The organism is Actinomadura sp. KC06, from assembly GCF_004348735.1.
Classification (GTDB): domain Bacteria; phylum Actinomycetota; class Actinomycetes; order Streptosporangiales; family Streptosporangiaceae; genus Spirillospora.
The window spans coordinates 1-55,744 of the sequence record NZ_SMKT01000029.1 but is presented as its reverse complement, the minus strand read 5'-3'; the positions used below and the strand labels follow the sequence as shown (position 1 = coordinate 55,744).

The following is a 55,744-nucleotide window of genomic DNA, read 5'->3' as shown; positions in this document are numbered from 1 at the left end:
CGACCGCGTGGACGCTGCCGGTCCGCAGGCGCAGCGGCCCCGACCGCACCGGGAAGTGCTTGGCCAGGCCCGTGACGCTCAGGACCTCGTCAGGCTCGGACATCGATCTCCCCCTCCTCGGCCATCTCGTCGTGGAAATGGCAGGCGCTCGCCCGTCCCTGCCCCGACTGGGTCAGTTCGGGACGCTCCACCCGGCAGCGGTCCCGCGCCATCGGGCAGCGCGGCGCGAACGCGCAGCCCTCCGCGACCTCGCCCGGCGTGGGCGGGGAGCCGGGGATCGGGGTCAGCTCGCCGGCCTCGCCCTCCAGCGCGGGCAGGCTGTCGAGCAGGCCGCGCGTGTACGGGTGCCGGGGCGAGTCGAAGATCGCGTCGACGGTGCCGTGCTCGACGACCCGTCCGGCGTACATCACCACGACCCGGTCGGCCAGCTCCGCGATCACGCCGAGATCGTGGGTGATCAGCACGGTGGCGGCGCCGGTCTCCCGCCGGGTCAGCCGGAGCAGGTCCAGCACCTGGGCCTGGACGGTCACGTCCAGCGCGGTCGTCGGCTCGTCCGCGATCAGCAGGTCAGGGTCGTTGGCGATGGCCATCGCGATCATCGCGCGCTGCCGCATCCCGCCGGAGAACTCGTGCGGGTACTGCTTCAGCCGCCGCTCCGCGCCCGGCACCCCGACGAGCGTCAGCAGCTCGGCGGCCCGCGCCCGCGCCTTCGCCCGCGACATGCCGGACGAGTGCAGCCGCAGCGCCTCGCCGATCTGCGCGCCGACCGTCATGACCGGGTTCAGCGCGGTCATCGGATCCTGGAAGATCATCGCGATCCGGCCCCCGCGCAGCCTGCGCAGCTCGCGCGGGGGCATCGCGCGCAGGTCGGCGCCGTCGAACACGACCCGTCCCGACACGACCCGGCCGGGCGGCTTGATCAGCCCGAGCGCGGACATCGCGGTCACGCTCTTGCCCGACCCCGACTCGCCCACGACACCCAGCGTCTCGCCGGGCGCGACGGTGTATCCGGCGCCGTCCACAGCCCGGACGGTCTCCTCGTCGCCCGCGAACTCGACGACCAGATCCTCGATCTCCAGCAGCGGCCCGGTCATGTGCGTCCTCCCGGGGTGACGGCGTCGCGGAGGCCGTCGCCGACGAAGTTGACGGCGAGGACCGTCACCGCGATCGCGATGCCCGGCGGCAGCCACAGCCACGGCATCGTCTGGATCAGCGTCAGGTTCTGCGCGTCGTTCAGCATGTTCCCCCAGCTCGCCTGCGGCGGCCGGACACCGAGCCCGAGGAACGAGGCGGTGGTCTCCAGCATGATCGCCTGCGCCACGGCGAGGGTGCCGGTCACCGTGACCGGCGCCAGCGCCGCCGGGACGATGTGCTTGCGGATCAGCCACCACGCGTTCGCCCCGGACGCCTCCGCGGCCTGGATGTACTCGCGGTCGCGCAGCGACAGCGTCACGCCGCGCACCACCCGTCCCGCGACCGGCCACTGCGTCAACCCGATCGCGACGATCAGCACGGTCACGCTCGGCCCGACGATCCCGGCGAGCACCAGGATCACCACGACGGTCGGGAACGACATCACGATGTCGGCGATCCGCATGATCACGTTGTCGACGACGCCGCCGAACAGCCCGGCGACCGCGCCGAACAGCGTCCCGACGATCACGGCGCCGAGCGCGGCGGTGAGCCCGACCAGCAGCGACACCCGGCCCGCGTGCAGGGTGCGGGCGAACACGTCACGCCCGGACGTGTCGGTGCCGAACCAGTGCGCTCCGGACGGCCCCTGCCGGACGGCGTCCAGGTCCACGGCGTTCGGCTGCCCGGCGAACAGCGGCGCCAGCAGCGACACCAGCACCACCACGCCGAGCACGACGGCCCCGGCGACGGCGAGCCGGTTCCGCCGGAACCGCCGCACCGCCCGCGCCCGCGGCGACGCCGACGCGCCCGGCCCTTTCACCATGGTCGTCGCGGTCATCGCAGGCTCACTCTCGGGTCGACGACGGCGTACAGGACGTCCGCGATCAGGTTGCAGAGCAGCACCAGGATCGCCACGTACAGCGCGAACCCGACGATGACCGGGTAGTCGTGCTGGCCGATCGAGCTGACCGCGAGCTGCCCCATCCCGGGCCAGGCGAAGACCTGCTCGATCACCACCGCGCCCGCCAGCATCTGCGGGATCTGGTACATCACCACCGTGATCAGCGGGATCAGCGAGTTGCGCAGCGCGTGCCGCAGGACGACGCGGGACGGGGACGCGCCCTTCGCCTCCGCCGTCCGGACGTAGTCGGCGCCGAGCTCGTCCACCAGGCCGCCGCGCACGTAGCGGGTGAAAGGCCCGGCGGTCACGAACGCCAGGATCAGCCCTGGCAGGACCAGGTGCTTGAGCTGGTCGGCGGGCCCGCCGCCGCCCGGCGTCGTCATCCCGGCGGACGGCAGCACGCCCCACTTCAGCGAGAACAAGTAGATCCCGACGATGCCGAGGAAGAACGGCGGCACCGACACCGCGGCCAGGCCGAGGACGGTCGCGCCGTAGTCGACCGCGCTGTTGCGGCGCACCGCGGCGGCCACGCCGAGCGCGATCGACACGACCAGCGCGACGATCAGCGCGGCGCCCATGAGCTGCAGCGTCGGCCCGACCCGCTCGCCGAGCACCGCCGACACGGGACGGTGCCCGACGTAGGAGTAGCCGAAGTCGCCGTGCAGCGCGCCCGCCAGCCAGTTCCAGTACTGGACGACGATCGACCGGTCGAGCCCCAGCTCATGCCGCTTGGCCTCGATGAACGCCGCGCCGCCGCCGCGCATCTGCTCGGGGTCGACCATCATGCGGACCGGGTCGCCGGGCGCGACCCGCACCAGCACGAAGATCCCGACGCTGATCAGCAGGAACACCAGGGCGTTCACCAGCAGCCGCCGGATGACGTAGGCCGCCACGCCTCACCTCCTCTCGTCGCCACGGGCCGGGCCGCGCCGGGCCGGGGCAGCGGTCCCCGGCCCGGCGCGGCCGGTCAGCTCAGCTTCCACTTCGCGAAGTCCCAGGTCCCGACCTCGTTCGTCGGGAGGCCCGACGGCTCGAAGCCGGACAGGCCCGTCCGGTGCGCCCAGACCGCGTCGGGGTTGTAGAGCCACAGGTACGGGACCTGCGCGTTCTCGATCTTCGCGGCCTGCTGGAACAGGCTCTTGCGCTGCGCCGGGTCGGCGACGGCGTCGGCCTTGGCCAGCAGCTCGTCCAGCTTCGGGTCGCAGAACCGGCTGATGTTGCCGCCCGCCGGGTACGCCTGGTCGCAGGCGTCGATGGTCGCGACGGTGGACGGCTCGGTGGCGTAGTTGCCGCCGCCGAACAGCGCCAGGTCGTACGACTTGTCCTCGTAGGACGACAGCAGCTCGTCCGCCTGGACCTGCTTCAGCCGCACGTTCACGCCGACGGCCTTGAGCTGGCTCTGGATCACCGTCACGGCGGTGTCGCGGTCGCGCTGCCCGGGGATCCACGACAGCGTGACGGGCTTGGACGCGTCCCAGCCCGCCGCCGCGAGCAGGCTCTTCGCCTTGGCCGGGTCGTAGGCGTAGGGGTTGGCGGCGGACGTGGCGGCGTCACCGTAGAAGCTGGTGTTCACGACCTTCCCGGCGCCGCCGAGGACCTTGTCGACCAGGCCCTTCCGGTCGATGGCGGTGAGCAGCGCCTGCCGGACGCGCGCGTCCTTGAACCGGCTCTGCGACTGGTTGACGGCGATGCGCGTGTAGCCGGGGCTCTCCGCGGAGACGACCTTGACGCCGTCCATCCCCTTCACGGTCGGCAGGTCGGTCGGCGAGACCTGGGTGAGGTCCATCTCGCCGGTGCGGAGCTGCGCGGTCGCGACGTCGGAGGTGACCGGCTTCAGGTACACCTTCTTGATCGACACGGGCTCGCGGAAGTGCGGGTTGGCCTTCAGCTCCACGTACTGGTCGGTCTTGTAGTCGACGAACGCGAACGCGCCCGAGCCGACGGTCGGCTTGGTGAAGAAGCCGTTGTCGCCGAGTCCCTTCGCCGGGACCTTGCCGAGGACGTGCTCGGGCAGGATCGGCGTGTTGCCGATCAGCCCCGGCAGCCCCGCCGCCGGACGCGACGTCGTGATCTTCACGGTGTTCGGGTCGGGCGCGGTCAGGCCCGCGAGCGAGTCGGCCTTGCCGTCCGCGAGGGCCTTCGCGCCGGTCACCGCCGCGAACTTGCCCGCCTGGGCGCTGCCCGTCGCCGGGTTGGCGAGGGCGGTGTAGGTGTACACCACGTCCTTGGCGGTGAGCGGCTGACCGTCGCTCCACTTCAGGCCGGGCTTCAGCTTGAGCGTGATCGTCTTGGCGTCGTCCGACACCTCGGGCGCGGCGGCGGCCAGGTGCGGCTTCAGCGCGTAGGACGCGTCCGACCCGTACAGCGAGTCGAAGACGAACGACATGACGAGCTGGTCGGGCCCGTTGTTCGGCGCGAGCGGGCTGAACGTCTTCGGCTTCTGGTAGAGGTACATGTTCAGGACGCCGGAGTCCCCGCCGGAGTCCTTCTGCGTGGGGTCGGAGCTGCATGCGGCGAGCGCGCCGGCCGCGAGCACCCCGCCCAGCGCCACCGCGACGCCCCGTCTGCCGGTACGAATGGTCATTGACTTGCCCTCTTCTCGGCGGTGACCGGGCGTTCCGCCCGGCCACGTGTCCGCCCGCTCAGCGGACGCGGTTCACCAGGCTTCCGAGGCCGGTCACGCGGACCGTCATCTCGTCGCCTGCGGACAGGAACTCCCCCGATGCCACCCCCACCCCGGACGGCGTGCCCGTGTAGATCACGTCGCCGGGCTCCAGCGTCATCAGCCGGGACGCGAACGCCACCAGCTCCGCGACGTCGAAGATCATCTGACCGGTGTCGCCGCGCTGCCGGACCCGCCCGTTGACGTCGAGGACCACGTCCAGCTTCTGCGGGTCGGGGACCTCGTCCGCGGTGACGAGGTACGGGCCGAGCGCGGCGAACCCGTCGAGCCATTTGCCGTTCAGCCAGTCGAAGAACGCGACCGCGGAGTCCTCGGTGTCGCGCTCGTGGCCGTAGTCCATCTTCCGGGCCGACACGTCGTTGCCGATCGTGTAGCCGCCGACGTGGTCCAGGGCGTCCTCGACCGGGATGTCCTTGCCGCCGCGCCCGATCACCGCGACCAGCTCGGCCTCCCAGTCGACGCTGGGGCTGACGGACGGCAGCGCGATCTCCTCGCCCGGCCCGCTGACGGACGTGGCGGGCTTGATGAACAGCCGCGGCGAGATCCGCGACTTGTCGATCGGCTCCCCGCCCGTCTCGGTCACGTGCTCCTGGTAGTTCGCGGCAACTGCGAGGACCTTGCCCGGACGGAGCAGCGGCGCCAGCAGCGTCACATCGTCCAGCGCGTGGGCCGCCTCGCCGGACGGCACCTCGCCGAGCGCGCCGATCACGGCCGAGAGGTCGCCGGGGCCGAGGTCGGTGACGCGGCCGCGGACGATCTCGCCGTGGCGGACCCGCCCGTCCGGCAGGCGGTACGTCGCGAGCTTCATGGATCAGACCTCCGGGGAGTCGATCGGCACGGGGGTGCCGAGGGCGAGGGAGCGGGCGGCGGCGTCGGTGACGCGCAGCGCGGCGAGGGCGTCGGCCGGGCCGGTCTCGGGCGGGCGTCCGGTGACGACGGCGGTGTGCAGGGCGGTGAGCATCCGGGTGACCGTGCCGGGTCCGTGCCAGGCGGTGCGGTCGCCCGTCACGGTCCGGACGGACGCGCCCGGCTTGGCGGCGTCGACGTCCATGACCCCGCTTGAGCCGCTGATCCGGTACCGGTGCAGCGCCATGCCGGGCGCGTCCGCGGTGCCGCGGAGGCGGCCGACGGTGATCGTGCTGGTCAGGCCGTGGTCGTGGTCGAGCAGCAGGACGGTCAGCCGGCCCTGCTCGCGTCCCGGCAGGGCGTGCACGCGGCGGACGGCCTGCCCGGTGAGGGCCCGGACGACGTCCACCGGGTAGAGGCCGAAGTTGACGAGCTCGCCGTCCGGGCACGGGTCGCCGCCGTCGACGAGGAAGTCGGCTTGGACGTTCCAGGGCAGGCCGATCCGTCCCGAGGCGAGCGCGCCCTTGGCTGCCTGGACGGCGGCTCCGAACCGGTGGTGGTGCGCGGGCATGCAGACGAGACCCGTCTCGGCCGCGACGTCGGCGATGGCCTCGACGTCCGCCGCGTCCAGGGCGAGGGGCTTGTCGGCGAGGACGTGGCATCCGGCGCGCAACGCCTCGATGACGGTGGCGCCGCGCTCGGCGGGCGGCGCGCACACGCACACGACCTCGGCGCCCGTCTCGCGCACAGCGTCCGTGAGGTTGGGAAGCCCGCTCTCCACGACCGTGAACCCGGCGTGCTCCTGGAACGCGGGGACGTACATGTCGTGCTGGTGATCTTGGGTCCCGAACCCGCCCGAGCCCCAGGGCAGCACCTTCAGCGCGCGCAGCGCGCTTCCCTGTGGGGGGGCGACCTCCCACACCCCCCGGTTCGCTCCGCTCATCACGACGTCTCCTTCAGAACGTCGGCCACCCGGACGGGCTCGCCGGTCGCGATCGATCGTTCGGCGGCGACGCCCATCGCCACGGCGAGCAGCCCGTCCGCGCCCGTCACGGCGGGACGGCCCCCGCCGACGGCGTCGGCCCAGGCGGAGATCTGGGCGGCGAACCCGTCCGAGCCGCCGGGCGGGAGCAGCGCGGTGCCCGCCTCGTCGGTGACGGTGCCCGCCTCGGCGTCCCAGGGGAGTGTGAGGATCCCGCCGGTGCCCGCGACCATCACGTCCCGGCGCGCGAACGACGCCGGACGGTGCCCGCGGCTCATCTCGCACACCGCCGTCGCGCCGCCCGCGAACCCGACCGTCATCTCCAGGTAGTCGTAGATGCCCAGCTCGGCGGCGGTCTGGCGGCGGCCGCGCGCGTAGACGGTCTCGGGGGTGTCGGCGGTCCACCAGGTGACGAGGTCCAGCAGGTGGACGCCGTTGTGCAGGGCGTGCCCGCCGGAGCGGGCGGGGTCGAGCATCCAGCCGCGCCAGTCCGGCCAGATCCAGCCGCCGAGGATGGACAGCCGGACGAGGTCGACTTTCCCCAGCTCGCCGGAGCGCAGAACGTTTTGGACCGTCCGCGCGTAGTCGTAGTAGCGGTGGCTGTGCGCGGGCATCAGCACCCGTCCGGCCGCCGCGAAGGCCTCCACCGCCCGCCGCGCCCCGGCCACGTCGGTGGCGAGCGGCTTCTCGATCAGCAGATGGGCGCCCGCCTCGGCGATCTGGACGGCGATGCCGGCGTGCGTGTCGTTCGGCGTGCACACGACGCAGCCCTCGGCGCCGGTCGCGGCGAGCGCCTCGGCGAGGTCGGTGAACGCGGGCACGCCGCCGTTGGCGCGGGACGCGGCGGCGGCCCGGGCCGGGTCGACGTCGACCACGCCGGCGAGCTCCAGCCGCGGCTCGGCATGGATCGCGGCGGCGTGCTGCGCGGCGATGAACCCGGTGCCGACGACCAGCACGGAATGGGATTCCATGTCGAGGGATCCTGATCCTCACCCCAATCGCGTGTCAAGTGGTTGCCACGCAAAATCTTGAAACACCCCAGCTCAGCACAGGGATCTTCAAGCCGGGGTATTGACATGGAACGCCTTTCCATGAACTATTCCGCCCAACCGTAAGCAACAGCACTTGGGGGCTCCCAGAATGACCACCGCCGAGCCGGCCGGGCAGCGGCCGCGCGGCAGCGAGCTGCTCGCCGCCGCGCGGACCGTGATCCCCGGCGGCGTCAACTCCGCCACCCGCCTGGTGGGCGCGCCGCACGCGCTCACCGCCGCGTCCGGCGCGCACGTCACCGACGCCGACGGCCGCCGCTACCTCGACTACCACGCGGCGTTCGGCGCGATCCTGCTCGGCCACGCCGCGCCCGAGGTGGACGACGCCGTCCGCGCCGCCATCGGCGGCGGCCTCGACCTGGTCGGCTGGGGGGTCACCGAGCCCGAGATCGAGCTGGCCCGGCTGGTCACCGAGACGATCCCGTCCGCCGAGCAGATGATCTCGGCGATGTCCGGCAGCGAGGCGACCGCGCAGGCGATCCGGCTGTCCCGGGCCGTCACCGGACGGCCGCTGATCGTCAAGTTCCAGGGCGGCTTCCACGGCTGGCACGACGCCGTCGCCCGCAACGTGATCTCCGCGCCGGACCGCGCCTACGGCGACGACCCCCTCTCGCGCGGCATCCTGCCCGAGGCCCTCGGCTCGACGCTGATCGCCGAGTTCAACGACCTCGACTCCGTCCGCGCCCTGTACGAGGCGCACCCGGACCGCATCGCCGCCGTGATCATGGAGCCGATCCCGCACAACGTGGGCGCGCTCGTCCCGACCGCCGAGTTCGTCACCGGCCTGCGCGAGCTGACCGCCGAGCAGGGCTCGCTGCTGATCTTCGACGAGGTGATCACCGGGTTCCGGCACGCGCTCGGCGGCTACCAGCAGGTCTGCGGCGTCATGCCCGACCTGACCACGTTCGGCAAGGCGATGGGCAACGGCTATCCGATCGCCGGCCTCGCCGGGCCCCGGCGGCTGATGGAGCACTTCAGCTCGGCGGGCGGGGACGTCCTCCTGGCCGGGACGTTCAACGGCAACCCGGTCTCATCCGCCGCCGCCATCGCCACCATCACCTACCTGCGCGACCACCCGGACTTCTACGAGCGCACCCACACTCTGGGCGACCGCATGCGCACGGGTCTCACCGAGATCTGCGCCGAGCTCGGCATCGCGGCCACCGCCGCGGGATTCGGTGGGGTGTTCTCGCTGTACTTCGCCGAAGCGCCGGTCCGCGGCTACCGCGACCTCATGCGCAACAACGACGCCGCGTACGTGGCGTTCCACCGCCGAATGACCGACCGCGGCTTCCTGATGCTCCCGCTGACGCTCAAGCGCAACCACATCTCGGCCGCCCACACGGCGGAGGACGTCGAGCGCACGCTGGAGGCGGCCCACGACGTCCTCCGGACGATCCGCAAGGACGGCCTGCTCGCCGCGGCCGGGTAGCCCTGCGTACGGCCGCGCCGATCACGTCCAGGCCCTGGCGTGATCGGCGCGGTGCAAGCGGTCAAAGGACGATGACCAGGCTGGCGGCGATGAGGACGTCCACCACGAAGCACCACTGGGCGTACGAGCGGAGGACGACCTTGTCGAGCTTGATGTAGACGAGGTCCCACAGGCCGTGCACCAGCCAGCCGGCCGCCACGATGTAGCGTCCCGCGTCCGGATCGATGATCAGGCCGGTCAGCGCCACCGCCCCGAACCCGATCATGCCCAGCGCCTGGATCTGGAGATCTCTCGACCGGAACAGGCGTCCCCGGACGCCGCCCCACACCAGGACGGCCAGCGCGACGCCGGCCACGACCGCCGCCGGGTCGACCACGTCCACCGCTTCCACGACGGTGAAGGACGCGAGCAGGGCGGCGAGCACCGCCCACGACCACCGGCGCCAACGGAACGTCTCGACCAGCAGGTACAGCAGGGGCAGCAGCGAGAGCGCCTGGGCCAGGGCGGTGACCTGCTCCGGCCCTCCCCCGCCCATGGTCGTTCCGGCCATCGCGACCGCGAGGGCGGCGGGCCAGAAGCGCCGGGCGATGGTGGCGACGGTGCCGGACACGGTGCCGCCGGACGCGGTGTCAGACATGGGACACGCTCCCGTACTCGGTGCGGCGGCGGAGCATGAGCAGGAACATCGCCGGCAGCATCACGAGATGCTCAAGGAGCATCAGGGAATCGTCCGAGACGGCCCCCAGCCACAGCAGCGGGAACAGGACGGCCAGCGGCGCGAACATCGCGCCCGTCATCTCCAGAGAACTGGCCCAGCCGTGCCCCCGGTAGCGCATCCAGATGACCATCCCGGCCGACATCTCGGCGGCCATCTCCAGGGAGTCCCACTCGACGCTCCCCGGGGGCTCCAGCCCCGCGAGGGCGAGCAGGCCGTGGACGGCGATGCCGAACACGGCCATCCCGACGAACATCGCCGCGACCATCTCCAGGTAGTGGCGCAGGAAATGCCGCCAGGCGATCGTGCGGGGCCGGTCGGTTCGTGTCGTCATGACGGTGTCCCTTCGGTACGGGGGTGGGGTATCTTCGCGTTCTACGGTGCTGGACGCCGGGAACGTCCGGCAGTGCCGGAACCGCACCGAAGAGCAGGGAGTCGTCATGGGATCCGATGACATCTGTCATGCGCCCTCCGGCGCCGGGCTCCGCCTTCCGCTCGGTCGCGAGGCGGGCCTGGACCGGTTCCGCCACCACACCCGGTGGACGCTGACCGGCACGTTCGTCCTCTTCCTGGCCCTGTTCGCCAAGGACTGGATCGCGCTTCCCGAGCTGGCGGGCTGGGCCCGTGCCGTCGCCGCCGGCGCGCTGCTCGTCATGACCGCGGCGCTGGTGGTGCTGACCGGGCGGCGGATGCCGTCCGCCGGAGCGGTCGCGGGCCGTCCGCCGGTGGCGTGGCTGGCGGCCGGAGGGGCGGCCGCGGCCGTGCTCGGGGTGGTCCCGCTGACGCTGCCCGGCCAGCGGCTCTGGGCGCTCGCGCCCGCGGTGATGGTGTCGGTCACCGCGACGTTCCTCCCGCCGGAGCGGCGCCGGGTGCTCCTCGCCGCCGCGATCGTCGCCGCCGGGCTGATCGGCGGGACGGCGGGCGCGGCCACGGGCGACGGCTGGCGGCTCGCGACCGCGTTCCCCGCCGGGCTGGTCGCCTTCACCGCGTGGATGATGCTCGGGATGCTCTGGGCCTGGGACGTCGCCGACCGGCTCAACCGGGCCCGCGGGATGGCGGCCGAGCTGGCGGTCAAGGACGAGCGGCTGCGCTTCGCCGCCGACCTGCACGACATCCAGGGCCACCATCTGCAGGTCATCGCGCTCAAGAGCGAGCTGGCGGCGCGGCTGGCCGACGCCGACCCGGCGCGGGCCGCCGCGCAGATGACGGAAGTCCAGCGGCTGGCGGCCGACGCGCTGCGCGACACCCGAGCGGTCGTGCAGGGCTACCGGCGCACCACGCTGGACGCGGAACTCGCCAACGCCGCCAAGGTGCTGTCCGCCGCCGGAATCGACGCCCGCGTCGAGCAGGAAACGAGCCCGGACGACCTGCCGGACACCGCCCGCCACCTCCTCGGACTGGTGATGCGCGAGGCGACCACGAACATGCTGCGGCACAGCCGGGCGGAACACGCCACGATCGGCTACCGGGTGGCGGACGGCTCGGCCCGCGTGCGCGTCCGCAACGACGGCGCGGCCGAGCCCCGCGGCTCGGGCACCGGGCTGCGCGGCCTGGCGGAGCGGCTGGAACAGGCGGGAGGCACGCTGACGTGGCGGCACGACGGCGGCTGGTTCGAGCTGACCGGGTCGCTGCCGCTGCCCGCCGGGGCGGGCGCCCGATGATCCGGCTGCTGATCGCCGACGACGAGGACCTGCTCCGCGGCGCCCTGGCCGCCCTGCTGGAGCTGGAGGACGATCTGACCGTCGCCGCCGAGGCCGCGACCAGCACCGACGCCGTCCGGCTGGCCCGCGAGCACCGTCCCGACATCGCGGTGCTCGATCTGGAGATGCCGCCCGCGGACGGGCTGCACGCCGCGGAGCAGATCCGCGCCGAGCTGCCGACCCAGATCATCCTCGTCACCCGGCACGCGCGTCCGGGGGTGCTGCGGCGGGCGCTGGCCGCCGGGGTGCGGGGGTTCGTGCCGAAGACGACGCCCGCGACCCGGCTGGCCGAGATCGTCCGGGACGTCGCGGCGGGGCGCCGCTACGTCGATCCCGACATCGCCGCGTCCGCGCTGACCGAGAACGACTGCCCGCTCACCGGCCGGGAGCTGGAGGTGCTCCGCGCGTCGCGGACGGGCGCGTCCGTCAACGAGATCGCCGCCGAGGTGCACCTCGCGCCCGGGACGGTCCGCAACTACCTGTCGTCCGCGATGGCGAAGCTGGGCGCGAGTTCCCGGCACGCCGCCGCGCACCGCGCCTGGGAAGAGGGCTGGATCTGACCGGGGCTCAGCTCCGTTCGGGCATGCGGCGGCGCAGCCACAGGGACACGTAGACCAGGGCAACCAGGACGGGCACTTCGATGAGCGGGCCGACGACGCCGGACAGCGCCTGGCCGGAGGTGACGCCGAAGGTGCCGATGGCGACGGCGATGGCGAGCTCGAAGTTGTTCCCGGCGGCGGTGAACGCCAGCGTCGCGGTGCGGGGATAGGGCAGGCGGACGGCGCGTCCGAGTGCGAACGCGCCGCCCCACATCAGCGCGAAGTACACCAGCAGCGGGACGGCGATGCGCGCCACGTCGGCGGGCCGCCCGGTGATCGTGTCGCCTTGGAGGGCGAACAGGATGACGATGGTGAACAGCAGCCCGTAGAGGGCGACGGGGCCGATGCGCGGCAGGAACCGGGTCTCGTACCAGTCGCGTCCGCGGGCCTTCTCGCCGGTGCGGCGGGTGAGGTACCCGGCCAGCAGCGGGACGCCGAGGAACACCAGCACGTTCACCACGATCTCGCCGGTGGAGAAGTGCAGGTCGTCGGTGGCCAGGCCGAGCCAGCCGGGCAGCACCTTGAGGTAGAACCAGCCGAGCGCGCCGAACGCGATGACCTGGAAGACCGAGTTCAGCGCGACCAGGACGGCGGCGGCCTCGCGGTCGCCGCAGGCCAGGTCGTTCCAGATGATGACCATCGCGATGCAGCGGGCCAGCCCCACGATGATCAGGCCGGTGCGGTATTCGGGCAGGTCGGGCAGGAAGATCCAGGCCAGGGCGAACATCACCGCAGGACCGATCAGCCAGTTCAGCACCAGCGAGGAGACCATGAGGCGGCGGTCGCCGGTGACGGTGTCGAGCCGGTCGTAGCGGACCTTGGCCAGCACCGGGTACATCATGACCAGCAGTCCGAGCCCGATCGGCAGCGAGATGCCGCCGATCTCGACCTTGGCCAGGGCGTCGTCCAGGCCGGGCACCGCGCGGCCGAGCCCGAGCCCGGCCGCCATCGCGGCGATGATCCACACGGGCAGGAACCGGTCCAGCGTGGACAGCCTGCCGACCAGGCCGGACGCGTCCGTCTGGGCGTGCGAGGCGGTGGGTTCGGTGGTGGTCACGGGCAGGGCCTCTTCCGTCCTTCGGCGTGGGCGGCGCGGGCGGCGTCGGCCAGGTCGCCGAGCTGCGCGGCGAGACCGTCCAGCGCCTCGGGGCGGAGCCGGTAGTAGGTGAACCGGCCGCACGGCTCGGTGTCCACCAGGCCCGCGTCGCGCAGGACGCGCAGGTGGTTGGAGACGTTGGTCTGCTTGGCGCCGGTCTCCTCGACCAGGTGGCAGGTGCACAGCGCCTCGCCGGCGAGCAGGGTCACGATGCGGGCGCGGAGCGGGTCCGCCAGCACCCTCAACACATCAGTCTCGACTGACATCACCGTCGAATGATACGACAGCAGCCGAGGATCAGCCTCTCAGCAGTCCCTGCATGCGGCCGATCTCGGCCATCTGCGTGGACTGGACGTCGCGCGCCAGCTCCTGGACGGTGACGTCGGTGCCCTTGTCCAGGACGTCCTTCGCCATGGTGAGCGCGCCCTGGTGATGCGTGATCATCAACGTCAGGTAGAGCTTGTCGAACGCCGCGCCGTTCGCGGCCTTGAGCTGCTTGAGCTGGTCCGGCGTCGCCATCCCCGGCATGCCGGCGTGCCCGCCGTGGTTGCGGCCGGACGCCTTCAGCACGGCCTCCGCGTTCTGTTCGAGCCACGACCGCATCGCCGAGATCTCGACCTTCTGCGCCGTATCGATGCGGGACGCCAGCGACCGCACCCGCTTGTCGGACGCCCGGCCCGGGGCCAGCGCCGACATCTCCAGCGCCTGGGCGTGGTGCGGGATCATCATCTGCACGAACCTGACCTCGGCGGCGGTGGGCGGCGCGGCCGTGCGCGGGCCCGCGACCTGGGTCTTGTTGGCCTCGCCCGGACGTCCGGGGACCACCACGGTCCGCGACGGGGCCGCCTCGGGCTCGCCGTCGCCGTCGCCGCCGCACCCCGTCAGGGCGCCCGCGGCCATCGCGACCGCCGCGCCCGCCACCGCGATCCGGTGCCTCATCGAACCTCCCGAACGTCCCAGCCGGCACACGGACGGTATCCGTAGAGCAGGGTTAAACAAAAGGGTCTTAAGTACCAAGTCACATACAGACATGTTCAGACCTATACATTGAACCCAAAACACTCCATACTCCGGGAGATCAGGATCCATTCATGGAGCCGCGCAGACAAAGGAGTCAGGGGTGACGAGAGCTCCTAAGCGAAGAACCGGACGCAGGACCATCTTGGGTACCCTCACCGGCATCGTCCTGGTGATGTCCACCGTCCTCGTCCCGGGGGCGTCGGCCGACCGCGTCCCGGCGGGGGACGAGATCACCAAGACCCCGAACATGCACCATCTGGCGAACATCCCCAAGCAGGGGCCGCTCGCCGCCCCCGCCGCGTACGGCTCGGACTGGGCCTTCAAGGGCCGGTACGCCTTCGGCGGCAACTACGAGGGCTTCACCGTCTACGACATCAGCCGGCCGGCGCAGCCGAAGGTCGTCACCGTCGTGCACTGCCCCGGCTCCCAGAACGACGTGTCGATCGCCGGGGACCTGCTGTTCCTGTCGACGGACAGCTCGCGGAGCGACGACTCGTGCCAGTCCGTGCCGAAGCCCGCGACCGAGAAGTCGGCGTGGGAGGGCATCAAGATCTTCGACATCAGCGACGTCCGCAACCCGCGGTACGTCAAGGCCGTCGAGACCAAGTGCGGCTCGCACACCAACACGCTCGTCCCGAGCAAGCGCAACGCCTACATCTACGTGTCCTCGTACTCGCCGAACGACACCTACCCGGACTGCAAGACCCCGCACGACCTGATCTCGATCGTGAAGGTCCCGCTGCGGCACCCGGAGGCGGCGAGCGTGGCGGCCGAGCCGGTGCTGTTCCCGGACGGCGGCAACCCCGGCGACCCGCCGGACACGCAGTGGCCGAACCAGACCCGCGCCACCTCGGGCTGCCACGACCTGACCGCCTACCCCGACCGTGACCTGATGGCCGGGGCCTGCATGGGCGACGGCGTGCTGTTCGACATCTCCGACCCGCTGAAGCCGCGCACCATCACCACCGTGCGCGACGACGAGAACTTCGCGTTCTGGCACTCGGCGACGTTCAACAACAGCGCCACGAAGATCGTCTTCACCGATGAGCTGGGCGGCGGCTCGGCGGCGACCTGCAACCCGGAGATCGGGCCGGAGAAGGGCGCCAACGCCATCTACGACATCGTCGGGAAGGGCAAGCACCGCAAGCTGAAGTTCCGCAGCTACTACAAGATCCCGCGGCACAACAGCGTCAACGAGAACTGCGTGGCCCACAACGGCTCGCTGATCCCGGTGAAGGGCAAGGACATCATGGTGCAGTCCTGGTACCAGGGCGGCATCTCGGTGATGGACTTCACCGACTCGCGGAACCCGAAGGAGATCGCCTGGCTCGACCGCGGCGAGTGGGCGAACAACCTGCAGTACCTGGCCGGTACGTGGTCGACGTACTACTACAACGGCTACCTCTACTCCAACGAGATCCAGCGGGGCCTGGACGTCATCGACCTCCGGGACCGCCGGACCGACCCGGCCAAGCGCGTCAGGCTGGACGTTCTCAACGCCCAGTCCCAGCCGAACTACTTCGACTGACCTGATTCGCCCTGACGGGCCCCCGGACCGCCGAACTCGGCGGCCCGGGGGCCCGTCGCTTTTCCGGCGCGCCGCCGTCAGGTCCCCTCCGCATGACGCCGGCACGCCACGTGGAGCCGATTACGGGCGCATCCTGGCCCAGACCCATTTCCCCCCGGCCGGGTCACGCGTGGCGCCGCATCGGACGCACACGGCCTGGACGATGTGCAGGCCGCGACCGCCGTTGTCGTCGAACGCCTCCTCAGAGATGTCGAGGTCTTCGAGGGTGAGCGTGGTGCGCGGCTTGGGCCGCGGGTAATGGGGGTCGCCGTCCCAGACGGCGATGATGAGGCCGTCGCCGTCCCGGCTGACCTGAACCCGGATCTCCTCGTTCGGCGTCTGCCGCACCGCGTTGGTGACGAGCTCCGAAATGACGAGAAGTGCGTCGTCGAGAATGTGGGAATAGTCCCAATTGTACAGCCGCGAGGCCGCAAGCGTCCTCGCAAGCCCCACCGAGGCAGGCGTTCCCATAAGGGGAACGATCATTTCCCCCGCCGCCGTCATCACCATCGTTCCCCCTTGCCCGGGATTCCGAATTCCTGTGACAAGGATCACCGCTGGGTTCTACGGTTTACTTGTTAGGGAAAATAGACCAAACAGGAGTGTCCGATGCCCATCGTTCGCGACCCCCTCGAACCCAAGATCTCCCTATGGCATCTTCTGGCCTTCTACCTGCGGTTTCTCCGCGAAGACGCGGGCCTCTCGCTGACTCAGTGCGGAAAGATCATTGGCGTCGCGCGATCGACTGTTTCGAATATCGAGGCTGGTCGACAGCGACCGCAGGTGGACCAACTCGTAAAGCTTGACCGGAAATACGGCACCGGCACCCTATTGCAGCTTTTGCATTGGTATGCCCGAAATGCTCATGATCCCGACTGGGGACGCCAGCTCGTCAGGTATGAGGAGCAAGCAGACGCGATCAGGCTCTACCACGGCAAAACGATCCCCAGACCCTTCCAGACCGAGGAGTACATGCGTGCCCTCGCGGCGGCAGGGACATCCAGAGACGTGGGCGACATCGTGGCCAAGCGCCTCAGCCGTCAGCAGGTACTGCTTGACCGTGAGAAGCCACCGTTCTTCTACGTCGTCTTGGACGAGGAGGTGCTCTCCGCCTGCGTCGGTGGGCCCCTGGTGATGAAGGCGCAGCTCGCACACCTCCGAAAGATGATGGATCTTCCGAACGTCATCATCCGTTTCATCCAGCCTTCGGCGGGTGCTCACGAAGGGTATGACGGACCCTTCCAGATCATCAGCCTCGGAGAGCGTGATGTTGCGTATGCGGGTGCTCAGTACGGCGGGAGGCTGGTCGAGGGCCCGGGCGAGGTAAGGGAGCTGTGGGCTATGTTTGATCGCATCAGCGCGAAAGCCCTCCCGGAACATGCCTCGCGCGCCCTCGTCGATCAGTACTTGGAGAAGTACACATGAACGTCCAATGGCGGAAGAGCACGCACAGCAGCGGCGTCAACGACGAGCACTGCGTTGAGCTTGGACGTCTTGCCCCCGGCGTCGGAATTCGAGACTCGAAGGCCCCGGACACGGGCCACCTCACCTTGACCCTCGCCCAGTTCGCAGGGCTGATCAGTCAGCTCAAGCGGGAGCAGTAGCCATGCCCGTGCAATGGCGCAAGAGTTCGTACAGTGGCGCGGCGAACGACGACGCGTGTGTTGAACTGGGACGCCTTGCGCCGCAGGTCGGCATCGGAGTGCGGGACTCGAAGGACCCGGACGGGAGCCACCTCACCCTGACCGTCTCCCAGTTCGCCGGGCTGCTGGAGCAGATCAAGCAGGACCCCGCCCGCTGACCACTCAACTCCGTCCCGCCAGTTCCGTCCGCCAGACCGGAGAGGCCGACTCACCCCGCCGACGCCTGCTCTCCCACCTGCCGAGCCTGCTGAACCGCCAGCCACCGCCTGGCGTCCCATCCGCCGGTCTGGGCGTCCTGCTCGTCCGGCCGGTCTCCGCGCTGATGGGCTTCGACGACTTCAATCTGTCCACGCTTATGCCTCGCCCGCTGACGGTGATCGAGCGCTTCTGCCAGGCGTTTTCGGGATCGAATTCATGTCACAGAATGTCGGGGCCGGATACGACGATCCGCATGGCCTTCCTCCGTACGCAGGCGGGCAATCGGAAGGCGGGGCCGGAAACGGACAAGGCGAGAAGGGTCCCGGCGACCGTGTGAAACGTTGTTGACCATGACGAACGATCACGAGTCCGCACCGTTGGGCAAAGACCAGCCGTTCATCCCGCCGGGCCGTGGCGACATGCCATTGCCTCCTCGGCCATCGTCGGTGACGGTCGCGGCGGCGTTGTGGATGATCCTTGGGATGACTTTGGTGCTCGGTGTGCTCGCCCTCCCCAGGACCACGTTCCTGGTCTACGAGATTCCCACCCGGATCATCCTGTTCGGCTATGGGGTGACCATGGTCATCAGCGCCGGGCGCATGCTGCGCGGCAGCGACCGCGCCCGGTTCACGGTGACGGTCATGGGATGCCTGCTGCTGATCGGCATCTGGAACGCCCTGCTCATCGTTCCGGCACTGATCTTGCAATACCGGCCAAGAAGCCGTGAATGGTTCCGTTTCGTCGACGCACACCACACCGCGCCACGTAATTGGCGTAAAGGCAGGCACGAAATCGGCATTCTGTTCGACATCGACGCGCTGGGCGGCGGCGCCTATGGACGCAAAGCGTACAAGATCCTTTTCGCCAGCCTGGATCCGGAACAGCTGAGGGATTGTTCCTTCCACGATGGGGAAACCTATGCGACCCTCAACGGAACCGCCAGGCTCTACTGCATCGCCATCCGGTCCGCGGACCCGCTGAAGATCGATTATGTTCGGGACACCCTGCGTGCCCGCACGGACGATGGGCTCCGGGATGGGGACGAGCGTTTCCTCGTTGGAGCCGTCACGAGCCGGGAGCCACTCGAACACGCCGCCGATGTCGACAGTGCGGGGAACCTCATCGCCGATCAAGAGGACGTGATCCAACCATGGTTGGCAGAGGGAACCCCATGGACGGTGATCAGCAGATAGCGATGGCGGCGGTGGCTCAGTCGCTGATCGAGCCGGAATCATCACTGGTGCAGCCCTTTGCCTCGCAGTAGCCGCCGCCGGAGGCGACGCGGCCGTCGACTTTCACCACTGTTTCGACCTTGGCCTTGGAACTGGCCTGCGTCCTCAGCTGCCAGGTGTCCAGGCCGGGCTTCGCCGGCAAGTGGATGGTCTTGCGCCAGGGCAGCTCGACCGCCTTCTCCGTCGTCTCCTTCCCATTGACGACGTAGGTCACGCGGAGGCGCCCCTCACCAATGATCGCGAAATTCAGCGTGTGCGCCTTCGGGGTTGGCGAAGCCGACGTGGGAACAGTGGTCGCTGAAGTCGGCGTATCAGACTTCACGGAATCCGAGCAGCCGGTGACCAGTGTTGCCGCTGCAATCGGCAACGTCACCGCCCACGACCATCCGAAAAGGCGATTTCGGGTGTTGACGTCCGGTTCAATCTCCACCTGCCCAGTCTCGCAGAATCCTCTCGCCGCACAACCCCTGATCATCTACGAGAGCCATGGCGGCTGTATTGTCACCGTTTAGTGCCGTCCACGGCCGACGGTAACAGGTGCGGACCAACGCAACGTCAGGAGCATGTTCGGGCGGGATCCACCGCAAACGCCGGCGAACTCGACGTTCGACGAACGGTTGCGGAGCGGCGGGCCCGGTCCTCTTGCCCGACCCGAACCGGAGTTGATCATGATTGGGTTCGACGGCCGCCGGTCATTGGCGTACCTTCGCGGTAATCGGAAGACGCACGGGAGTGATGGCCAGGCGAAACGTACCCGAGCGCGGTGTAGAAGGCGAGCGAGCGTTCCAGGTCGGTGGCCCGCAGCCCGAGGACGCGTTTCAGGTCGTTACGGAATGGCGGAACAGGGTGCTTTCCAGGAGGCGGTGGTCGTGGCTCGGGACCACTTCGCAGTCGAGGCCGCTGACGAACTCGAAGGTCTCGTAGCACTCGAAGAGATTGGTGTGAATGGTCGGCGGGACGCTCTTTCGCCAGTCTTCCGGGTTCCAGTTCTCATAGACGCCCATGGCGTCGCCTGCCAGCAGGTAGCGTCCGGTCTCCGCTTCGACGAGCACGCCTTGGGAGCCGGGCGTGTGCCCCGGCAACGGGACGACGGTGACGCCCGGGCAGATCTGCTGCTCCCGCGATATCGCCTCGATGCGGTCCCAGGCCGACATCCACGGCGCCTGGAGCCCCGGCAGTTTCTCGTACGCGCGCTCGTGCAGCGGCAACGGGTTCATCGCGTATTCGAGTTCCCGCCGGTGCACCAGGATCTGGGCGTTCTGGAACAGGTTGTTGTTCGAGCAGTGATCCCAATGCAGATGCGTGTTGACGACATAGTCGATGTCATCGGGGTCGAACCCGCATTCACGCAGCGCCGTCTCCGGCAATTCCTCGGGGGTGCGCACGAAGGCGTACGGGTGATGCCGCCGCACGTATTCGGGATCCAGCGTCCCGGTGTCGACGACGACGCGCGTCCCACCGGCCTCGATCACGAACATGAACATGTGGATGTCGATGGTCGTGTCGCGAGCGGAACCATAGACGGCGGCGGCGAACGGGACGTTCTCCGACCGTCCGACGCGGATCGGGGTGACGGTGACGCTCATCGTTCCTCCAGCACGTCCACGCCCAGGTCATGGGCGACCTGGCGCAGGTCGGCGATGGTCCGTGCGGGCAGCGCCAGCCCTTCTCGCGCGTTCCGCGTTTCGGCGAGGCTTTCGAGTTCGCCGGGGTAGCGCACCTCTTCCGTCCCCTCCCGCGAACCGGATTTCAGTTCCGCGACCAGGGCCTGCATGCGCTCCTCGAATTCCTGCACCGGGCTGAACGAGGCAATGTTAAGGGCCAGATACAGGTGGCCTGACTTGCCCGGCAGCTCGGATTGGTAGGGCCCGCTGACACCCGAGCCGAAACCGCTTCCGCTGAGCACCCCGGACAGGACGTCCATCATCACCGAGATGCCGTATCCCTTGTGGGCCGCCATCGGCAGGACAGTGCCGAGAAGGGCCTGCTCGGGGTTCCGGGTCGGCGCGCCTTCCGCGCTTACGGCCCATCCGTCCGGGATCTCCTCGCCTCTGTTCCGGGCCAGGTAGATCTTTCCTCGGGCGACAGCCGTGTTGGCGATATCGAGCACCATCTGGTTGTCGCGGTCCACCGGGGCCGCTATCGACCACGGGTTGCTGCCGACGAGTTTCCCGCGTCCGGACCAAGGTGCCATCGCCGGGCTCGAATTCGTCGTCAGGATGCCGATGCAACCGCGCGGCGGCGCCATCCTGGTGAAGTAGGCGGCGGTCCCGAAATGGTTTGAATTCCGCACTGAGACGGCGCCGATGCCGTGCCGCTCGGCACGGCCGATGGCCTCTTCGGCGGCGCGGGCCGTGATGACCTGGCCGATGCCGTCGTGGCCGTCGAGGGTCGCGACGGCGCCATGGTCGGCGACCAGCTCGGCCTTGGTCTCGCCGGACATGACGCCCGACCGGATGCGGTCGACGTACCAGCCGACGCGCAGCACGCCGTGCGACTGGTGTCCCCACAGGTCGGCCTGGACGAGGCTGTCCGCGACGAGCAGCGCGTCGTCCGGCGGCACGCCGCACGCGGTGAAGATCCGCGTGGCGGCGTCCCGCAGCTCGCCGGGGGAAATCCGGACGGAAGACATCGCTCCGGCCCTACTTCGCCCCGCCGGCGGGCTCCATCAGGATCAGCCGTTCCTCCGTCATGTCCCGGATGGCGTAGCGGGGGCCTTCGACCCCGTAGCCGCTGTCCTTGACGCCGCCATACGGCATCAGGTCGGCGCGCGTGCTCGACGTCGAGTTGATCACCACGCCGCCCATCCGGAGGGTCTTGGCGGCGGTGAGCGCGGTGTCGAGGTCCCGGGTGAAGATGCCCGCCTGCAGCCCGTACGGGGTGTCGTTCACCTTGTCGATCACGGTGTCGAGGTCGTCGAACGGGACGACCGACACGACGGGCGCGAACGCCTCCTCGCAGAGCAGCCGCGACTCCGGCGCGACGTCCACCAGGATCGTCGGGTTCATCACCGGGCCCGTCCGCCCGCCGCCGGTCACGATCCGGGCGCCCTGGTCGACGGCGGCGTTCACCCATTCCTCGGCGCGCTTCGCCGCGGCCTCGCTGATCATCGGGCCGATGTCGGTCGCCTGGTCCTCCGGGTCCCCGAGGACGAGCTTCGACGCAGCGGCGGACAGTTCGCCGAGGAATTCGTCCAGGACGGACGTGTGCACGTAGAGCCGCTGCACCGACGTGCACACCTGGCCCGACTTGCGGAACGCGCCGCGGGCGCACTGCTGCGCGGCGGACAGGACGTCGGCGTCCCGGCACACGATGGTCGCGGACACGTTGCCGCACTCCATCGTCGCCCGGCGCATGCCGAGCCGCGCGGAGATGGCCTTCCCGGCGGCGGTGCTGCCGGTGAAGGTGATGAAGTCGACGCGCTCGTCGTCCACCAGGGCCTGCCCGACCGGGTCGCCGGGGCCGAGCACCAGCCCGATCAGGCCGGGCGGCAGGCCCGCGTCCAGCAGCATCCGGCACAGCGCCGCCGCGGCGATCGGCGTGAACGGCGACGGCTTGACGATCGCCGCGTTCCCGGCGGCCAGCGCCGGCCCGATCTTGTGGGCGACGGTGTTCAGCGGCGAGTTGAACGGCGTGATCGCGCCTACCACGCCGACCGGCGTGCGGATCGTGAAGGCGAGCCGGTGCGCGAACCCGGGCGCGGCCTGGATCGGGACGACCTCGCCGTCGATCCGCTTCGCCTCCTCGGCGGACGTCAGCATCGTCTGCACCGCCCGGTCGGTGTCGCCCAGGCAGTCCTTGATGCTGAACCCGGACTCGCGCGCCACGTCCAGCGCGAGCTGCTCCCGATTCGCCGCTATCTGGTCGGCGACCGCCCGCAGGATCTCGAAGCGCTGCAGCGGGTTCAGCGGGGTGCGGCTCGCCTCCCGCGCGACGGTCACGGCGTCGGCCACCATGCCGGGCGTCGCGTCGTACGAGGTCGCGAGCGGCGCGCCGGTGAACTTGTGGTGCACCGTGCGTTCATGGTCGCTGCGCAGCCACTCCCCGTTGATCAGGTTCTCGACCGTGGGTAGCTCCGTCATGACTGCTGTCCTCTCGTCTCGTAGGCGCGTCCCGCCCTGAGCACGCGGGCGTCCTGGTGGCGGGGGCCCACCAGCTGGAGTCCGACCGGCAGTCCGGAACGCGTGCGGCCGCACGGCACGCTCAGCGCCGGTTGCCTGGTCATGTTGAACGGGTAGGTGTAGGGCGTCCACGACGCCCAGACCTGTGACTGCTCCGGGGTGGGTCCGTTCTGGCCCGCCGGGAACGCGACGCCCGGGACGGTCGGCGTGACCAGCACGTCGTACGACTCGTGGAACCGCGCCATCCGGAGGCCGAGATCGGCGCAGACGGCCATCGCGTCCAGGTACTCCACGGCGGTGATGCCGCGGCCCCGCTCCGCGTACTCCAGCAGCGCCGGGTCGACGCGGGCGAGGTCGTCCGGGCCGTAGGGGTTGAGCGTCCGCGCGACTCCGGCGCACCACAGCGTCTGGAACGCATCGACGGGATCGTCGAACAGCGGCTCGATCTCCGACACGTGCGCGCCCAGACCGGCCAGGACGCCGACCGCGTCGGCCACGAGAGACGCGACTTCCGGGTCGTTGCGGCCGTAGCCGAGATCGGGCGAGTAGCCGATGGTCAGGCCCTCGATGCCCGCTTCGATGCCGTCCGTGAACGAGCCGTCCTTGGCGGGCAGCGCCGCCCAGTCGCGGTGGTCGGGACGGCCGATCACGTCGAGCATGATGGCGGCGTCCAGCACCGACAGGGTGATCGGCCCGCGATGCGACAGCAGGCCGTTGCTGCCCGGCGGGTACGACGCGATCAGGTCGCCGGTCGGCTTGAAGCCGACCGTCCCGGTGAAGGACGCCGGCACCCGGACTGACCCGCCGCCGTCCGTGCCGACCGACCACGTGCCCATCCCCGCCGCGACCGCCGCCGCCGAGCCGCCGCTGGAACCGCCGGGCGTCAGCGCGGGGTCCAGCGGGTTCCTGGTGATCCCGAACCGGGGCGAGTCGGTGACGCCCTTCCACCCGAACTCCGGCGTCGTCGTCTTGCCGATGAGGACGGCGCCCGCCTCGCGGAGCCTGGCCACGCTCGGCGAGTCCTCCGGCCACGGGCCCGCGTCGTCCGCCAGCCAGGTGCCGCGCAGCGTCGGCCACCCGCGGGTCCGTTCGAGGTCCTTGACGGACGTGGGGACGCCGTCGGCGCGGCCGCGCTGCGTGCCGGCCGACCAGCGCGCCTCCGACTCGGCCGCCGCCTTCAGCGCGGCGTCGGCGTCGACCAGGACGAACGCGTTCAGCTCGGCGTCCCGCTCCTCGATCGCGGCCAGCGCGGCGCGGGTCGCCTCCACCGGCGACGTCTCGCGCCGCGCGTACGCACCGGCCAGCTCCGCGGCGGTCATGCCGGCCAGAGCGGTCATTCCAGCGAGATCCGACACGGCGGCCTCTACGCCGCCGACTCGAAGTCCGAGACGTCGATGTCGAACTCGGTCAGCGCGGCGACCTCGTCCGCGGTGAATCCCGGCGCCACGTATTCGAGCTTGAACGCGTCGCCGACGCGGCGCAGCACGCACAGATCGGTGACGACGATGTTGACGCAGTTGAGCCCGGTCAGCGGGTATTCGCACGAGTTGACGAGCTTCGGGTTCCCCTTGGAGTCGGAGTGCATCATCAGCACCATCACGTTGACGTCGCCCGCGACCAGGTCCATCGCGCCGCCGATGCCGCCGCCCACCATGTTCGGGGTGCTCCAGTTGGCGAGGTTGGCGTCGGCGTCCACCTGGAACGCCCCGAGCGCGACGAAGTCGACCTTGCCGCCGCGCACCATCTCGAAGGACGTCACGCTCTCGAAGAACGACGCGCCCTTCTCCAGATGCACGTACTGGCCGCCCGCGTTGTAGATCTCGGGGTCGTAGTCATCGCGCGACGCGATCGTCCCGTAGCCGAGCACGCCGTTCTCCGAATGCAGGACGATGTCGCGCCCGGAAATGTAGTCCGAGATGAGCGTCGGGATTCCGAGACCAAGGTTCATGTAGCTGCCGTTGGGCACGAGCCCGGCCGCGACCTCCGCCATCTGCTTGCGGGTCAGCGCCTTCTTGCCGTTGACCGTGCGGGCACTGTCGCCGCCGCGCCCCTCCCGCACCACCGGGAAGTCGTGCTCGACGTCGACCGTCTTGCGGACGACCCGGCTCACGAAAATGCCCGGCAGACCGATCCGCTCCGGGTGCAGTTCGCCGTCGACGATCTCGTCCACCTCGGCGATCGTGATCTCGGCGCCCTTGGCGAAGGCGGGCATGAAATTGCGTCCGACGCCGTCGAACTCCAGGTTCCCGAAACGGTCGGCGCGGGCGGCGCGGATCAGCGCGTAGTCGACCTTCAGCCCCATCTCCAGGACGTGCTCGACCCCGTTGATCACGCGGGTCTCCTTGCCGTCCGCCACGGCGGTGCCGACGGCGGTGCGGGTGAAGAACGCGCCGATCCCGGCGCCGCCCGCGCGCAGCCGCTCCACCAGCGTGCCCTGCGGCACCAGCTCAACCTCGATCTCGCCCGCGGCGATCTGCTTCTCGGCCGCCGACGTCGCCTCCCCCGCCCGCGCCGAGAACGACACGATCAACCGGTTGACCTGGCGGTTCTCAACGAGAGTGATCGAACGGTAGGGTCCTTCGCCGAGCGAGTTGGCCACCAGGCACAGCTGCCGGGCGCCCTGCTCCCGGAGGGCGACGGTCAGGCTCGTCGGGAAACTGTGGGTCTTGCCGAACCCGGCGATCGACACCGACGCGCCGTCCGGGACGTCGGCGACGGCCGCCAGCGGAGACTCGTACACCTTGTTGATGGTCATGACTGTCCCTTTTCGTTTGCGCTCTGCACCGGACGGAAGCGCGGCAGCGCGCTGCCGTTCCCGGTGTCCTCGAACACCACTTCCACCGCGTCTCCGATGGCGACCTTCTCGACGTCGCAGTCGACGATGTTGGTCATCACGCGGGGCCCTTCCTCCAGCTCCACGTAGGCGAGGACGTACGGCGTGACGCCCTTCCACTCGCCGCCTGCCCGGTGGACGACGCTGTAGGAGTAGACGGCGCCCCGCCCGCTGAACTCCTCCCACCGCGTGTTCGTGCTGTGGCAGAACGGGCAGATCGGCCGCGGGTACCAGATCGCCGACCCGCAGCCGTCGCAGCGGCGGCCGAGGAACGTCCCCTCGGTGGTCGCCTTCCAGAACTCCGCGGTGTCCGGGTTGACCACCGGCGCCGGCGCGGGCAGCACCGGGCTCCGTACCTCGCTCATGCGTCCCTTCCCAAGATCATCGTGGCGCTGCGCATCCGGGTGCCCAGGTCGCCGCCGTTGCCGTGCACCAGGGCGATCTCGCAGTCGGGGATCTGCACGCCCTGGTTCGCCTCGCCGCGGAGCTGCCGCACCGCCTCGATGGTCTTGGTGATCCCGCCGCGGTGCCCCGGATGGTTGTTGCTCAGCCCGCCGCCGTCGGTGTTGAACGGGAGCTTCCCGTGTGGGGCGACGAGCGTCCCGTCCATGACGAAGCGGCCGCCCTCGCCCTTCGCGCAGAAGCCGAGGTCCTCCAGGATCTCCAGGACGGTGATCGTGAAGCTGTCGTAGATCGACACGTAGTCGACGTCCTGTGGCGTGACCCCGGCTTGCTCGAACGCCCGCGGCCCGGACCACACCGCGCTCGTGTACGTCAGGTCGAGCTTGCCGCCGTTGGTCAGCTTCGCCGACTCGCCCTGGCCCATGATCCTCACCGGCTGCCGGTCCAGGCTGCGCGCGACCTCGCGGCTGACCACGACCACGGCGCCGCCGCCGTCCGTCACCACGCAGCAGTCGGCGCGGTGCAGCGGGTCGGCGACCATCGGCGAGTTGACGACGTCCTCGACCGTCATCACCTTCTGCAGGAAGGCGTTCGGGTTGTGGGACGCGTGCTTCGTCGCCGCGACCTTGATCTCGGCGAGCTGCTCGCTCGTCGTGCCGAACTCGTACATGTGCCGGCGGGCCGCCAGCGCGTAGGTGCTGACCAGCCCGGCGCCGGTGAACATCGCCATCTCGAAGTCGTCCTGCGGGGAGGCCGGACCGCCGCCGCCCGGCTGGATGCCCGTCCGCGGCTTGCCCGCGAGCGTGATCAGCGCGACGCTGCACTTGCCGGCCGCGATCGCCGCCGCCGCGTGCGACACGTGGTAGATCGGCGAGGCGCCGCCGCTCTCCGTCGAGTCCATGTAGGTGAGGTCGCGCAGGCCGAGGTACTCGGCCATCGTGACCCAGCCGCCGCCGTAGCCCGGCGCGTCGTGCCCGCAGAAGTAGCCGTCGACGTCGTCCAGCGTCAGCCCGGCGTCGGCGAGCGCCCCGATCGCCACCTCGGCGTGGATCTGCGCCAGCGACTTGTCCGGCAGCTCGCGGCCCGGATGTTCGTAGGCTCCGATGATGACGGCGGCATCGTTGGCATTCATGTGGATCCTCCCGGACGCGGGGACGGGAATTCGGCGGCTCGTGGGGCGGGCACGTCTGCGGTGCCCGGCACACGGCCATTGCGTATTTCGGCGTCGTGCTGGCCGAGGCGCGGGGCCGGGCTGGGCTGCGGCGGCTCGTAGCCGAACAGCCGCAGCGGGAACCCCTTCTGGCGGCGTGGTTCGTTGAGGAAGACCCGGCGGCGCCGAAAATGCGGATCCTCGGCGCGTTCGCGGGCGGACTGGACCGGCGCGGACGGTACGCCGGCCCGGGTCAGCTCGCGGACGCACTCTTCCTTCGAGCGCCGCCGGGTCCAGGCACTGATCGCGGCGTCGACCTCCCGGTGGTTCTCCTCCCACCGGGAGGCCGGTTCGCCCACCATGTGGTCTGCGCCGATGAGGGCCGCGAGTGCGGCGCGTTCGGTGTCCGTCCGGCAGGCGACGGCGATCCACTGGTCGTCGCCGTCGCACCGGTACACGTCGTGCGGCGTGCTGCCGGGACGCCGGTTGCCGGACGGCCCCGGAACGGTCCCGGTGTCGAGATGCTCGATGATGCGGTCGGCGAGCGTCCAGCTCACCAGCTCCCGCTGCGACACGTCGAGGTAGGTCCCGCGCAGGTCCTGGGCCGCGCAGTAGGCGATCAGCCCGGCGCCGAACAGGGAGACGATCTGGTCGGGATAGTTGATGTCGGCCGACGACCACATCGGGCGCTCCCCCGCGTAGCCCGTGACCGACGCGAGGCCGGACAGCAGGTCGAGGCTGGAGCCGTAGGACCGGGTGCCCGACTCGGGGCCCGACTGCCCCTGGCTGGACAGCGACAGGTAGATCAGCCGCGGGTTGACCTCGATCAGCGTCGGGAAGTCGATGCCGAGGCGGCGCGTGACGCCGACGGTGAAGTTCTCGATCAGCGCGTCGGACCGCGCGGCGAGCCGCCGGATCTCCGCCCGCCCGGCCTCGGTCTTCAGATCGAGCGTGATGCCGAGCTTGCCGGCGTTGTTCGACTCGAAGAGCGGCGACTCCTCCATGACCTCGGCGTCGCCCGCGCCGGGCACCGGCCACACGCGGAACGCGTCCGGCCGCTCCATCGCCTCGATCTTGATGACGGTGGCGCCGTAGTCGGCGAGCAGCCGGCCGGTGGCGGCGCCCGCCGTGATGGTGCCGAGGTCCAGGACGACGAGCCCGGCGAGCGGGGCCTTCTCGCGGCCGTTCGACGTACCGTCCATCGTGCGCGGGACGGGACGTGCGGCGCCGGTTCCGGCGTCGTCGGCCAGGCCCGGCGGGGGGCCGAAGCGCCACGGCAGGCCGACGACGGGCGCCAGGCTTCCGCCGCCGTCCGAGCAGAACGACCTCGCCTGGTACTGGGGGTCGGCGGCGAGGTCGGCCAGGTCGGCGCAATAGCCGAACGGCAGGCCGAGGCGCTGCGCGGCGTGGTAGATCTCCCGCTTGCTGCGCTGCGCGGCCCACCGCTCGACGGCCGGCCACCAGAGGTCGACGAGCTCGAAGCGCGCCTTGTCGCCGCGCAGCCTGGGGTCTTCGAGCGCCGGATCGCCGACGAGCGTGACGACGCTGTCCCACTGCTCCGGCTGGAAGATGAACCCGACCCAGCCGTCGGCGGCCTCGACCGTCCGCCAGCGCCCGATGCTCGTGCCCGTCCGGACGGGGATCTGGCCGGTCTCGGTGTAGACGATGTCGCTCTTCCAGTCGATGTACGCGGCCACGTCGCAGAGCGCGACGTCCACGACGTCGCCGTCCGGACGCCGCAGCGCGAGCATCGCCCCGTAGAAGGCCACGAACGCGGCGGCGTGCGCCGTCTGCTCGCCGCCGAGGCTCAGCGGCCGCCGGTCCGGCTCGCCGACCATCGCGGCCAGGCCGCCGTAGCACTCGGCGAGCAGGCTGTCGCCGTAGGCGTCGGAGCGCGGGTCGGTCGCGCCGTAGGGCGTGATCGTGACGACGACCAGCCGCGGGTGCGCGGCGCGCAGGCGGGCCGGTGACAGATCGAGCTCCGCCGCCCTGCGCGGACCGGCATCGATGATCAGGACGTCGGCCGCCGCGAGCAGCTCCGCCATGCGGGCGCGGCCTTCCGGGGCGCCCGGGTCGAGCCGGACGCTCCGCTTGTCGGCGTTCAGCGCGGCGAACGTGTAGCTCAGGCCATTGGCGTCGACCGGCTCGCGCGTGCGCAGCGGATCGCCGCCGGGCGGTTCGCACTTGGTCACGGTGTGGCCGAGGCCGGCGAGCAGCCGCCCGCAGACCTGGCCGGCCACGCCGTCGGCGAGCTCGACCACCCGGAGAACCCTGCCGGTCGCGGTGCCTCCCCCGGCGCCGTCTGGACGGTTCATCGCGCGCCGTCGCCGGTCCGGCCGACCGCCATCCGGTGCGTCGCGTGCGGATCGTCCAGCACGTCCGTGCGCGCCGCGATCTGGTGCCGCACGTCCTCGCCGTATTCGAGGGCCTTCGTCCAGTCCGAGATGTACATGGGGATCTCGTGGAGGGCGCGCTTCGCCCACGACAGCGTCACCGCGTTGTGCCGGGCGACGCGCCGGGCGAGGTCGAGCGCGGCGGACTGGAGCTCGGCGGCCGGGACGGCGAGGTTCACCAGCCCCCATTCCGCCGCCGTCGCGCCCGTGATCCGGTCGGCGGTCAGCACCATCCACGCGGCGCGCTTCGCCCCGAGCCGCAGTTGCGTGGACGGGCCCGCGAGCCCCGGGTACAGGCCGAAGCCGACCTCGGGCATCCCGATCGGCGCGTCGTCGGCGGCGACGGCGAGGTCGCTCGAATTGATGAGGGTCAGCCCGCCGCCGAGCGCGAATCCGTTGACGGCCGCGATGACGATCGCCGAGTGCTGCCGGATGCGCTCCTGGACGGTGAGCCAGCTCGTCCGGCGTCCCGCGCCGCGGCGGTCGCTGTCGATGTCCTCCTCGGCGGACTCCTTGAGGTCGACGCCCGCGCAGAAGGCCGGGCCCGCGCCGGTGAGGACGATCACCCGGACGTGCCCGTCGCAGCGGTCCAGCACGTCCAGCAGTGCCGCTCTGGCGGCCCGGCTCATCGCGTTCCGCTTCTCGGGCCGGTTCAGGGTGATGCGGGCGACGCCGTCGGACAGGTCCTCGTACCGGACGAGATCATGGTCAGCGATCGGATCCATTTGAATTCAACCTCACATGCCTGCGGCTGCGCCGGTGTTGAACTGTGGAATGACCCGTCCGCCGGGACTCGGCCGGAACACCGCGTGCACCGGCTGGTCGAGGCGCAATTCCTCGGACGGTTCGTCGGCCAGCGTGCTGATCACGAGCGGGCCCTCGGTCAGCCGCACATAGACGAGCCGGTAGGGGACCTCGTCGGCGAAGGCGGCGAAGTACTTCTGGTGCATCGTGCACCACGACCAGATGGTCCCGGTGCCGCTCACCGCCTCCCAGGAGGCCGAGCTGGAAAGGCACTCCGGGCAGAGCGGCCCGTCCGGGAAGCGGTACCGCCCGCATTCCGTGCATTTCTGGAGGCGGAGCTCGCCGGCGGCGCAGCCGTCCCAGAACGGCTTGTTGCGCGGGGTGATGTCCGGCAAGAGTTTCGCGTAGGCCGCGACGTCCATCGGCTAGCCCCCTTCTAGTCGGCCACGAAGATGTGCGAAGTCACGATGGGAGAGACGCACATGTACTGCACGGTGTTGCAGTTCTCGACCTGCCGGTCGCCGGCCTCGCCGCGCACCTGCCGCACCGCTTCCACATGGAATGCGAAACCCTGCATGTAGCTCTCGCTCGTGTGGCCGCCCGAAGTGTTCAGCGGACGTTTCCCGCCGAGCTCGATCCGGCCGTCCCGGATCCATTCCCAGGAATGGCCGCGAGGCGCGTGGCCGAAGCCCTCCAGGGTGAAGAGGATCGTCGGGAGGAAGTTGTCGTACACCTGCATGCAGTCGATCTGGTCCGGGCCGATTCCCGCGCTCCGGTAGAGCTGGTCGGCCACGGCCTTGCTGGTCTCGAAGTAGAAGTCGGGACTGATGTAGCTGCGGCTCAGCTCGGCCCGGCCCGCCGTGGCCAAGACCCGTACGGGCTTCTTCCGCATGTCGCGGGCACGGTCGAGCGACGTCACGATGAACGCGACGGCGCCGTCGTTGATGATGCAGTAGTCCAGCAAGCGCAGCGGCTCGGCGATGAACCGCGACGACAGGTAATCGTCGAGGTCGATCTCCTTCTGGAACACCGCGATCGGATTGCGGGCCCCGTTCGCGCGATTGTTGATGGCGAGCGGCGCGAGCGCGTCCTCCGGGGCTCCGTACATGGCCTGGTACCGCTGGTACATCATCGACACGTAGGCGCCCGTGGACGTCATTCCGTACATCGCGTCGTAAGCACCGGCCGGGTCGGCGTCCCCGCCGCCGTACTTCGTGCCCGCCGTCCTGCCGTTCGTCCCGTACACGCAGGCGACCATGTCCGCCATGCCCGAGCGGATGAGCGCGCACGCCTCCTGCAAGGAGACGCCGGCCATCCGGCCGGTGCCCTCAAGGTCATGGACGAATCCCGGCGCGGTGAGCCCGACCGTCTCTCCGAACTGGCCGTACTTGATATTGGTGCAGATCAGTCCGTCGATGTCCTGCTGGGTGGCGCCGCAGTCGTCCAGGGCGTCCCTGAACGCCTCCGCGGCGAGTTGGTACACATCGTTCGGCTGGCTCTTGTCCGCGTACAGCCGCCGGAAGTCCGACGACCCGACGCCGACGATTGCCACATCCTTCATGGCCATGGCGATATCACCCTTGTGCTCGTGCCGACGTGGCTCTGGGCCACCGGAGTTGCGCTATGACTTCGGGTGTTTTTTCTCGAGGATTTCCACAGCTTCAAGGGCCGCCTTCGCGGCCGCCCGGACATGGCGATGCGCTGCCTCGGCCGCGCGCTCGGGCGAGCGGGCGGCGATCGCCTCGGCGATTTCGAGGTATTCCTTCGCGGACGCCTCGTGCCGGCCGGGAATGGTCACCGAAAGGCTGCGCAGCGCGTGGATCCGCGTGTGCAGGGGCTCCAGCATGGATTTCAGCAGCGAGTTGCGGGCCCCCGCGAGGAGCAGCTCGTCGAATTCGTATATGGCCTGGAGCCGCTGGTCGCCGGTCTCGCGCGGCTGGACCTTCTCCACGAGCGCGGCGACCTCCTCGTCCGTCGCGCGCAGGACGAACAGCTCCGCCGCGGCGGGCTCCAGCGCGTCGCGCACCTCGTAGATCTCCCGGACCTCGTCGCTGCCGAGCCGGGCCACGCGGACGCCGCGGCTCGGCGACGGCTCCACGAGCCCCAGGGTCTGCAGGTGCCGCATAGCCTCCCGCACGGACGTCCGGCTCACACCGGTCAGCTCGACGAGTTCGCGCTCGGTGAGCTGACGGCCGGGCGGGAGCAGCCCCGCGGCGATCGCGTCGCGTATTCGCCGCACGACCATCTCCGGGACGGATTCGGCGGGCCGGTCGATCGTCAGGTCGAGCTTCGGGTCGGTCACGGCAGTCCTTTACTTTTGTCTGACGTACTACAGATTACGTCTGCCAGTGTTCGTCGGTCAACGTGGGTCAGGTCACGGGAAAAGCTTTCTCACGGCGCCGCCGCGACACGGTTCGGCTCGAGATCGTTCAGCGGCGAGCCCGCCAGCGTGGGACCGCTCGTCTGCAGATGGCACGCGACCTCCCCACCGCCCTCCACGGCGGTGTGCTCGGGCACCTGCTGCTTGCAGACGTCCATGACGAACCTGCACCGCGTCTGGAAGGGGCATCCCACCGGCGGCTTGGCCGGGTCGGGGAGGTCCCCCTCCAGGACGATCCGCTCCGACTCCCGGCGCGGGTCGGGGATCGCCGACAGCAGCGCCTGGGTGTACGGGTGCGCCGGCGCGCTGTAGACCCGCTCCGCCGGGCCGGTCTCCACGATCCGGCCGAGGTACATGACCCCGACCCGGTGCGAGATGTGCCGGACGATCGCCAGGTCGTGCGCGATGAAAAGGTACGTCAGCTTGAACTCCGCCCGCAGCCGCTCCAGCAGGTTGATCACCTGGTTCTGGGTGGACACGTCCAGCGCGGACACGGCCTCGTCGCAGACGACGAACCGCGGGTTCAGCGCGATCGCCCGCGCGATGGCCAGCCGCTGCCGCTGCCCGCCGGAGAACTCGTACGGATACCGGTCGGCGTAGCTCGCCCGGAGCCCGACCATCTCGATCAGCTCGTGCACGCGGGTGCGCGCCGCCCGCGCCGAGAGCTTCTCGTGGACGACGAGCGGTTCCGCGATGCTCGCCGCCACCGTGGACGACGGATCCAGCGACGAGTACGGATCCTGGAACACCATCTGCATGCTGCGCCGCGCCTTGCGCAAGGCGCCGCCGTGCAGGGCCGTGACATCATGCCCGGCCACCCTGATGGATCCGCTCACCGTCGGCACCAGCTTCAGCAGCGCCCGCCCGGTCGTCGACTTGCCCGACCCCGACTCACCGACCAGCCCGAACGTCTCGCCCTGGTCGATGTGGAAGGTGACGTCGTTGACCGCGCGCACCTGCCGCGCCGCCGCCAGCGTCCGCCTCTTCCGGAACACCACGCTGACGTCGCGCACGTCGACGAGCGGCCCGCTCTCCGGCACCGGCCCCGGTTCCGTTTCCGAGGGGCCGGTCTTCTTGATGCTCATGGGGAACCCACCAAACGCAACTGCTCGGTTCGGCAGCAGCGGGCGCTGCGGCCTGCCTCGACGATCCGGAGCGCGGGCGGGGCGGCCACGCACTCGTCGCTCGTGTATCCGCACCGGGGGCTGAACCTGCAGCCCTCCGGCATCCGCCAGGGCTCCGGGGTGCGGCCGGGGATCGTCGGCAGCTCCTTCCCGCGAACCCCCAGATGCGGCATGGCGCTCAGCAGCCCCGCCGTATACGGATGTTTCGGCGCGTTGTACAGGTCGAGCGCGGACGCGGTCTCCACCACTTCGCCCGCGTACATCACGACGACCCGGTCGGCCAGCTCGACGACAAGCCCGAGGTCATGGGTGATGAAGAGGATGCCGCAGCCCGTCTCATCGCGGAGCCGTGAGAGCAACGCGACGATCTGCGCCTGGACGGTCACGTCGAGGGCGGTGGCCGGCTCGTCCGCGATGAGCAGCTTCGGCTCGCACGCCAGCGCCATCGCGATCATGGCCCGCTGCCGCATCCCGCCGGAGAACTCGTGCGGGTAGTCCTTGACGCGGCTGCCCGCGTCCGGGATCCCGACGAGGTCGAGCATCTCCGCCGCGCGGGCGAACGCGGCGCGCCGCGAGCCGCCCTTGTGGCGCCGGTAGACCTCGGCGATCTGGTCGCCGATGGTGAACGCAGGGTTCAGGCTCGTCATCGGCTCCTGGAAGATCATCGAGATCTCGTTGCCGCGGATGTCGCGCAGCGCCCGCGCGGGCATGCCGATCAGGTCGCGGCCCCGGTAGAGCACCCGGCCGGACGGGGTGCGCGCATAGGCGTCCGGGAGCAGCCGCAGCACCGACAGGCTCGTGACGCTCTTGCCCGAGCCGGACTCGCCGACCAGGCCCACGATCTCGCCGGGCCCGACGTCGAACGACACGCCCGCGACGACGTTCGTCCACCCGCGGTCGGTCAGGAAGTCGACGTGGAGGTCCTCGATCTGCAACAGCGTGTCGCCGTCGTACTTCTCCGTCATCAGGCCTTCCTCGTTTCCCGGCCGAAGGCGTCCCGGAGGCCGTCGCCGACAAGGTTGAAGCACAGCGTCGCGATCGCGATCGCGATCCCGGGATAGACGGCGAGCGACGGCTGGCTGCGCATCTCCTGGAACGCCTGCCCGAGCATGCTCCCCCAGCTCGCCGTCGGCGGCAGGGCGCCGAGGCCCAGCAGGCTGATCGTCACCTCGGCCAGCAGCGCGGACGCGAGCAGGAACGACAGCTGGACGAGCGCCGCCGGCAGGATGTTCGGCAGCACCCGTCTCCGCAGGATCATCAGGTGCGGCGTCCCGATGCTGGTCGACGCCTCGATGTAGACCTCGCGGCGGACCTCGATGGTGCTGCCGCGGACGACCCGGTACATGCGCGGCGCGTACACGATGCCGAGGGACACCATCGCCGTCGTGAGCCCCGGCCCGACCGCCGCGATGATCGCGATGGTCAGGACGATCGCGGGGAACGACATCAGCACGTCCGCGGCCCGGTCCAGCAGCCAGTCGACGATCCCGCCGAAGTAGCCGCCGGCGAGCCCGAGCGGCAGGCCGATGAGCGTCGCGATCAGGACGGCGAGCCCGGCCGCCGCGAGCGACACCCGTCCGCCGTGCATGAGGCGGGTCAGCGTGTCGCGTCCCAGCGTGTCGGTGCCGAGCCAGTGCTCCGGGGTCGGGCCGGACAGCCGGTCGCTGATGTCGACCTCCGCCGGCCCGTACGGGGCGATGAGCGGCGCCGCCGCGGTCACGATGATGATCAGGAGCAGCAGCGCGCAGCCGACGACGGCCGACCTGTTGGCCCGGAACCGGCGGAGGGTGGCGCGCCCGCGGGAGACGTGCCCGCCGAGGTCGGCGCCGTCCTCGACCGGCGCGGTGACCGCCTTGCGGACGTCCACGCTCTCACTTCGAGTCATGACACTTTGACCTTCGGATTGAAGTAGCCGTACGACAGGTCGACCGCCAGGTTCACGAGCATGATCAGCACGGCGGTGATCAGCAGGATGCCCTGCACCATCGGGAAGTCCCGGGAGAACACCGAGAAGTAGGCCAGCTTCCCGACGCCGGGCAGCGCGAACAGCTGCTCGATGACGACGGTCGCCCCGATCAGCCGGTTCGCCTCGACGCCGAACGCCGTGACGACGGGGACGGCGGCGTTCTTCATCACGTGCTTGAACGCCACCCGCCTCGGGTGGAGCCCTTTCGCCTTGGCCGTCCGGATGTAGTCCTCCTGCATCACCGAGGTCACCGCCGCGCGGGTCTGCCGCGCGACGACGGCCGTCGGGACGGTCGCCAGCGACACGGCCGGTAGAAGCAGGTGGCTGAACCAGTCCAGCGGGCTCTCGGAGAACGGCACGTAGCCGACGGCCGGGAGCGTCCGCATCTGGATGGCGAAGATCAGCACGAGCATCATGCCGACCCAGAAGTACGGCAGCGCCATGAACGCGCTCGCGGTGACGGTCGACACCCGGTCCACCCAGCTGCCCGGCCGCAGCCCGGCGGCCAGCCCGAGGGCCAGCCCCACGACCGCCGCGATGACCAGCGTGAGGACGACCAGCGAGAGCGTCACCGGGAACCCGGCCGCGACCGCCGACCAGACGCTCTGGTCGTCGACGAACGAGTTGCCCAGGTCTCCGTGCAGGACGTCCGTCAGCCAGTTCCAGTACTGGATCAGGAACGGCTCGTCCAGGCCGAGCTCCTCGCGGATCGCCTGGATCCGCTCGGGCGTCGGGTTGCTCCCGGCCAGCGCCACCTCGGGGCCGCCCGGCACCAACGCGATGAGGCTGTAGATCAGGAAGCTGACGATGACCAGCAACGGGATCATCGCCAGGAGTCGCACGCACAGCAACCGCAGCACGCCGATCCCTCCTTTCTGGCTGAGCGGGTCCCAGCCGGCCCCGTGCTCCGGCTGGAACCCGCTCCGCTATCGGCGGGCCGTCACTTCTTGACCGCGACGCCCCGGAACTGGCGGGACCCGTCCACGTAGACCTCCACGCCCATGATCTTCTTGTTCATGGCCAGCGGCGTGTTGAGGTGGCACAGCGTGATCGGCTGGGCCGCGTCGTCGTGGGCCGCCTTGAACAGCTGCTGGTAGATGCTCTTGGCGGCGTTCCGGTCCTTCGCGCCCTTGGCCTTGGTCGCCAGGTCGGTGATCGCCGGGTTGGAGTAGCCGCCCGGGTTGCTGAACCCGTCGGGCATGTAGTACGAGGCGACCTGGATGCTCGGGTCGGCGTCGGCCTTCTGCTGCACCATGATCGCGTCGACGTTCTTGTTCACCGAGAAGCCCTCCATCAGCTTGGGCAGCTCGACCGGACGGATCGTCATCTTGACGCCGACCTCCTGGAGGTTCGCCTGGATCAGCTCCGCGACCCGCTGGTAGGCGTCGAGGTTGTCCGTCTCAAGCGTGAACGAGAGGTCCTTCACGCCCGCCTTGGCGAGCAGTTCCTTCGCCTTTCCGGGGTCGTGCTTGTAGGCGTCCGGAGTCAGCGACGGATCGGACGCGTAGTAGGAGGACGGGAACATCTGCACTCCGGGCTGGCAGAAACCGCCCTGCAGCTCGTTGATCGCGTCCCGGTTGATCGCGTAGTTCAGCGCCTGGCGGACCTCCTTCTTGTCGAACGGAGGCTTCGCGGTGTTCACCGCGATCGTGAAGCTCGCCAGGCTCGGCTTCTGGCACACGACGAGATTCGCGTCCTTGGCCGGCTGGTACATGCTGGACCGCAGGAAGGTCGTGTCCGCCGTTCCGGTAATGGTCGCGTTCAGCCGCGCGTTGTCATTGCTGGAGATCAGGAACACCATTTTGGCGACGTTGACCGCCTTGGGGTCCCAGTATCCGGGGACCGGCGTGTACTCGACCTTGGTGTTGGGCTCGTAGGCGGTGACCTTGAAGGCGCCCGACCCGCCGGTGGGCTTGCTCGCCTGGCCCGGGTCGTCGAACACCTTCGGGCTCATCATCATGCCGGCCGAGCTGGAGAGGATGCCGATGAGCGGCGCCGCGCCGCTCTTCGTCTTCACCTTCACCGTGGACGCGTCGACGACGTCGACCCCCGTGACGTCGTTCAGCGCCTGCTTGTTGAAGCTCTTGCCGCTCCGGTGCCGGTCGATGTTCGCCTTGACGGACTCGGCGTCGAACGCGGTCCCGTCGTGGTATTTCCAGTTCTCGATGAGATTCAGCGTCAGGCTCTTGCCGCCGTCGCCGACCTCCCATTTCTTCGCCAGCATCGGCGTCGGCTCGCCGTTGGCGTCGATGCGGATCAGCGTGTCGTAGACCGGATACAGGTACATCCAGCTGTTGCTGGTGGTGATCTTGTCCGGGTCGAAGCTCGTGTTGGCGACGCTGTACATCCAGGTGAACGTCGCGCTCTTGTCGATCGCGGCCTCGTCGACGGGCGGGCACGCGACATTCTGCTTCGGTTTGGCCGCACCCCCGCCGCCGCCGCTCGGATCATCGTTGTCGGCGCTGCACGCGCTCGCGATCATCAGGAATGTTGCGGCAGCCGCAACGAAGAGCTGTTTCCGCATCTGGGGGTCCTCCGAGCCAGAATGTGGTGTTGGTGAGACGGGCTTTGTCCTCGCCCTCCGGTGAAGCAGTGGGTGGACGTCCGGAAAAGGCGGGCCCGATCGCTCGCAGGGTTCGCTGCGTTCGGAGGGGACGGGCCCGGAGTCGGTGGTCGCAGGGTTCCTGCGCGGGGCTGCCTGGGTAGGTCCGTACTGCCAGTTCGTACTTTGTCTGATGAATGAGAACATACGTATGCTTGCCAGTCAAGGTACGTTCGCACCCGTCCGGTAGGGGTCCGCCCCCGCGCCCGACCGGTGCGGCACGCCCCGTGCGAGACCGACGCGGCACAGCCCCCGGACGCGCTACGACCCGGGCGGCGAGAAGCCCCGAAGAAGGCCCCGTGGGCATCGCGGACTCGATGTCAATGAGGCCGGAAAGGGGTTAGATTGTGGGGCGATCCCGGCATTGCCCGCGCGGTAGGAGATGTGATCTTCGTGACCGATGAACCGGCCGGCTCGTCCGTTCCCGAAATCCAGCCGTCGCCCCAGATCGACACCACCGTGCCGCACTCGGCGCGGGTATGGAACTACTGGCTGGGAGGCCAGGACAACTACCCCGTCGACCGCGAGGCGGGCGATCAGTTCTGCGAGGTCTACCCCGGGATCGTCGATGTCGCGCGGGTCGCCAGGTACTTTCTCGCGCGGGCCGTGCGGTATCTCGCCGCGGAGGAGGGCGTCCGGCAATTCCTCGACATCGGCACCGGGCTGCCCACGGTCGACAACACCCATGAGGTGGCGCAGCGGGCGGCCCCGGAGAGCCGGATCGTCTACGTGGACAACGATCCGCTCGTCCTGTCGCACGCGCGGGCCCTGCTGACCAGCACGCCCGAGGGCATGACCGACTACATCGACGCCGACCTGCGCGACCCGGACAGGATCCTCGCGGCCGCCGCCGAGAAACTCGACTTCACCCGGCCCGTCGCGCTCATGCTGATGGGAATCCTCGGGCACCTCCCCGACGAGGAGCAGCCGAAGGCGATAATCGACCGGCTGATGGGCGGCCTTGCCCCCGGCAGCTACCTGGTCCTTTACGACAGCACCAGCGCGAGTGAGGCGAATGCCAAAGCGCTGGAAGGCTACAACGACAGCGGCGCCGTCCCGTACCGGCTCCGTTCCCCGGAACAGGTCGCGCATTTCTTCGACGGCCTGGAATTGCTGGAGCCCGGCGTGGTCCCGCTGCAGTGGTGGCGGCCCGAGGTGGCCCATATCGAGACCACTTTCGAGGTGAATTCGTTCGGGGGCATCGGGCGCAAGTGAGCGAAGGCCGGGTCCGCGAAGACGTGCATCCGGGGCCGGCGGTGCCCCGGATGGTGCTGGGAGCGCGGCTGCGCCGGCTGCGGGAGTCCTGCCTCGTCACCCGCGAGCAGGCGGGCGACGCGATCCGCGCGTCCCACTCGAAGATCAGCCGGTTGGAGCTGGGGCGGACCGGTTTCAAGCTGCGGGACGTCGATGATCTGCTCACCCTCTACGGGGTCGACGACGAGGCCGAGCGCGACACCCTGCTGGCCCTGGCCAGGCAGGCCAACACACCCGGCTGGTGGCAGCCGTACTGCGACCTGATCCCCGACTGGGCGCAGGGCTACATCGGGCTGGAGCAGGCCGCGGACGTCATTCGCACCTATGAGGTCCAGTTCGTCCCGGGGCTGCTGCAGACCGGCGACTACGCCCGCGCCGTGATCCGGCTCGGCCACCGGCCCTCGGTCGAAGAGCTCTGCCGCCGCGTGGAGCTGCGCATGCGGCGCCAGCAGATCCTCACCCGGCCGGACCCCTGCAAGCTGTGGGCCATCGTGGACGAGGCGGCGCTGCGCCGTCCGATCGGCGGCGCCGAGGTCATGCGGGCCCAGCTCCGGCACCTCGTCGAGGTCTCCGGACGGCCCGGCGTCACCGTCCAGGTGCTGCCGTTCCGCGTCGGCGGGCACGCGGCGGCCGGCGGCCCGTTCTCCGTCGTGCGCCTGCCCGAGCGGGATCTTCTCGACGTGGTGTATCTGGAGCAGCTCACCAACGCGCAGTACCTGAACAAGCAGGGCGAGGTCGACTACTACCGGCACGTCATGAACCAGCTGGGGATCACGGCCACGGAGTCGGCCGGGAGCCTGGAGCTGCTCCACACGATCCTCAAGGAGACCTAGCACGGCGGCGGGCCCGGCCGCCGCGCCTTTCGGCCGGACGACCGGGCCCCGCGGCCTGGTCTTCATTGCTCTGCTGTCTGGCGCGACCGGTTCTCAGCCGACCGGTTCGAGGGCCACCGTCCCCTGCTCCGCGGTCGCCGGCTGCTCGGCGGTTGCCGGCTGCTCGTCGGCCGTGGGGGCGACGTCGAGCGTCTCGGGCTCGTCCGCCGGTCGGACGTGCTTGGGCAGCAGGAACGCGATGCCGACCATCACCACGGAGAGCGCGGCGGTGATGAGGAACGCCAGCCGCATCCCGTCGAGCTGGGCGACGGCCTGGGTGGCGCCTTCGGCGATCCGGGACCCGGCGCGTCCGGCCATCACGGTCACCACCAGCGCGGTGCCGAGGGCCGCCGCGACCTGCTGGAGGGTGGCCAGCATCGAGCTGCCGTGCGAGTACAGGTTGGCGGGGAGGGCGCCGAGGCCGAGCGTGAACACCGGGGTGAACGCCACCGCCAGCGAGACCATGAGCAGCGCGTGCAGGCCGAGGACCTGCCAGAACGGCATCGCCGTCGAGATCTGGGTGAGGCCGGCCAGCGCGAGCACGATGCCCGCCGAGCCGGGGATGATCAGCTTGCGGCCGCCGAAGCGGTCGAAGAGGCGTCCCACGCTGGGGCCGATCAGGCCCATCGCCAGCCCGCCGGGCATCACCAGCAGCCCGGTCTCCAGCGGCGTGAGGCCGCGCAGGTTCTGCAGGTAGATCGGCAGCAGGATCATCGAGCCCATCATCGCCATGAACCCCAGGGACATGAGGAGCAGGGAGAGCGCGTAGGTGGGGTGGCGGAGGATGCGCAGGTCCAGCAGCGGGACGTCGCGGCGCTGCAGGCGGAGCTGCCGGACGACGAACACGCCGATGGTGGCCAGCCCGAACACGACGATCGACACGGGGACCAGCTTCCCGGCCTCGCCGAGCCGGCTCAGCCCGTACACCAAGGAGCCGAAGCCGAGCGCCGCGGCGCCGACGCTGAACCAGTCGATGGTGCTGAGCTGCGGTTCTCCGACGTTCTCCAGCCGCGCCAGCCCGCGCCAGGCGATCAGGGCCGCGATCGGCAGCACCGCCGCGAACAGCAGCCGCCACGAGCCGAGCTGCAGGATCAGCCCCGAGACGGCCGGGCCCATCGCCGGCGCGACGGAGATCGCCATCGTCACGGTGCCCATCACCCGGCCGCGGTCCCGCTCCGGGACGACGGTCATCAAGGTCGTCATCAGCAACGGCATCATCACCGCGGTGCCGGTCGCCTGGACGATCCGCGCGAGCAGCAGCACCTCGAAGACCGGCGCGACCGCGGCGAGGGCCGTCCCGGCGAGGAAAACGCCCATCGCGGTGGCGTACGCGCGGCGGGTGGACACCCGCTGCAGGAACCAGCCGGTCACCGGGATCACCGCCGCCATCGTCAGCATGAAGGCCGTCGACAGCCATTGCGCCGCCTGCTCGGTGATGTTCATGTCCGTCATCAGGCGCGGGATCGCGTTGATCATGATCGTCTCGTTGAGGATGACCACGAACGTCGCGAGCACCAGCAAGCGGATCACGGCGGGGGTGCGGCGGCGCTCGGAGGTCGCCGCCTGCGCGTCGGTCTTACCGGTCGGGGGTTCCTGTGTAGTCGTCATGCCGGGGTAGACCGGCGCCGCCACGAGAACTCATCGATCTTCCGCAACTTTTTCTTTGCGTTTTCTGGGGACGGGGGTTGAGCGGCATCAGAGACGGCCGGTCAGGTCCGTCCAGGCGGCGGTCAGGCGGGCGGCGACCTCGGTCAGGACGTCGGCGGGGAAGGTGTACGGCAACCGCAGGTAGCTGTCGTGCGCGCCGGTCGGGTCCATGGTCGCGCCCGGGACGACCTCGACGCCGTACCTCAGCGCCACCTGGGCGAAGGCGTGCGCGTCGCGTCCGGGCAGCTCGATCCAGAGGGCGGACCCGCCGGCGGGCGGCTGGAAGCGCCACTCGGGCAGGTGCTCGGCCAGGAGGGCGGTGAGGTGGTCGAGGCGGGCGCGGAGGACGGCGCCGCGCGCGGCCGCGATCTCCGGGAGGCGGGGCAGCAGCCGGGCGGCGAGCGCCTGGTCGAGGACGGGGCTGCCGAGGTCGGCCAGCGCCTTGTGCCGGGCGAGCCGCTCGATCGTCCCGGCCGGGGCGCGGACCCAGCCGGTGCGCAGCCCGCCCCACACCGACTTGGCCAGCGAGTCCGCGGACAGGACCTCGGCGCCGCGCGGCGCGTACGCGGCGATCGGCGGCGGCCGGGACGCGCCGCCGATGTCGTAGGCGTTGTCCTCCAGGATCGGCACGCCGTGCTCGGCGGCGAGCTCCGCGACCCGGCGGCGGCGTCCCTCCGACATGAGGACGCCGGTCGGGTTGTGCACGGTCGGCATGACGTACAGCAGGTCGGGACGGTGTTCGGCGAACGTGCGGGCCAGTTCGTCCACGCGGATGCCGTCGTCGTCGAGCGGCACCCCGACCAGCCGCGCGCCCGCCGCCCGGAACACGTCGAAACAGCCGGGCCAGCCGGGGGACTCCACCACGACGATCGACCGCCGCCGCAGGTACATCTGCGCGGTGAGCGCGAGGGCCTGGGTGACACCGGTCGTGACCAGCACGTTCTCGGGCGCGGTGGGCAGCCCGCAGGCGGTGAGGCGGGCGGCCGCGGCCTGCCGTAGCGCGGGCAGCCCGTTGGGGTGGTAGCCGGTGTCGCGCATCAGGTCCGGGAGGTCTTCGGCGAGGAGCGCGGCCAGTTCCGCGCCCAGCTCGGGCACCGCGCCCTCCATGGCGTGGCGCAGCGAGATCACGTCTTCCGGGCCGTCGATCAGCCGCTGGATGATCGCCGCGGCCCGTCCGCCAGGGACCCGGCCGTCCGCGCCCGGACGGGACGAGCCCGGCTGCCGCACCACCCGGGTGCCGCTGCCGCGCCTGCTGTCGGCGATCCCGAGCCCGCGCAGCTCGTCGTACGCGGTCACCACCGTCGCCCGGCTGACGACCAGCGCCTTCGCCAGGGCGCGCTCGGACGGCAGCCGCTCGCCGGGTTCGAGCGACCCGTCGTGCACGGCCCGCTGGAGGGCGTGGGCCAGCTTCCGGTACAGCGGCCCCGGCCCGCTCATCCAGTCGCCCAGGATCTCCGCCACCTCGGACGGATCACGAAGGCGGTCGGCCGCGCCGGACGCGTCGCGAAAGCGGTCCACCTGCGGTCCGATTGGCACGGGTTCGCCCGCGTTCATGGCGTCAGGCTAGCCGTAATGCCGCGGCAGGCGGCCGATCAAGGGAGCGGAACAGCCATGAACACCCTTCTCGCCTTCGCCGCGGCGTCCGTCGCGCTCATCGTGATCCCCGGCCCGAACGGGATCTACATCATGACCCGCAGCGCCGCGCAGGGATATCGGGCGGGCCTCGTCTCCGCCCTCGGCGTCGAGACGGGGACGCTGGTGCACATCGCGTTCGCGGTGCTCGGCGTCTCCGCGCTGATCGCGGCCTCACCCGTCGCGTTCACCGTCCTGAAGTTCGCGGGCGTCGGCTACCTGCTGTACCTCGCCGCCCGCACCGTCCTGCGGCGTTCAGAGCTTGACCTCGGCGGCGGGGCGAGCCCGCTCCCGCTGCGCCGGGTGTTCCGGGACGGCGTCGTGGTGAACGTGCTCAACCCGAAGGTCGCGCTGTTCTTCCTGGCGTTCCTGCCGCAGTTCGTCACCGCCGACGCCGGGACGGCCGGGGCGCGGGCGCAGATGATGGTGCTCGGCGCGGTGTTCTTCGTGCTGGCGCTCGTCCTGGACGCGGGCTACGCCGTCGCGGGCGGCGCGGCCCGGCGCTGGCTCGGCCGCCGCTCCGGCTCGACGCACCGCTATGGCTACGCCATCGGCGGCATCTACCTGGCCCTGGCCGCCTACGCGGTGGCCGCCTGACCGTTCTCGCCCGGCGTTGTCTCGTCGAAGATCAGCCAGGTGCGGGTCGAGCGGACACCGTCGACCGTATGGATCCGGGACAGGACGATGTCGCGCAGCGACGCGTTGTCGGGCGTCCGGACCAGCATGATCAGGTCCACGTCGCCGCCGACGAAGGCCAGATGCTCGATGCCGGGGACCTCCCGGAGCTGCGCCGACACCTTCCGCCACGAGTTCTGCTCGATGTTGACCAGGACGTAGGCCGCGGTGCCGAGACCCGCGCGGACGGGGTTCACCCGGGCGGTGAACCCCGTGATGACGTCGTCGGAGATCAGGCGCTCCACGCGCGTGTAGGCGTTGGAGCGGGAGACGTTGACGCGCTCGGCGAGGGCGCGCATGGACAGGCGGCCGTCGGCGACCAGCTCGCGGAGGATCGCGCGGTCGAGGTCGTCGAGGGCGGCCGGCGTTCGTCCAGGGGGGCCGGGCGGCAGCGGCTCTCCGGAAGACATTTGGTCCATCACGCCTCCTGTTGAACGGCCATGTGTCCCGACTTCTGGCAGGGTATTGAGACTTCTGTTCCCATCGGTTCATATTTTTAGCATCGATGGAGTGCGGAGGTGGGGTCGATGACGGGTCGGGCGGAGGCGCTGCTTCCCTCGGCGGAGCCCGTGCGGTTCCTGACCGACAGCGGTGCGGCGGCACGGAAGCGGACGAACTACACGGCGCCCGATACGGAGCTGCTGCGCCGGGCGTACCGGGCGATGGTCATCGGACGGCGGTTCGACGCGCAGGCGACCGCGCTGACCAAGCAGGGGCGGCTGGCCGTCTACCCGTCCAGCCACGGGCAGGAGGCGTGCCAGGTCGGTTCGGCGCTCGTCCTGGACGACGGCGACTGGCTGTTCCCCACCTACCGGGAGTCGGTCGCGCTCGTGACGCGCGGAATCGACCCCGTCGAGGTGCTGTCCCTGCTCAGGGGCGACTCGCACTGCGGATACGATCCGCGGCGCCATCACACGGCGCCGCAGTGCACGCCGCTCGCGACGCAGGCCGTCCACGCGGCGGGCCTCGCGTACGCGGAACGCCGCAAGGGGACGGGACGGGTCGCGCTCGTCTGCGTCGGCGACGGGGCGACGAGCGAGGGCGATTTCCACGAGGCGCTCAACTTCGCGGCGGTGTTCAAGGCGCCCCTGGTGGTGCTGGTCCAGAACAACCAGTACGCCATTTCGGTGCCGCTGGAGCGGCAGACCGCAGCGCCCGCGCTCGCCTATAAGGGAATCGGCTACGGCGTGCGTTCAGAGCGGGTGGACGGAAACGACCCGGTCGCCGTGCTGGCCGTCCTCTCGGCGGCCGTCGAGCACGCCCGGGCGGGCGACGGCCCGTTCCTTGTAGAGGCGCACACGTACCGGCTCGAAGCGCATACGAACGCCGACGACGCGTCCCGCTACCGCACGGAGGCGGAGGCCGACGCATGGCGGCGGCGCGATCCCATCGCCCGGCTGGAAAGCCATCTGCGGCGGCACGGGCACCTCACCGACGCGGACGTCACGGCGTTCTCCGCGGAGGCCGACGAGGTCGCCGAAGACCTCCGGACGCGGATGAACGCCGATCCCGACCTGGCTCCGCTGGGCCTGTTCGACCACGTCTACGGCACCCCGACGCCCCAGCTGGACGAGCAGCGGGCACTGCTCAGCGCCGAACTCCACACCGAGGGGACGCCGTCATGATCACGATGGCCAAGGCGCTCAACACGGCCCTCCAGGACGCCCTGGACGGCGACGAGCGGGTCCTGGTGTTCGGCGAGGACGTCGGCGCGCTCGGCGGCGTCTTCCGCATCACCGACGGCCTCGCCGCGAAGTTCGGCGACGACCGCTGCTTCGACACCCCGCTCGCCGAATCGGGCATCGTCGGATTCGCCGTCGGAATGGCGATGGGCGGATTCCGTCCCGTCGTGGAGATGCAGTTCGACGCGTTCGCCTACCCGGCCTTCGAGCAGATCGCCTCGCACGTCGCCAAGATGCGCAACCGCACCCGCGGACGCGTCGAGCTGCCGCTGGTCATCCGCATCCCGTACGCGGGCGGGATCGGCGGCGTAGAACACCATTGCGATTCCAGCGAGGCCTATTACGCGCACACGCCGGGCTTGAAGGTCGTCACGCCCGCGACGGTCGAGGACGCCTACTCCCTCCTGCTGGAGGCGATCGAAGACCCCGACCCGGTCGTGTTCCTAGAGCCGAAGAAGCTGTACTGGTCGAAGTCGGATGTCGAGCGCCTGGACCGGACGGAGCCGTTCGGCCGCGCCGCCGTCCGGCGCCCGGGCGCCGACGCGACGGTCGTCGCCTACGGGCCGGGCGTCCCGGTGGCGCTGGAGGCCGCCGGGGCCGCCGCGGCGGAGGGCTGGGACCTGGAGGTCGTCGACCTGCGCACGATCGTCCCGTTCGACGACGAGACCGTGGCCGCGTCCGTCCGCCGGACGGGACGCTGCGTCGTGGTCGCCGAGGCCGCGGGCTTCGCGGGCGTCGGGGCGGAGATCGCGGCGCGCGTCCAGGAGCGCTGTTTCCACAGCCTGCTGGCGCCGGTGCTCCGCGTGACCGGATTCGACATCCCCTACCCGCCGCCGATGCTGGAGCAGCACCACCTCCCGGACGTCGACCGGATCCTGGACGCTCTCGACCGCCTGCAGCGCGACGACCAGCCCGACACTCGTTACTTGAACGTGGGTGGTGCGGCGTGAGCGACACGATCTTCCGGCTGCCCGACCTGGGCGAAGGGCTCACCGAGGCCGAGATCCTGGAATGGAAGGTGTCGGTCGGCGACGTCGTGACGGTCGACCAGGTCGTCGTGGAGGTGGAGACGGCCAAGGCGGCGGTCGAGGTCCCCGTCCCGATCGCCGGGACGGTCGCGGACCTGCACGCCGAGGCGGGCTCCGTCGTGACCGTGGGCGCCCCTCTCATCTCGGTGAACGCCGGACCGGCACCCCGGAACGGGGCGGCCGAGCGGTACCGCGAGGAGGAACGGGCGGGGTCGGGCAACGTCCTCGTCGGCTACGGGACGACGACCAAGACCCGCCGTTCCCGTCGTCCCGCGGCTCGTCCTGCGGCGCCGTCGCGCGACGAGGCGCCCCGCGTCATCTCTCCCGTGGTGCGCCGCCTGGCCAAGGACCACGGCATCGACGTGGCCGCGCTCACCCCGAGCGGCCCGGGTGGCGTCGTCCTGCGCAAGGACGTCGAGCAGGCGATCGCCGCCGCGGCGACCCCGGCGGCGCGTCCACTGGAGCCCGCGGCGGATGAAGTGCGCATCCCGCTCAAGGGCGTCCGCCGGACGATGGCGGACAGGGTGTCCCGCAGCCGCCGCGAGATCCCCGACGCGACCACCTGGGTCGACGCCGACGCGACCCGCCTGGTCAAACTCAAGAGGAACATCCAGCGCGCCGACCCCGGCGCCCGCGTCGGGATGCTGGCCCTGTTCGCGCGGATCTGCGTGGCCGGGCTCAGGCGCTTCCCCGAACTGAACGCGTATGTGGACGTCGAGCGGCATGAGATCGTCCAGGTGCCGCATGTCCATCTCGGGTTCGCGGCGCAGACCGACCGGGGTCTGGTGGTGCCGGTCGTCCGCGACGCGCACCGGCTGACGCTGGCCGAACTCGGCGCGGAACTGGCCCGGCTGACGGACGAGGCGCGCGAGGGCCGCCTGTCCCCGGACGACCTCACCGGCGGCACGTTCACGCTCAACAACTACGGCGTGTTCGGTGTGGACGGATCCACCCCGATCATCAACCACCCCGAGGCCGCGATGCTGGGCATCGGCCGCATCACCGAGAAGCCTTGGGTGCGGAAGGGAAAGGTCCGTCCGCGGCAGGTCACGCAGCTCTCGTTCACCTTCGACCACCGGGTCTGCGACGGCGCGGTGGCCGGCGGTTTCCTGCGTTTCGTCGCCGACTGCGCGGAGCACCCCGAAACCCTGGTCACCAACCTGTAGCGCGAGGCGCCAACAAGTTGAGATTGTCAACAGGCCGCCGCAAGGCGGCCTCTCACTCTCGCCTTTCTCCGGGTCATCTCCTCGGTTAAGTGTTGACTTTGTCAACACCTGCGTCGGAAACTGTGCCTCGACATCCCTCCATTCCTTGACCTTCCCCCGTGGGGGTCGTCGCGGCGTGCCTCGCGGCGGCGTCCACCGGTGAAAGCCGAAACCAGGACAAGGAGCTCGCATGACCCCCGAGATGGACCGCCGCCGGGTGCTGCGCGGAGCCGCGGTCGTGACCGCCGGGACCGCGACCGCGGGAATGCTGCCCGCCGGAGCGGCGCACGCCGCCCCCGGCCGTGACCGCGACGCCGACCTCATCATCCACAACGGCCGCGTACTCGTCCTCGACAGGCGTTTCCGCACGGCGGAGGCGGTCGCGATTCGCGACGGGCGCATCCTGGCCGCCGGGTCGGCCCGTGACGTGCGGCGCCACAAGGGACGCCGGACGGAGCTTCTCGACGCGCGCGGCGGCACGGTGCTCCCGGGCATCAACGACTCGCACGTCCACCTCGCCTCGCAGGGCCTGAACGTCCCGCCGTTCAACGTCAACGTGGACACGGCGACGATCGAGGAGCTGGTCGCGGTCGTGCGCACGGCGGCGAGCGAGGCGCCGGCGCCGGACTCGTGGATCCGCGGCCGGGGATGGCAGGAGCTCCGGCTGCCGCGCCCGCCGGTGGCCGCCGATCTCGACCCGGTCTCGGGCGGGCATCCGGTTGTCCTGGGCGACTTCTCCGGGCACGCGACGGCCGTGAACTCGATCGTGCTCCGGCTGGCCGGGATCACCCGCGACACCGTCCCGCCGCCCGGCGGCGTCATCGACAAGGACGCGAACGGCGAGCCCACCGGCGTCCTGCGCGAGACGGCGCGGAACCTGATCAACCGGATCGTCCCGCCGTTCACCCGCGAGGAGCGCTCGCAGGGCATCGACGCCGGGGTGAAGATCCTGCACACCATGGGCGTCACCAGCACCACCGAGCCGGGCATCAACCTGGAGACCCTGGAGCTCTACGCGGAGAAGGCGCGTGCCGGCGCGCTGCCGTTGCGCCTCACCGCCCTGCTGGGGAGCGGCAGCGGCCCGCAGTCGCTGCGCGACGTCCTCGCCGGGTACGAGCCTCTCCGCGACGTCGACCCGCGGACGCTGCGCGTCGCCGGTGTGAAGGTCTTCGCGGACGGCATCCCCAGGTTCAGGACGGCCTGGATGAACGAGCCGTACCCGAACGGCGCGAACGGCAGCCTCACCATCGACGGCGCGTCACCGGACGAGCAGCTCGCGAACCTGCACGAGATGATCGAGATCGCGGTGGCCGCCGACCTGCAGATCGGCACGCACTCGTGCGGCGACGCCACCACCGACGCGGTCGTCGCCGGATACCTCAAGGCCGGCGGGCGGCAATGGCGGCGGGCGGACCTGCGCCACTACGTGATCCACTGCAACTTCCCGTCGGCGCGGACGCTGCGGACGATGGCGCGCCACGACATCGGCGCGAACCTGAACGCGGAGATCCTCTACCTCCAGGGGCGGGTGCTCGAACCGATCATCGGGCGCGAGCTGACGGAGTACCAGTGGCCGTACCGCAGCGCGTTGCAGGCGGGCGTCCAGGTGACGTCGGGTTCGGACGCGCCCGTGGTGCCGCCGCACTGGCTGCGCGGCGTCATGACGGCCATGCTCCGCGAGGGGGCGGACGGCAGCGTCGCGGGCACGGCGGAGCGGATCGGGCTGGCGGACGCGCTCGCCACCTATACCCGCCTGGGTGCTTGGCAGGACCACGCGGAACGCTGGAAGGGCACCCTCGAAACCGGGAAGGTCGCCGACGTCTGCATCATCGACGGCGACATGCTCGGCCGGGACCCGCACGGTCTCGACGACGTGCACGTGACCACGACGCTGGTCGGGGGCCGGGTCGTCTACGAGCGGCCGAATGGCGCCCGTCCGGCCACCGCCGCGACCCCGGCCGCCTTGGCGAGCGCCGCCGCGGCCGAGGGGCACACGTGCGCGGACGGCGGCAAATGCTGCTGCCAGCTCTCCGACGAGATCCTCGGGTAGGTCACCCGCTCACTCGGCGGGGCGGGTGCGGAGGCCGTCGAACGCGACCTTGCACAGCGCGTCGGCGATCTCGTCGGCACCCGCGCCGCCGCGCCGGGGCCGGTACCACTCGATCAGCGAGTTGACCAGGCCGAACAGCAGCCGGGCCGTGATCGCGGGGTCGATGTCGGGACGGATGTCGCCGTCCGCCTCGGCCTCCGCGACCAGCCCGGACACCAGGCGGTCGAACTCCCGGCGGCGCGCCAGCGCCTGCTTCTCCACTGCGGTGTTGCCGCGCACCCGCAGCAGCAGCGTGACGAACGGCTGCTCCGCGACCAGGACGGCGACGCTCGCCCGGACGAGACGCTCCAGCCGGTCGATCGCGCGTCCCTCCACCGCCGCCGCCTCGTCGGAGGCGGCGAAGAGCCCGTCGAGCGCGCGGTCGACGGCGAGCTGGAGCAGCTCGTCCTTGCCCGCGACGTGGTAGTAGATCGCGGACTTGCTGATGCCGAGCCGCTTCGACAGCTCGTCCATGCTGGTGCCGTCGTAGCCGCGCTCGTTGAACACCTTGACGGCGACGCGCAGCAGGGACTCCTTGTCGTAGCCGGGCCGCCCCCGCCGGGTCGCCCGCCCATCGCGCTGGGCGCGCCCGTCCCGCCGGTCGCCTCCGTCGCGGCCGTCCCGCTCGTTGGTCACGGCGGTCATTATCGCAGCGCCCGAGCCTTCTCCGGCGACCGGTTCCGGGGTAATATCCTGACTGAACGGACGGTCGGTAATTCGAGTCGGCCGACGAGGTCGAGGAGGCCCGATGGCTTCGCTTCCCAGCTACGTGTCCGGCGCCTGGCATGTTTCGCCGGACGAGGGCGCCCCGCTCACAGACGCGGTGACGGGCGCGGAGATCGGCAGGATCTCCTCGTCCGGCATCGACATGGGCGCGGCCCTGGAGCACGGGCGCCGGGTGGGCGGCCCGGCGCTGCGGGAGCTGACCTTCCACCAGCGCGCGGTGCTGCTGAAGCAGCTCGGCCTCCGGCTGCGCGAGCACCGCGACGAGCTGTACGCGCTGTCCGCGCGCACCGGCGCGACCCTCGCCGACTCGAAGATCGACGTGGACGGCGGCATCGGCGTGCTGCTGTCGTACGCGAGCAAGGCCAAACGCGAGCTGCCGAACGACACCGTCCTGGTAGACGGGGACGTGGAGCCGCTGAGCAAGGGCGGCACGTTCGCCGGACGGCACATCTGTACCCCGCTGCACGGCGTCGCGGTGCAGATCAACGCCTTCAACTTCCCCATGTGGGGCCCGCTGGAGAAGCTCGCGCCCGCGTTCCTGGCCGGCATGCCGACCCTGATCAAGCCCGCGAGCCAGACCGCGTACCTCACCGCCCGCCTGGTCGAGCTGATCATCGAGGCGGGCGTCCTGCCGGAGGGGACGCTCCAACTCGTCTGCGGAAGCACGGGCAACCTGTTCGACCATCTCACCGAGCAGGACCTGGTCGCGTTCACCGGCTCCGCCACAACCGCGCACAAGCTGCGCACACACCCGATGGTGGTCGGACGCTCCGTCCGCTTCAACGCGGAGGCCGACTCACTCAACTGCTCGATCCTCGGCCCGGACGCGACACCCGGCACGCCGGAATTCGACCTCTTCGTCAAGCAGCTCGTCACCGAGATGACGGTGAAGGCGGGCCAGAAATGCACCGCGATCCGGCGCGCATTCGTACCCGACGCCCTGATGGACGCCGTAACCGAAGCGGCCCGCGAACGCCTGGCACGGGTGACGGTCGGAAACCCGTCCAACCCAGATGTCCGGATGGGCGCGCTGGCCGGGCTTGAACAGCGCGAAGAGGTGCGCCGCCGCCTGAAGGCGCTGCTGGACGCGGGCACCATCGTGTTCGGCGACCCGGAGCGCGTCGAGGTCGTGGACGCCGACGCCGAGCGCGGCGCGTTCATGTCGCCCGTCCTCCTCCGCGCCGACGGCGCCGGACGCGCCGAGCCGCACGAGGTCGAGGCGTTCGGCCCGGTCAGCACCCTGCTGCCCTACGACGGCACCGCTGCGCAGGCGGTCGCGCTGGCCGCCCGCGGGCAGGGCAGCCTGGTCGGCTCGGTCGTCACCGCCGACCCCGGGTTCGCCCGCCGCGTCGTGCTGGGCGCCGCGCCGTGGCACGGGCGGCTGCTCGTCCTGAACCAGGAAGACGCCGCGGAGTCCACGGGGCACGGCTCCCCGCTTCCGCCGCTCGTCCACGGCGGCCCCGGGCGCGCGGGCGGCGGCGAGGAGATGGGCGGGATGCGCGGCGTCATGCATCACATGCAGCGCACCGCCGTCCAGGCCGGGCCGTCCATGCTGTCCGCCATCACGGGCCGCTGGACGCCGGGCGCACCCACCCCGTCCGATGACGTGCATCCGTTCCGCAAGCACCTGGAAGAACTTCGCGTGGGCGACACGGTCGTCGCCGGACCGCGCACTGTCACGCTCGCCGACATCGAGCATTTCGCGGAATTCACCGGCGACACCTTCTACGCGCACATGGACGAGGAAGCCGCCAAAGCGAATCCGTTCTTCGGCGGACGAGTCGCGCACGGCTACCTGGTGCTCTCCTTCGCCGCCGGCCTGTTCGTGGACCCCGAGCCCGGCCCCGTCCTGGCGAACTACGGGCTGGAGAACCTGCGCTTCCTGGCGCCGACCTTCCCCGGCGACGAACTGACCGTGCGGCTCACCGCCAAGCAGCTCACCCCGCGCGAGGACGCCGCCTACGGCGAGGTCCGCTGGGACACCGAGGTCATCCGGCAGGACGGCGCGGTCGTCGCGAAATACGACGTCCTGACCCTGGTCGCCAAGCGGGAGGCCTCATGACGCAAGAGCATTTCGACCGGACGATCGACCGCGACCAGCGCATCGAGCCGCGCGACTGGATGCCCGACGCGTACCGGACGACGATGATCCGGCAGATCGCCCAGCACGCCCACTCCGAGATCATCGGAATGCAGCCGGAGGGCGAGTGGATCACCCGGGCGCCGTCGCTGCGCCGCAAGGCGATCCTGCTGGCGAAGGTGCAGGACGAGGCGGGCCACGGCCTGTACCTCTACTCGGCGGCCGAGACGCTCGGCGCCGACCGTCCCGACCTCACCGGCAAACTGATCTCGGGCAGGCAGAAGTACTCGTCCATCTTCAACTACCCCACGCTCTCCTTCGCGGACGTCGGGGTGATCGGCTGGCTGGTGGACGGCGCCGCGATCTGCAACCAGGTGCCGCTGTGCCGCAGCTCCTACGGCCCCTACGCCCGCGCGATGATCCGGATCTGCAAGGAGGAGTCGTTCCACCAGCGGCAGGGCTACGAGCTGCTGATGACGCTGATGCGCGGTACGGACGCCCAGCGCGAGATGGTGCAGGACGCCGTGGACCGCTGGTGGTGGCCGTCCCTGATGATGTTCGGCCCGCCGGACGCCGACTCGACGCACACCGCGCAGTCGATGGCCTGGAAGATCAAGCGGCACACCAACGACGAACTGCGGCAGCGGTTCGTGGACATGACCGTCCCGCAGGCCGAGGCGCTCGGCGTCACGCTGCCCGACCCGGACCTGCGCTGGAACGCCGAACGCGGCCACCACGACTTCGGCGAGATCGACTGGTCAGAGCTCAAGCGCGTGATCAGCGGCGACGGCCCGTGCAACGCCGAACGCATCGCCGTGCGGCGCGCGGCGCACGAGGAGGGCGCCTGGGTCCGCGAGGCCGCCGCCGCACACGCCGCGAAGAGGGGGACGTAATGGAGAAGGATTGGCCGCTGTACGAGGTTTTCGTCCGGGGCAAGCGCGGCCTGAACCACGTCCACGTCGGCTCCCTGCGCGCCGCCGACGACACAATGGCCCTCCACAACGCCCGCGACCTCTATACGCGGCGGAACGAGGGCGTGAGCATCTGGGTGGTGAAGGCGCGCGACATCACCGCCTCCAGCCCGGACGAGAAGGACCCGTTCTTCGCCCCCAGCGGCGACAAGGTCTACCGGCATCCGACGTTCTACGACATTCCTGAGAACGTCCCGCACATGTGAGGCCGCAATGGCGTTCGACAATGCGCTCGGCGCGATAGCCGAGGACAACGACGAGACCCGCTGGGCGTTCGGTACCGGTTTCCACGACCCGCTCGCCGGCATCGACACGTCCGTCCCGGACGGAATCGACCAGCACGCCTTGGCGTCCTACTGCCTGATGCTCGGCGACGACGCGCTGATCATGTCGCACCGCTTGCAGGAATGGTGCACCCACGCACCGGAACTGGAGGAGGAGGTCGCCCTAGCCAACATCGCACTAGACCTCCTAGGCCAGGCCCGCCTACTCCTCTCCCGCGCCGGCGCCGCCGAGAACGAAGGCCGGGACGAAGACGCCTTGGCCTATTTCCGCGACGCCCCGCAATTCCGCAATGTGGGGCTGGCCGAGGCCGAGAACGGCGACTTCGCACATTCCACCGTCCGCCTCCTGCTCTTCGCGACCTGGCGACTGGCCCTGCTCGACCGCCTCACCGCGTCCCGCGACCCGGTGCTGGCGGCGATCGCCGCCAAGAGCGTCAAGGAGGTCGCCTACCACCGCGACTACGCCGCCCTTTGGACGATCCGCCTAGGCGACGGCACGGACCTCTCCCATGCCCGCACCCAACAGGCGCTGGACGCGCTATGGCCACACACAGGCGAGCTGTTCACGGCCCACAACATCGAGCGCGCCCTGGCCACAGCAGGCGTCGCCGTCGACCCGTCCGACGTTCGCGAAGAGTTCGACACCGTCCTGGACGAGGTCCTGGCAAAGGCCACCCTGCAACGCCCCGATCCCGTCCAGCCGTATCGAGCCGGACGCGACGGCGAGCACTCCGCGCCCCTCTCCGACCTGCTCACCGAATTGCAGAGCGTGGCCCGCGCCCACCCGGGGGCGACATGGTGACCGCCCGCACGATCGCCGAAACGGTCACCGACCCCGAGCTGCCGATGATCACCCTCGCCGAACTCGGCGTCCTGCGCGACGTCAGCGAGGGACCGGGCCGCGTCGAGGTGACCATCACCCCGACCTACACCGGCTGCCCCGCCCTGGACGCGATGCGCGACGACCTCCGCACCCGCCTCACCCAGGCCGGATACGCCGACGTCCAGATCCGCACCGTCCTGGACCCACCCTGGACGACCGACTGGATCACCGAGCCCGGCCGCCGCAAACTACGAGCCGCCGGAG

General features: G+C 70.5%; 57 protein-coding genes (1 of these 57 cut by a window edge). 21 read left to right on the top strand and 36 right to left on the bottom strand.

Translation table 11 applies throughout. From position 1 onward, the window contains the following. The 8 genes from E1287_RS12535 to E1287_RS12500 form a co-directional block, all read right to left on the bottom strand. Positions 1–103 carry the 5' portion of an oligopeptide/dipeptide ABC transporter ATP-binding protein gene (locus E1287_RS12535; RefSeq protein WP_131965072.1) on the bottom strand. The gene continues 896 nt to the left of window position 1, outside the view, so the window shows 103 of its 999 coding nt (coding positions 1–103); its start codon is at positions 101–103; the stop codon falls past the left edge of the window. Next, a complete protein-coding gene (locus tag E1287_RS12530; RefSeq protein ID WP_131965071.1) occupies positions 90–1,094 on the bottom strand; it encodes an ABC transporter ATP-binding protein in 1,005 nt (334 codons plus the stop codon). The genes E1287_RS12535 and E1287_RS12530 overlap by 14 nt, the downstream gene beginning before the upstream one ends. Further along, positions 1,091–1,972 (bottom strand): ABC transporter permease, encoded by an 882-nt coding sequence (locus E1287_RS12525; protein WP_131965070.1) that lies wholly within the window; start codon positions 1,970–1,972, stop codon positions 1,091–1,093. The genes E1287_RS12530 and E1287_RS12525 overlap by 4 nt, the downstream gene beginning before the upstream one ends. Further along, complete coding sequence (locus tag E1287_RS12520; RefSeq protein ID WP_131965069.1) at positions 1,969–2,928, bottom strand: ABC transporter permease; 960 nt, start codon at positions 2,926–2,928, stop codon at positions 1,969–1,971. Before E1287_RS12520 ends, E1287_RS12525 begins: the two co-directional genes overlap by 4 nt. A 74-nt stretch (positions 2,929–3,002) precedes the next feature. Beyond that, entirely contained in the window at positions 3,003–4,619 is a 1,617-nt protein-coding gene (locus E1287_RS12515; protein ID WP_131965068.1) for an ABC transporter substrate-binding protein, read from the bottom strand. Positions 4,620–4,677: 58 nt separating this feature from the next. Next, positions 4,678–5,526: a fumarylacetoacetate hydrolase family protein gene (locus E1287_RS12510; protein WP_131965067.1), complete on the bottom strand. Its 849-nt coding sequence runs from the start codon at positions 5,524–5,526 to the stop codon at positions 4,678–4,680. A 3-nt stretch (positions 5,527–5,529) separates the two neighbouring features. Further along, complete coding sequence (locus E1287_RS12505) at positions 5,530–6,507, bottom strand: Gfo/Idh/MocA family oxidoreductase (protein ID WP_131965066.1); 978 nt, start codon at positions 6,505–6,507, stop codon at positions 5,530–5,532. After that, positions 6,507–7,517 carry a Gfo/Idh/MocA family oxidoreductase gene (locus E1287_RS12500; RefSeq protein ID WP_131965065.1) on the bottom strand — a complete coding sequence of 337 codons (1,011 nt, stop codon included), beginning with the start codon at positions 7,515–7,517 and terminating at the stop codon, positions 6,507–6,509. The genes E1287_RS12505 and E1287_RS12500 overlap by 1 nt, the downstream gene beginning before the upstream one ends. Before the next feature lie 169 nt (positions 7,518–7,686). Here E1287_RS12500 and E1287_RS12495 point away from each other — a divergent pair, with 169 nt between their 5' ends. Next, positions 7,687–9,027 carry an aspartate aminotransferase family protein gene (locus E1287_RS12495; RefSeq protein ID WP_131965064.1) on the top strand — a complete coding sequence of 447 codons (1,341 nt, stop codon included), beginning with the start codon at positions 7,687–7,689 and terminating at the stop codon, positions 9,025–9,027. A 61-nt stretch (positions 9,028–9,088) separates the two neighbouring features. Here E1287_RS12495 and E1287_RS12490 read toward each other — a convergent pair whose 3' ends face one another. Further along, positions 9,089–9,664: a hypothetical protein gene (locus E1287_RS12490; protein WP_131965063.1), complete on the bottom strand. Its 576-nt coding sequence runs from the start codon at positions 9,662–9,664 to the stop codon at positions 9,089–9,091. Beyond that, a complete protein-coding gene (locus E1287_RS12485) occupies positions 9,657–10,076 on the bottom strand; it encodes a hypothetical protein (RefSeq protein WP_131965062.1) in 420 nt (139 codons plus the stop codon). The genes E1287_RS12490 and E1287_RS12485 overlap by 8 nt, the downstream gene beginning before the upstream one ends. 106 nt (positions 10,077–10,182) lie before the next feature. On the opposite strand from E1287_RS12485, the gene E1287_RS12480 reads away from it, so the two are divergent. Further along, positions 10,183–11,403 carry a histidine kinase gene (locus E1287_RS12480; RefSeq protein ID WP_131965061.1) on the top strand — a complete coding sequence of 407 codons (1,221 nt, stop codon included), beginning with the start codon at positions 10,183–10,185 and terminating at the stop codon, positions 11,401–11,403. Further along, positions 11,400–12,002, top strand: coding sequence for a response regulator transcription factor (locus E1287_RS12475; RefSeq protein WP_131965060.1), 603 nt, complete (start codon positions 11,400–11,402; stop codon positions 12,000–12,002). Before E1287_RS12480 ends, E1287_RS12475 begins: the two co-directional genes overlap by 4 nt. A gap of 7 nt (positions 12,003–12,009) precedes the next feature. Here the strand turns inward: E1287_RS12475 and arsB are convergent, their stop codons facing one another. The 3 genes from arsB to E1287_RS12460 are packed head-to-tail and all read right to left on the bottom strand — an operon-like array spanning position 12,010 to position 14,076. Next, positions 12,010–13,098: an ACR3 family arsenite efflux transporter gene (gene arsB, locus E1287_RS12470; RefSeq protein ID WP_131965059.1), complete on the bottom strand. Its 1,089-nt coding sequence runs from the start codon at positions 13,096–13,098 to the stop codon at positions 12,010–12,012. After that, complete coding sequence (locus tag E1287_RS12465) at positions 13,095–13,382, bottom strand: metalloregulator ArsR/SmtB family transcription factor (RefSeq protein WP_243718900.1); 288 nt, start codon at positions 13,380–13,382, stop codon at positions 13,095–13,097. The genes arsB and E1287_RS12465 overlap by 4 nt, the downstream gene beginning before the upstream one ends. 52 nt (positions 13,383–13,434) lie before the next feature. Further along, complete coding sequence (locus E1287_RS12460; protein ID WP_131965057.1) at positions 13,435–14,076, bottom strand: DUF305 domain-containing protein; 642 nt, start codon at positions 14,074–14,076, stop codon at positions 13,435–13,437. Between the two features lie 223 nt (positions 14,077–14,299). Between E1287_RS12460 and E1287_RS12455 the strand changes: the two genes are divergently transcribed. Then, entirely contained in the window at positions 14,300–15,685 is a 1,386-nt protein-coding gene (locus E1287_RS12455; protein ID WP_347813968.1) for a hypothetical protein, read from the top strand. Positions 15,686–15,805: 120 nt separating this feature from the next. Here the strand turns inward: E1287_RS12455 and E1287_RS12450 are convergent, their stop codons facing one another. Further along, positions 15,806–16,234, bottom strand: a complete 429-nt coding sequence (locus E1287_RS12450) for an ATP-binding protein (protein WP_131965056.1) — start codon at positions 16,232–16,234, stop codon at positions 15,806–15,808. Between the two features lie 99 nt (positions 16,235–16,333). Here E1287_RS12450 and E1287_RS12445 point away from each other — a divergent pair, with 99 nt between their 5' ends. The 5 genes from E1287_RS12445 (at position 16,334) to E1287_RS12425 (ending at position 18,758) form a co-directional block, all read left to right on the top strand. Continuing rightward, on the top strand, positions 16,334–17,149 hold the full coding sequence (locus E1287_RS12445; protein ID WP_131965055.1) for a helix-turn-helix transcriptional regulator: 816 nt from the start codon (positions 16,334–16,336) through the stop codon (positions 17,147–17,149). Continuing rightward, positions 17,146–17,328 carry a DUF397 domain-containing protein gene (locus tag E1287_RS12440; RefSeq protein WP_131965054.1) on the top strand — a complete coding sequence of 61 codons (183 nt, stop codon included), beginning with the start codon at positions 17,146–17,148 and terminating at the stop codon, positions 17,326–17,328. Before E1287_RS12445 ends, E1287_RS12440 begins: the two co-directional genes overlap by 4 nt. A gap of 2 nt (positions 17,329–17,330) precedes the next feature. Beyond that, on the top strand, positions 17,331–17,525 hold the full coding sequence (locus tag E1287_RS12435) for a DUF397 domain-containing protein (protein WP_131965053.1): 195 nt from the start codon (positions 17,331–17,333) through the stop codon (positions 17,523–17,525). 164 nt (positions 17,526–17,689) lie between these two features. Then, entirely contained in the window at positions 17,690–17,902 is a 213-nt protein-coding gene (locus tag E1287_RS12430) for a hypothetical protein (RefSeq protein WP_131965052.1), read from the top strand. Between the two features lie 13 nt (positions 17,903–17,915). Beyond that, positions 17,916–18,758, top strand: coding sequence for a hypothetical protein (locus E1287_RS12425; RefSeq protein WP_131965051.1), 843 nt, complete (start codon positions 17,916–17,918; stop codon positions 18,756–18,758). 16 nt (positions 18,759–18,774) lie between these two features. On the opposite strand, the gene E1287_RS12420 is transcribed toward E1287_RS12425, so the two are convergent. The 18 genes from E1287_RS12420 to E1287_RS12335 form a co-directional block, all read right to left on the bottom strand. Then, positions 18,775–19,227 carry a hypothetical protein gene (locus E1287_RS12420; RefSeq protein ID WP_131965050.1) on the bottom strand — a complete coding sequence of 151 codons (453 nt, stop codon included), beginning with the start codon at positions 19,225–19,227 and terminating at the stop codon, positions 18,775–18,777. 388 nt (positions 19,228–19,615) lie between these two features. Beyond that, on the bottom strand, positions 19,616–20,383 hold the full coding sequence (locus E1287_RS12415; RefSeq protein WP_131965049.1) for an N-acyl homoserine lactonase family protein: 768 nt from the start codon (positions 20,381–20,383) through the stop codon (positions 19,616–19,618). After that, positions 20,380–21,429 carry an Ldh family oxidoreductase gene (locus tag E1287_RS12410; RefSeq protein WP_131965048.1) on the bottom strand — a complete coding sequence of 350 codons (1,050 nt, stop codon included), beginning with the start codon at positions 21,427–21,429 and terminating at the stop codon, positions 20,380–20,382. The genes E1287_RS12415 and E1287_RS12410 overlap by 4 nt, the downstream gene beginning before the upstream one ends. A 10-nt stretch (positions 21,430–21,439) precedes the next feature. Continuing rightward, positions 21,440–22,879 (bottom strand): aldehyde dehydrogenase family protein, encoded by a 1,440-nt coding sequence (locus E1287_RS12405; protein ID WP_131965047.1) that lies wholly within the window; start codon positions 22,877–22,879, stop codon positions 21,440–21,442. Further along, entirely contained in the window at positions 22,876–24,255 is a 1,380-nt protein-coding gene (locus E1287_RS12400) for an amidase (protein ID WP_131965046.1), read from the bottom strand. The genes E1287_RS12405 and E1287_RS12400 overlap by 4 nt, the downstream gene beginning before the upstream one ends. A 26-nt stretch (positions 24,256–24,281) precedes the next feature. Beyond that, complete coding sequence (locus E1287_RS12395) at positions 24,282–25,673, bottom strand: 3-oxoacid CoA-transferase subunit A (RefSeq protein ID WP_207934164.1); 1,392 nt, start codon at positions 25,671–25,673, stop codon at positions 24,282–24,284. After that, positions 25,670–26,116 (bottom strand): Zn-ribbon domain-containing OB-fold protein, encoded by a 447-nt coding sequence (locus E1287_RS12390; RefSeq protein WP_131965045.1) that lies wholly within the window; start codon positions 26,114–26,116, stop codon positions 25,670–25,672. The genes E1287_RS12395 and E1287_RS12390 overlap by 4 nt, the downstream gene beginning before the upstream one ends. Continuing rightward, complete coding sequence (locus E1287_RS12385; RefSeq protein WP_131965044.1) at positions 26,113–27,285, bottom strand: thiolase domain-containing protein; 1,173 nt, start codon at positions 27,283–27,285, stop codon at positions 26,113–26,115. The genes E1287_RS12390 and E1287_RS12385 overlap by 4 nt, the downstream gene beginning before the upstream one ends. Further along, positions 27,282–29,618, bottom strand: a complete 2,337-nt coding sequence (locus tag E1287_RS12380; protein ID WP_131965043.1) for a CoA transferase — start codon at positions 29,616–29,618, stop codon at positions 27,282–27,284. The genes E1287_RS12385 and E1287_RS12380 overlap by 4 nt, the downstream gene beginning before the upstream one ends. Next, the gene (locus E1287_RS12375; RefSeq protein WP_131965042.1) at positions 29,615–30,421 is read right to left on the bottom strand and encodes an enoyl-CoA hydratase/isomerase family protein; all 807 of its coding nucleotides are present in this window, start codon (positions 30,419–30,421) and stop codon (positions 29,615–29,617) included. Before E1287_RS12375 ends, E1287_RS12380 begins: the two co-directional genes overlap by 4 nt. 12 nt (positions 30,422–30,433) lie before the next feature. Next, the gene (locus E1287_RS12370) at positions 30,434–30,862 is read right to left on the bottom strand and encodes an OB-fold domain-containing protein (RefSeq protein ID WP_131965041.1); all 429 of its coding nucleotides are present in this window, start codon (positions 30,860–30,862) and stop codon (positions 30,434–30,436) included. Between the two features lie 14 nt (positions 30,863–30,876). Then, entirely contained in the window at positions 30,877–32,001 is a 1,125-nt protein-coding gene (locus E1287_RS12365; protein ID WP_131965040.1) for a thiolase family protein, read from the bottom strand. A 60-nt stretch (positions 32,002–32,061) separates the two neighbouring features. After that, complete coding sequence (locus tag E1287_RS12360) at positions 32,062–32,742, bottom strand: GntR family transcriptional regulator (RefSeq protein WP_131965039.1); 681 nt, start codon at positions 32,740–32,742, stop codon at positions 32,062–32,064. Positions 32,743–32,831: 89 nt separating this feature from the next. Further along, positions 32,832–33,905, bottom strand: a complete 1,074-nt coding sequence (locus E1287_RS12355; RefSeq protein ID WP_131965038.1) for an ABC transporter ATP-binding protein — start codon at positions 33,903–33,905, stop codon at positions 32,832–32,834. Beyond that, on the bottom strand, positions 33,902–34,909 hold the full coding sequence (locus E1287_RS12350; RefSeq protein WP_131965037.1) for an ABC transporter ATP-binding protein: 1,008 nt from the start codon (positions 34,907–34,909) through the stop codon (positions 33,902–33,904). The genes E1287_RS12355 and E1287_RS12350 overlap by 4 nt, the downstream gene beginning before the upstream one ends. Continuing rightward, complete coding sequence (locus tag E1287_RS12345) at positions 34,909–35,829, bottom strand: ABC transporter permease (RefSeq protein ID WP_131965036.1); 921 nt, start codon at positions 35,827–35,829, stop codon at positions 34,909–34,911. Before E1287_RS12345 ends, E1287_RS12350 begins: the two co-directional genes overlap by 1 nt. After that, entirely contained in the window at positions 35,826–36,770 is a 945-nt protein-coding gene (locus E1287_RS12340) for an ABC transporter permease (RefSeq protein WP_131965035.1), read from the bottom strand. Before E1287_RS12340 ends, E1287_RS12345 begins: the two co-directional genes overlap by 4 nt. 80 nt (positions 36,771–36,850) lie before the next feature. Beyond that, complete coding sequence (locus E1287_RS12335; RefSeq protein WP_165968973.1) at positions 36,851–38,434, bottom strand: ABC transporter substrate-binding protein; 1,584 nt, start codon at positions 38,432–38,434, stop codon at positions 36,851–36,853. A 471-nt stretch (positions 38,435–38,905) separates the two neighbouring features. Between E1287_RS12335 and E1287_RS12330 the strand changes: the two genes are divergently transcribed. Both E1287_RS12330 and E1287_RS12325 read left to right on the top strand, forming a co-directional pair. Then, positions 38,906–39,727: an SAM-dependent methyltransferase gene (locus E1287_RS12330; protein ID WP_131965033.1), complete on the top strand. Its 822-nt coding sequence runs from the start codon at positions 38,906–38,908 to the stop codon at positions 39,725–39,727. A gap of 50 nt (positions 39,728–39,777) precedes the next feature. Next, a complete protein-coding gene (locus E1287_RS12325) occupies positions 39,778–40,599 on the top strand; it encodes a helix-turn-helix transcriptional regulator (protein WP_131965032.1) in 822 nt (273 codons plus the stop codon). A gap of 93 nt (positions 40,600–40,692) precedes the next feature. Here E1287_RS12325 and E1287_RS12320 read toward each other — a convergent pair whose 3' ends face one another. Together E1287_RS12320 and E1287_RS12315 are read right to left on the bottom strand one after the other, a co-directional pair. Then, a complete protein-coding gene (locus tag E1287_RS12320; protein ID WP_243718897.1) occupies positions 40,693–42,270 on the bottom strand; it encodes an MDR family MFS transporter in 1,578 nt (525 codons plus the stop codon). Positions 42,271–42,333: 63 nt separating this feature from the next. Then, positions 42,334–43,839, bottom strand: a complete 1,506-nt coding sequence (locus tag E1287_RS12315; RefSeq protein ID WP_131965031.1) for a PLP-dependent aminotransferase family protein — start codon at positions 43,837–43,839, stop codon at positions 42,334–42,336. Positions 43,840–43,896: 57 nt separating this feature from the next. Here E1287_RS12315 and E1287_RS12310 point away from each other — a divergent pair, with 57 nt between their 5' ends. Further along, entirely contained in the window at positions 43,897–44,514 is a 618-nt protein-coding gene (locus E1287_RS12310; RefSeq protein WP_131965030.1) for a LysE family translocator, read from the top strand. On the opposite strand, the gene E1287_RS12305 is transcribed toward E1287_RS12310, so the two are convergent. Beyond that, complete coding sequence (locus E1287_RS12305; RefSeq protein ID WP_207934166.1) at positions 44,496–45,002, bottom strand: Lrp/AsnC family transcriptional regulator; 507 nt, start codon at positions 45,000–45,002, stop codon at positions 44,496–44,498. The genes E1287_RS12310 and E1287_RS12305 overlap by 19 nt on opposite strands. 117 nt (positions 45,003–45,119) lie before the next feature. Between E1287_RS12305 and pdhA the strand changes: the two genes are divergently transcribed. From pdhA to E1287_RS12285, 4 genes are all read left to right on the top strand, one after another. Continuing rightward, positions 45,120–46,217: a pyruvate dehydrogenase (acetyl-transferring) E1 component subunit alpha gene (gene pdhA / locus E1287_RS12300; RefSeq protein ID WP_131965028.1), complete on the top strand. Its 1,098-nt coding sequence runs from the start codon at positions 45,120–45,122 to the stop codon at positions 46,215–46,217. Then, the gene (locus E1287_RS12295; protein WP_131965027.1) at positions 46,214–47,224 is read left to right on the top strand and encodes an alpha-ketoacid dehydrogenase subunit beta; all 1,011 of its coding nucleotides are present in this window, start codon (positions 46,214–46,216) and stop codon (positions 47,222–47,224) included. Before pdhA ends, E1287_RS12295 begins: the two co-directional genes overlap by 4 nt. Then, on the top strand, positions 47,221–48,468 hold the full coding sequence (locus E1287_RS12290; RefSeq protein ID WP_131965026.1) for a dihydrolipoamide acetyltransferase family protein: 1,248 nt from the start codon (positions 47,221–47,223) through the stop codon (positions 48,466–48,468). Before E1287_RS12295 ends, E1287_RS12290 begins: the two co-directional genes overlap by 4 nt. Positions 48,469–48,697: 229 nt before the next feature. Beyond that, the gene (locus E1287_RS12285) at positions 48,698–50,557 is read left to right on the top strand and encodes an amidohydrolase (protein ID WP_131965025.1); all 1,860 of its coding nucleotides are present in this window, start codon (positions 48,698–48,700) and stop codon (positions 50,555–50,557) included. 9 nt (positions 50,558–50,566) lie between these two features. Here the strand turns inward: E1287_RS12285 and E1287_RS12280 are convergent, their stop codons facing one another. After that, a complete protein-coding gene (locus E1287_RS12280; RefSeq protein WP_347813967.1) occupies positions 50,567–51,232 on the bottom strand; it encodes a TetR/AcrR family transcriptional regulator in 666 nt (221 codons plus the stop codon). Between the two features lie 112 nt (positions 51,233–51,344). On the opposite strand from E1287_RS12280, the gene paaZ reads away from it, so the two are divergent. The 5 genes from paaZ to paaD form a co-directional block, all read left to right on the top strand. Further along, positions 51,345–53,384 carry a phenylacetic acid degradation bifunctional protein PaaZ gene (paaZ, locus tag E1287_RS12275; protein ID WP_131965023.1) on the top strand — a complete coding sequence of 680 codons (2,040 nt, stop codon included), beginning with the start codon at positions 51,345–51,347 and terminating at the stop codon, positions 53,382–53,384. Continuing rightward, a complete protein-coding gene (gene paaA / locus E1287_RS12270; RefSeq protein WP_131965022.1) occupies positions 53,381–54,295 on the top strand; it encodes a 1,2-phenylacetyl-CoA epoxidase subunit PaaA in 915 nt (304 codons plus the stop codon). The genes paaZ and paaA overlap by 4 nt, the downstream gene beginning before the upstream one ends. Further along, positions 54,295–54,579 carry a 1,2-phenylacetyl-CoA epoxidase subunit PaaB gene (paaB, locus tag E1287_RS12265; RefSeq protein WP_131965021.1) on the top strand — a complete coding sequence of 95 codons (285 nt, stop codon included), beginning with the start codon at positions 54,295–54,297 and terminating at the stop codon, positions 54,577–54,579. Before paaA ends, paaB begins: the two co-directional genes overlap by 1 nt. Positions 54,580–54,586: 7 nt before the next feature. Further along, complete coding sequence (gene paaC, locus E1287_RS12260) at positions 54,587–55,459, top strand: 1,2-phenylacetyl-CoA epoxidase subunit PaaC (RefSeq protein WP_131965020.1); 873 nt, start codon at positions 54,587–54,589, stop codon at positions 55,457–55,459. Then, positions 55,453–55,744, top strand: a 292-nt coding sequence (gene paaD / locus E1287_RS12255; RefSeq protein ID WP_131965019.1) for a 1,2-phenylacetyl-CoA epoxidase subunit PaaD, incomplete at its 3' end; no start/stop codon positions are given. The genes paaC and paaD, both read left to right, overlap by 7 nt.

Coding starts and splice junctions, on each gene's coding strand:
- E1287_RS12480 (WP_131965061.1), top strand. CDS start 10,183: ATGGGATCCGATGACATCTGTCATGCGCCCTCCGGCGCCGGGCTCCGC.
- E1287_RS12350 (WP_131965037.1), bottom strand. CDS start 34,909: ATGACGGAGAAGTACGACGGCGACACGCTGTTGCAGATCGAGGACCTC.
- E1287_RS12435 (WP_131965053.1), top strand. CDS start 17,331: ATGCCCGTGCAATGGCGCAAGAGTTCGTACAGTGGCGCGGCGAACGAC.
- E1287_RS12460 (WP_131965057.1), bottom strand. CDS start 14,076: ATGAGGCACCGGATCGCGGTGGCGGGCGCGGCGGTCGCGATGGCCGCG.
- E1287_RS12335 (WP_165968973.1), bottom strand. CDS start 38,434: ATGCGGAAACAGCTCTTCGTTGCGGCTGCCGCAACATTCCTGATGATC.
- E1287_RS12495 (WP_131965064.1), top strand. CDS start 7,687: ATGACCACCGCCGAGCCGGCCGGGCAGCGGCCGCGCGGCAGCGAGCTG.
- E1287_RS12310 (WP_131965030.1), top strand. CDS start 43,897: ATGAACACCCTTCTCGCCTTCGCCGCGGCGTCCGTCGCGCTCATCGTG.
- E1287_RS12395 (WP_207934164.1), bottom strand. CDS start 25,673: ATGACCATCAACAAGGTGTACGAGTCTCCGCTGGCGGCCGTCGCCGAC.
- E1287_RS12500 (WP_131965065.1), bottom strand. CDS start 7,517: ATGGAATCCCATTCCGTGCTGGTCGTCGGCACCGGGTTCATCGCCGCG.
- E1287_RS12430 (WP_131965052.1), top strand. CDS start 17,690: ATGGGCTTCGACGACTTCAATCTGTCCACGCTTATGCCTCGCCCGCTG.
- E1287_RS12390 (WP_131965045.1), bottom strand. CDS start 26,116: ATGAGCGAGGTACGGAGCCCGGTGCTGCCCGCGCCGGCGCCGGTGGTC.
- paaA (WP_131965022.1), top strand. CDS start 53,381: ATGACGCAAGAGCATTTCGACCGGACGATCGACCGCGACCAGCGCATC.
- E1287_RS12315 (WP_131965031.1), bottom strand. CDS start 43,839: ATGAACGCGGGCGAACCCGTGCCAATCGGACCGCAGGTGGACCGCTTT.
- E1287_RS12445 (WP_131965055.1), top strand. CDS start 16,334: ATGCCCATCGTTCGCGACCCCCTCGAACCCAAGATCTCCCTATGGCAT.
- E1287_RS12440 (WP_131965054.1), top strand. CDS start 17,146: ATGAACGTCCAATGGCGGAAGAGCACGCACAGCAGCGGCGTCAACGAC.
- E1287_RS12385 (WP_131965044.1), bottom strand. CDS start 27,285: ATGAATGCCAACGATGCCGCCGTCATCATCGGAGCCTACGAACATCCG.
- E1287_RS12515 (WP_131965068.1), bottom strand. CDS start 4,619: ATGACCATTCGTACCGGCAGACGGGGCGTCGCGGTGGCGCTGGGCGGG.
- E1287_RS12450 (WP_131965056.1), bottom strand. CDS start 16,234: ATGGTGATGACGGCGGCGGGGGAAATGATCGTTCCCCTTATGGGAACG.
- E1287_RS12305 (WP_207934166.1), bottom strand. CDS start 45,002: ATGTCTTCCGGAGAGCCGCTGCCGCCCGGCCCCCCTGGACGAACGCCG.
- E1287_RS12530 (WP_131965071.1), bottom strand. CDS start 1,094: ATGACCGGGCCGCTGCTGGAGATCGAGGATCTGGTCGTCGAGTTCGCG.
- E1287_RS12365 (WP_131965040.1), bottom strand. CDS start 32,001: ATGAAGGATGTGGCAATCGTCGGCGTCGGGTCGTCGGACTTCCGGCGG.
- E1287_RS12415 (WP_131965049.1), bottom strand. CDS start 20,383: ATGAGCGTCACCGTCACCCCGATCCGCGTCGGACGGTCGGAGAACGTC.
- E1287_RS12355 (WP_131965038.1), bottom strand. CDS start 33,905: ATGAGCATCAAGAAGACCGGCCCCTCGGAAACGGAACCGGGGCCGGTG.
- E1287_RS12345 (WP_131965036.1), bottom strand. CDS start 35,829: ATGACTCGAAGTGAGAGCGTGGACGTCCGCAAGGCGGTCACCGCGCCG.
- E1287_RS12525 (WP_131965070.1), bottom strand. CDS start 1,972: ATGACCGCGACGACCATGGTGAAAGGGCCGGGCGCGTCGGCGTCGCCG.
- E1287_RS12295 (WP_131965027.1), top strand. CDS start 46,214: ATGATCACGATGGCCAAGGCGCTCAACACGGCCCTCCAGGACGCCCTG.
- E1287_RS12325 (WP_131965032.1), top strand. CDS start 39,778: ATGGTGCTGGGAGCGCGGCTGCGCCGGCTGCGGGAGTCCTGCCTCGTC.
- paaZ (WP_131965023.1), top strand. CDS start 51,345: ATGGCTTCGCTTCCCAGCTACGTGTCCGGCGCCTGGCATGTTTCGCCG.
- E1287_RS12405 (WP_131965047.1), bottom strand. CDS start 22,879: ATGACGGAGCTACCCACGGTCGAGAACCTGATCAACGGGGAGTGGCTG.
- E1287_RS12490 (WP_131965063.1), bottom strand. CDS start 9,664: ATGTCTGACACCGCGTCCGGCGGCACCGTGTCCGGCACCGTCGCCACC.
- E1287_RS12375 (WP_131965042.1), bottom strand. CDS start 30,421: ATGGATCCGATCGCTGACCATGATCTCGTCCGGTACGAGGACCTGTCC.
- E1287_RS12380 (WP_131965043.1), bottom strand. CDS start 29,618: ATGAACCGTCCAGACGGCGCCGGGGGAGGCACCGCGACCGGCAGGGTT.
- E1287_RS12485 (WP_131965062.1), bottom strand. CDS start 10,076: ATGACGACACGAACCGACCGGCCCCGCACGATCGCCTGGCGGCATTTC.
- E1287_RS12505 (WP_131965066.1), bottom strand. CDS start 6,507: ATGAGCGGAGCGAACCGGGGGGTGTGGGAGGTCGCCCCCCCACAGGGA.
- E1287_RS12510 (WP_131965067.1), bottom strand. CDS start 5,526: ATGAAGCTCGCGACGTACCGCCTGCCGGACGGGCGGGTCCGCCACGGC.
- E1287_RS12285 (WP_131965025.1), top strand. CDS start 48,698: ATGACCCCCGAGATGGACCGCCGCCGGGTGCTGCGCGGAGCCGCGGTC.
- paaB (WP_131965021.1), top strand. CDS start 54,295: ATGGAGAAGGATTGGCCGCTGTACGAGGTTTTCGTCCGGGGCAAGCGC.
- pdhA (WP_131965028.1), top strand. CDS start 45,120: ATGACGGGTCGGGCGGAGGCGCTGCTTCCCTCGGCGGAGCCCGTGCGG.
- paaC (WP_131965020.1), top strand. CDS start 54,587: ATGGCGTTCGACAATGCGCTCGGCGCGATAGCCGAGGACAACGACGAG.
- E1287_RS12400 (WP_131965046.1), bottom strand. CDS start 24,255: ATGACCGCTCTGGCCGGCATGACCGCCGCGGAGCTGGCCGGTGCGTAC.
- E1287_RS12475 (WP_131965060.1), top strand. CDS start 11,400: ATGATCCGGCTGCTGATCGCCGACGACGAGGACCTGCTCCGCGGCGCC.
- E1287_RS12370 (WP_131965041.1), bottom strand. CDS start 30,862: ATGGACGTCGCGGCCTACGCGAAACTCTTGCCGGACATCACCCCGCGC.
- E1287_RS12410 (WP_131965048.1), bottom strand. CDS start 21,429: ATGTCTTCCGTCCGGATTTCCCCCGGCGAGCTGCGGGACGCCGCCACG.
- E1287_RS12425 (WP_131965051.1), top strand. CDS start 17,916: ATGACGAACGATCACGAGTCCGCACCGTTGGGCAAAGACCAGCCGTTC.